This window comes from Microtetraspora malaysiensis, from assembly GCF_001528665.1.
Lineage (GTDB): Bacteria > Actinomycetota > Actinomycetes > Streptosporangiales > Streptosporangiaceae > Microtetraspora_A > Microtetraspora_A malaysiensis.
This window is the reverse complement of record NZ_BBYJ01000005.1, coordinates 280,864-335,916: the sequence shown is the minus strand read 5'-3', so window position 1 is coordinate 335,916 and position 55,053 is coordinate 280,864. Positions and strand designations below refer to the sequence as shown.

Genomic DNA, 55,053 nt, shown 5'->3' with positions numbered 1-55,053 from the left:
ACCCCGCCGGTCAGCGGCCATCCTGCGGACCTCGCGCCGGTCGGCGGTCACCGTTACACACTCATCACGTATCCAACGTCACCCGATAACGTCGATCCAGCAAGCTCTCCACCTGTGATCACGAAACTCCTTCTCGCCGCCGTTCTCAGCCTCGGCGGCGCCCTCGCGCCGCAGTCCGCCTCTGCCATCCAGTGGGAGAAGTGCCCGCCCGACCCGCCTTACCCGGCCCCGGGCGAGGGCATCGAGTGCGGCACGGTCAAGGTGCACCGTGAACTGGTCTCTACCGGGCGGCGAGTAGATCACGGTCTTCGTCTCCCGCAGCAAGGCCCGCAAGCAGAAGCTCGGCACACTCGTCACCAACCCGGGCGGCCCCGGCAATCCCGGCGCGACCCTGGTCATGATGGCCCCCGAGGAGTTCCCCGACGAGATCCTCGACAGTTTCGACATCATCGGCTTCGACCCGCGCGGCATCGGACGCAGCCACCCCATCCAGTGCGATGACACGCTGATGACCAAGAACTTCACCCCACCGGCCACCCAGACGGCCTGGAACGAACTCGTCGCGCACAACCGCAGGCTCGGGGAGTGCTGCCGCCAGGTCGCCGCTGACCCCACCGGCTACCACGCCTGGACCGCCCAGACCTTTCACCCCTTCTTCGACGCGCAGGTGGCGGCTGACCGCGCGAGCGAACAACGCCTCGCCCACGGCTCGCCGCCCACCGACGTGCGGGCCGCCGCTCAGGCCGCCTGCGCCTTCGGCGATCCCGTCGTCATGCGGGCCAGAGCCCGGGTACGCCACCTCCTGAGCACAGCCGACGACGCCTACGGCAGCGACGAAGCGCACGAGCGCGTCACCGCCTGGATGGCTGCCCGCCCGGACTTCACGCCCCAACCCGACGGCCCGACCCGTGACCAATGGGATGCGCTCATCCCAAGCTGAGCACGTGCCCGGCGGTGACCCGCGGCCCCGCCCGACCCGCTGATTTCCGTTCCGGTCACTCCCCGAAGGCCGCGACGGCCGACGACGGACACCGCGTTCAGGCGCCGAGCGCGGCGATCGCACGGCGCGTGACATCGGGCGGGGCTGCCGCGATGACGACGTCAAGCGCACCCAGGGACGTCTGCAGGTCGATGATCGACTGTGTGATCCTGTCTCGCTCTCGGTGGAGGTCGGCGAGCAGGTCTGAGCAGGTTGGGATCAGCCGATCGCCGTCATCGCGTAGGCAGGGGAGGATCGTGGCGATGGTGGCGGTGTTCAAACCGGCGGCCAAGAGGCTGCGGATACGGCGGACGGTGTCGATGTCTCCGTCGTCGTACTCCCGGTAACCGCTGGGGAGTCGCTCGGGATGGAGCAGGCCCTGCTCCTCGTAGTAGCGCAACAGGCGCTCGTGGACGCCGGTCCGCCGTGACAGCTCTCCGATGCGCATGGCCTCTCCCTGGTCTGCCGCGAGGAAGTCGCGTACGCGACTTGACTCTCACATTCATGTGAGACTTTAGCGCCCTCCGTCGTACTGCGCCGCGCGGCCGAACTCGGCGTCAACCACATCGACACCGCCGCCTTCTACTTCTCCTCGCTGCGCTCCGCCAACGAGCTGATCAACAGCGCGCTCTCCCCCTACCCCGACGACCTGGTGATCGCGACCAAGGTCTGGCCCGGACGCGGCCCCTCCGGAAACTGGTGGTGGGCCGAACCCGCCCAAGTGCGCGGACAAGTCGAGGAGAACCTGCGCCAGCTCGGCCGCGACCACCTCGACCTGGTCAACCTGCGCATCCCGCCCAGCCGTACCGCCACCTCGATCGCCGAACACTTCGGCGCGCTCGCCGGCCTGCGCGACGCCGGGCTCATCCGCCACCTCGGCATCTCCAACGCCACACCGGAACAGCTCGCCGAAGCCACGCGCATCGCCCCGGTCGTCTGCGTCCAGAACCCCTACGGCATCGGCGCCCGCCCCGAGGACCGCGCGATGCCGCGCACGTGCGGCGAGCAGGGCATCGCCTTCGTCCCGTTCTTCGCGATCGCCGGAAAGGGCCGCGAGGCGGGCCGAACCGGCGCCGACGACGACGAGATCCAGTCCATCGCACGCGCCCACGGCGCGACCCCGCGCAGATCCGGCTCGCCTGGACGCTCCAGCAGGGCCCGCACGTGCTCGCCATCCCCGGCACCGGCAACCCCGGCCACCTGGTCGACAACATCGCCGCCGCGGCGATCCGGCTCACCGAGGACGAGCTGGCCCGCCTCGACACCCTGTGACGGCCCCGCCCACGCCAGGCCCGCTCGACGTCACCGGCAACGGGCCCAGGGGTCAACGCCCCTGCGCCTGGGGAGTGGTGAGGGCGTCGAGCAGGCCGGGGAACACCTCGTCCATCTCGGCGCGGCGGAGGGTGTTCATCCGCGAGGTGCCGACGTAGTGCTGCCGGATCAGGCCCGCCTCGCGCAGCACCTTGAAGTGGTGGGTGGCGGTGGACTTGCTGACGGCGATGTCGAAAGCGCCGCAGGCGATGTCCTCGTCTGCGGCGTCGAGCTGCGCGACGATGCTCCGGCGCACCGGATCGACGAGGGCCTCCAGCACCTGCTGGAGGTTGAACTGCGAGACCTGGGGGTGCGACGGGGTGCGTTCCATGACCCCATAGTACGACCGCCATCAAAGTTTGACGAGCGTCGTACTTTTATGTCACCGTAAGCCCCGTTCCCGGCGGGCGAAAGGACGATGACATGGCCAGGACTGTGCGGTTCCACGAAATCGGCGGACCCGAGGTGATGCGCCTGGAGGACCTCAATCCCGGTGAGCCGGGAACGGGCGAAGTCCGGATCCGGGTGGACGCCATCGGCGTCAACAGGGCCGAGGCACTGTTCCGCAGCGGTCACTACATCGAGCCGGTCAAGCACCTGCCGGCCACGCTCGGCTCCGAGGCCGCCGGCGTGATCGAAGCGGTGGGCCCCGACGTGACCGGTTTCGAGAAGGGGCAGACGATCAGCGTCGTACCGAACTTCTCACAGAACGACTACGGCGTTTACGCCGAGCAGGCGATCGTGCCGGCCACCGCACTCCTGCACCGCCCCGACCATGTCGACGCGGTGTCCGGCGCGGCGGTGTGGATGCCCTACCTCACCGCCTACGGCGCGATGGTGGAAGTCGGCCGCATGCGGGCGGGTGACGTGGCGGTGGTGAACGCGGCCTCCAGCAGCGTCGGCCTGGCCGCGATCCACACCGCCAACCGCGTCGGCGCCACCCCGGTCGCCATCACCCGGACCCACGCCAAGAAACAGCAGCTGATCGACGAGGGCGCGGCCGAGGTCATCGTCTCGGACGAGGAAGACGTGACGAAGCGCGTCCTGGAGCTGACCGGCGGCAAGGGCGCCGAATACGTCTTCGACGCCGTCGCCGGCCCGGGAGTCGTGGATCTGGCCCGCGCCGTGGCGGCCGACGGGACCCTGTTCCTGTGGGGCGCGCTCAGCGGGCAGCCCACCCCGTATCCCGGGTTCGACCTGGGCATGCCCGCACTGAACATGCGCACGTACACGATGCTCGAGATCGCCAAGGACCCGCAGCGGCTGCGCCGCGGCGCGGCGTTCGTCGCCTCGGGCCTGCGCGGCGGAGCCTTCCGCCCCGTCGTGGACCGCGTGTTCCCGCTGGACGAGATCGTGCGGGCACACCAGCACATGGAGTCCAACACCCAGTTCGGCAAGATCGTGGTCACCACGGCCCGCTGACAGCAGAAGTCGCGCCCCTCCTCGGCGGCTCACCCTCCCTGAACACGCTGAACACGCGCCGGCCAGCGACCAGATCGAGCCGACCGCCCGGGGGAGCGGCACTCCCCGCGCACGGCGACCCGCCCGAAAACCCATTTGCCGCGATCAGCGCAGGCCAACGAGGATGACCGCGATGACCAGAACCAGAATGCACGCGGACGAGATCCTCACCGACGAGGCCCTCGTCCGCCGCCTGATCGCCGACCAGTTCCCCCAGTGGGCCGACCTCGCGATCGAGCTGGTCGACTCCTACGGCACCGACCACGACATCTACCGGCTCGGCGACCACCTGTCCGCACGGCTGCCGCGCATCGAATGGGCCACCCGCCAGGCGGCCAAAGAGGCACGGTGGCTGCCCACGCTCGCACCGCACCTGCCGCTCGCGGTCCCCGTACAGGTGGCGGCGGGGCAGCCGGCCGAGGACTACCCCTTCACCTGGTCCGTCTACGAGTGGCTGCCCGGCCACAACGCCAACGGCACGATCCACGACCTGAACCAGGCCGCGGCCGACCTCGCCGCGTTCATCACAGCGCTGCGCCGGGCGGACACCACCGGCGCCCACCCGCGCCCGCCGCACGCCCGCGGGGGACCGCTCGCCGAGCACGACGACGGCGTACGCCGATCGATCGCCCAACTGGGCGACCGAATCGACGGCGCCACGGCCCTGCGGTCGTGGCAGGAGTCCCTCGAAGCCCCGGCATGGGGCCAGCCGGGAGTGTGGGTCCACGGCGACCTGCTGCCGGGCAACCTCCTCGTCGTCGACGGCCGCCTGTCGGCGGTCATCGACTTCGGCGGCCTCAACGTCGGCGACCCCGCCTGCGACCTCCAACCCGCATGGAACGTGTTCACGGGGGAGAGCCGCCGACGCTTCCGCGACGAGGTCGCCGCCGATGACGCGTCATGGCTGCGCGGCCGCGGCTGGGCACTCCTCCAGGCCGTCATCGCCCTCCCGTACTACTGGGACACCAACCCCGGGATGGTCCGCCAGGCCACGCACGCGCTCACGCAGGTCCTCGCCGACGGCTCCCACTGAGCCGCCCGCGCCCCGCCACACACACGACCTCGGGGGAGCGAAGCCGCCCCCACGGAGCCTCGCAAGAGCCGGAAGGCCCAGGCCGAATCGACCTGCCCCAGCGCCCGAAGAAGCCGGCTCTAGCGACCCACGACCCGTCCGAGGAAACCGCGCATGTAGCCCGCGATCACATCCAGATGGCTCTCCAGAGCGAAGTGACCGGCGTCGAGCAGGTGCACCTCGGCCTCCGGCAGATCCCGCAGAAAGGCCGTCGCGCCGGCCGGGCCGAAGATGCCGTCGTTCGCGCCCCAGACGGCCAGCAGCGGCACCTGGCTGGCCCTGAAGTACTTGTGGACCCTGGGGTAGAGCGCGACATTGGACGGGTAGTCGCGGAAGAGCGCGAGCTGGATGTCGGCGTTGCCCGGCCGATCCAGCAACATCTGGTCGAGAGCCCAGGCGTCCGGGCTGATCAGGGACAGATCGGCCACGCCGTTCTCGTACTGCCAGCGGGTGCTGTCCAGGCTCAGCGCCGCCCGCACCGGCCGTTCGGTGTCCGGGCCCGGAGCGGCGGCATAGGCGAACAGGCCACGCCAGAAAGCATCGACGAATCCGTCGGCGTAGGCGTTTCCGCTCTGGGTGACGATCGCGGTGACAGGCCCGGGTGAGCTCATGGCCAGCCGCCACCCGATCGGCGCGCCGTAGTCCTGCACGTAGATCGCGTACTCATCGACACCTCGCCGGGCCAGCAGCGCGGTCGTCACCTCGGTCAGAGAGTCGAAGGTGTACGGGAAATCCGCAACGGACGGGGCCGAGGAGTAGCCGAAGCCGATGTGATCGGGCGCGATCACGTGGTATCGGTCGGCGAGAGCGGGAATCAGGTGCCGGAACATGTGCGAGCTGCTGGGGAAACCGTGCAGTAGCACGATCGTCGGCGCCTCCTTGGGGCCCGCCTCACGGTAGAACACGCTCAGCCCGCCGACGTCCTCAGTCAGATGGTGGACGGCAATCATGGTCACCTCCCGCACGTCGGGTCGCGATTCCAGTCAACGGCGTGGAGCGCCTGACGACATCGCATAAATGGGTGACATCGCCGCATGAACACCGGCAGGTCAACCGCCACGCCGACCAACGGCGAAGCGGAGCGCCCGCCCCCGAGGGCGCCCCGCTTCACGTGGCGCCCTACGCCGACGCCGCGACAGCCGAACCCGCCGCGACCCGCTCCCGCGTGACGCGGCGCCGCCGCGTCGGCAGCCCGAACGTCGGATTCGCGACACCCCACGCGGCGCCCTTGCAGACCAGCTCCTTGTAGACGGCGGCCAGCCGTCCGGTCAGCGCCGCCCGCACCGCCCGATCGTCCGCGGTGACGTACTGGATCAACCCCTCCTTGCGGCCCAGCGAGACGCACTGGTTGAAGTAGCGGATCGGCACATTCGGGAGCTTCCCGCCGGTCAGCCGCGCCGCGATCGCGTCAGCGGCCTGCCACGCGGTCGGAACCCCCGAGGCGCACGACATCCGCAACGGCTTGTCCCCGGGGCCCATCACCATGGCCGCGTCGCCGACGGCGTACACGTCCGGATGCGAGACCGAGCGCATGGTCCCGTCGACCACGATCTGACCGGTGCCGGTGACCTCCAGAGCGGTCGCCTTCGCGATCGGATGCACCGCGAAACCGGCGGTCCACACGGTCACCGCCGCCGGGATCGCCCCGCCGTCGGCGATGGTGACACGGTCGGCTTCGACGCCGGTGACCGCGGCGTGCTCATACACGGTGATCCCGAGCCTGCCGACGACCGTCCGCAGATGCTCACGCCCCTTGGACGAGAGCCAGTCGCCGAGGCCGCCGCGGGCGGCGAGCGCGACGTCGAGGTCCGGGCGGGTCTCAGCGATCTCGGTCGCGGCCTCCAGACCGGTGAGACCGCCGCCGACGACGACCACGGTCTGCCCGGCGTCGAGACGGGCCAGGCGCTCACGCAGCCGGAGCGCCCCCGGACGGCCGGCGATCTCAAAGGCGTGCTCGGCGGTCCCAGGGACGCCTTGGGCGTTCCAGCCGCTGCCAAGCGCGTAGACGAGCGTGTCATAGCCGAGTTCCTCGGCGCCGTCCGCACCGGCAACGGCGACGGTCTTACGGTCGACGTCGACGCCGGTGACCTTCGCGAGCCTCAGTTCGACGCCCGTGCCCGCGAACATCCCGCTGAACGGCCGGGATTTGAGGTCCTGGCCGACCGCCAGCTGGTGCATGCGAACACGCTCCACGAAGTCGGGCTCGGCGTTGACGAGGGTGATGGCGACGTCCTCGCGGCGCAGCCGCCTGGCGAGGCGGCCGGCGGCGAAGGCTCCGGTGTATCCAGCTCCGAGGACGATGATGCGGTGCCGCATTTCCTAGCTCCTGTCGTGCGCGGTTTCGCCCCTTGAACCGGACGGCCCGCCGTTTCCTGACAGGGACGCGATGTGAAGCGCCTCACACAGTGCTCAGAAGGCGTTGAACAGCGGCTCCCCGTGGTCGGCCGCCGCCCAGAGCACGGTCGCACGTTCAAGCTTGTCGGGGTTGGCCTGGGTGCGGAACGCGGCGATGCCCTCGGCGGTGATCTCCAGGCACATGACGCCGACGACCCGGCCGTCCACGACGGCCACGACGGCGGGCCCGCCGTTGGCGGTCCAGGCGTAGACCTCGGCCGGGCCACCGACCAGGGCGCGCTTGGCCGGGCCGGGCTTGAGCAGGCCCCACAGGAACTTCGCGACCGCGACGGCGCCCTCGAACGCCTTGGCGCGGGCCGGGACCTTTCCGCCACCGTCGCCGATCGCGACGGCGTCCTCGGTGAGCAGACGTACAAGCGGCTCGGTCCGGCCGCTGGTGGCAGCCGCCAGGAACTCCGCGACGATCCGCCGGGCGACGGCCTCGTCCACCTCGGTGCGGGCCTTGCCGTCCGCGACGTGCTTCTTGGCCCGGTGGAAGATCTGCTGGCTGGCGGCCTCGGTGATGTCGAGGATCTCGGCGATCTCCCGATGCGGATAGTCGAAGGCCTCCCGCAGCACGTACACCGCCCGCTCGTTGGGGGAGAGGCGCTCCATGAGAGTGAGGACCGCGTACGAGACCGACTCGCGCTGCTCGGCGGTGTCGGCCGGGCCGAGCATCGAGTCCCCGGCGAGCAGCGGCTCGGGAAGCCATTGGCCCACATAGGTCTCGCGCCGCGCCCGCGCCGAGGTGAGCTGGTTGAGGCACAAGTTGGTGAGAACCTTCGTCAGCCAGGCCTCAGGGACCTCGACACGGTCGACGTCCGCGGCCTGCCAGCGCAGGAACGTCTCCTGTACGGCGTCCTCGGCCTCCGCGGCGGAACCGAGAAGGCGGTAGGCGAGGGCCCCCAGGCGCGGCCGGGAGGCCTCGAACCGATCGACGTCGTCCGCGGTCAATGGCATGACCCGATGCTAGTGGCCCCTCACCGAATCTCGGAGGGGTAATTGATCTCCAGCGGAGAACCCGCCAGGCCGGCTACCTCTTCAAGTAGCCCGGTGCGTGAACACATCTGCCTGATTGCCAGTACGGTCCCCGCCGAATGCGGTGGCGTCCGGCGGGTTCGCCGGCCCGGCTGCGTGCCACCTACAACCGCTACGCGGATCGGCCGCCGCCCGCCGGCTGTTGCTCGCCGGGCCGGACTGCGCCGATCTCGCCACCGAGCTGTCCGCGAAGGCGGGGGAGTGGCTGACGGTTCGCTTCCTGCGGCCCGCCAGCACGCTCTGCCATGGCCTCGGCATCGCCCCCAGAGGCTGGGTACTGGTCCGTCCCGACGATTACGCATGCACGGGCGGCGCGGAACTGACCGTCGGCCGGCTCTCCGCCGCGCTGACCTCGGTGGGTATTCCGGCTCTCCGCCGCGCTCCCCGGCCTGAAGCCGGAATGCTGGAGCACTGCGGGCGAATCCGGTAGCGAGAACACGCCCTCGTTGCCCAGACTGTGATCGGCCACCAACGGGGGTGGCCCCAGTGAGCATGGCGGTGCTTGCAATGGCGGCAGTGGATGTGTCGAGGATCGATCGTCGCGTGCGGGGCGAGGTGGACCGGAGGGGTTTGTTCCTCGTCTCACCTGACGTGGTGACAAGCGGGCCGGATACCTTCGTCTTCGTTTGCACTGACCCAGACCCGGGAGACTGCGGCTTCACCAGGGTGGGACAAGTGACCACAGCGACGGGGTTCAACCACGTCGTCTACGCAATGGACGGTCGCAAGACCTCGCCGGCGGTATCGCTCTCCCAGATCCGTGGCCATTTCCCGACTTGGGAAGACGGGATCATGGTTGTACTTTCTGCGTTCGATCAGTGGCGCTGAGCGCCTACTTCTCGGGTGTGTCGAGACGCGGTGGCTGGCGTACGACCCTTCGAGTTGGCGCGGGCTGGTCGTGGGCATCGCACCGAGCCGATGAATTTCCCTGTCCTGTAGCGCAGTTGGGGCGATCGGAGCGTCGGCACAGATGAGCCAGTGGAGCTGGATGAGCATCTGCGGACCGTGGGGGGAGTTTCACCCCGGGGACCTCGGTCAACGTTTTCTGGGGGAGACAGAGATCCAGGCGTTCCGCTGAACTCGGAGGCGGTCGACGACGTCAACGCGCACGGCATGGCAACCAAACAGAACGACCGGCACGAGACAGCCGCGTTCAAGCGCAGTCTCGGTGAGCACGCCAGGTGCCGATCAGCTCAACCGGCTGAGCGAACGACCATTGCCGCGTTGAAACCGCCGCATCCCCGGGCGAGCACGTCCCCCTGGACGAGAAGCGCGATGGATGCCCGGTGGAGGCTGCTCGGGGCTTCCCGACGGTCGACCGGGGGTCTCCGATGCGTCGTCCGTCCAGTAGAACGCCGGAGGGAGAGCGCTCTCCATGAGAGTGGCCCCGCAGTCCGCGGCTTGTCAACAGTTCCTCGCCGTACCCCTCGCCGTGCCCTCACACGGCCCGCATCTCTCTTGTGCGCCTGATCTGGACGTTCTCCGTATGCGCTCACTCAAGGGTTGACAGTGCTCTGTGGCGCGGGCACTCTCGCTCTGGAGAGCGCTCTCCCTTCCCTCTCACCGCATCGGGGCATCCCGGTTCCGGCCGGGATGCCGCGACACGGCACCCCGAGCCGATCCCTCGTCTCCACAGTCCATCCACCCCCCGAGACACTCCCGAGACCCCGCCCCCCAGAGCCGGGCTCCCGCGGTCAGCAGGCGGAGCCCGACGACCCGCCGGGAAACTAGTGAGGACAACCGTGCGTACACGCAAGCTCGGATTCATGACCGCGGCCATGAGCATGGCCGGGGCGCTCGTGCTCGCCACCTCCGCCTGCGGCGGCGACGACAGCGGATCGGCCGGCTCGGACCGGCCCGTGACGCTCACCTACTGGGCGTCCAACCAGGGCCCCAGCCTGGAGGCCGACAAGCAGGTGCTCCAGCCCGAACTCGACCGGTTCGAGAAGCAGACGGGCATCAAGGTGAACGTCGAGGTGGTCCCCTGGTCGGACCTGCTCAACCGCATCCTCGCCGCCGCCACCTCCGGACAGGGACCGGACGTGGTCAACATCGGCAACACGTGGTCGGCCTCGCTCCAGGCGACCGGCGCGTTCGTCCCCTTCGACGACGCCGCGCTGGCCGCGCTCGGCGGCAAGGGACGTTTCCTCGGCCCCAGCCTCGCCGCCACCGGCGCCGCGGGCCAGCCGCCCACCGCGGTCCCGATCTACGGCATGACGTACGGCCTGTTCTACAACAAGAAGATGTTCGCGGGCGCGGGCATCGACGGCCCGCCGAAGACCTGGGAGGAGCTGATCGCGGACGGCAAGAAGCTCACCCACGACGGCAAGTGGGGGCTCGCCGTCGAGGGCGCCAGTGTGAGCGAGAACGCCCACCACGCCTTCATCTTCGGCCAGCAGCACGGGGCCGACCTGTTCGACTCCTCGGGGAAGGCGCAGTTCGACTCGCCGCAGCAGGTCGCCGCGGTCAAGCAGTACATCGACCTGATGGCCGTTCACAAGATCGTGAACCCGAGCAACGCCGAGTACGCCAACGGCACCGAGGCCATCCAGGACTTCGTCACCGGCAAGGCGGCCATGCTGATGTGGCAGTCCATCGCCAGCTCGGTCAAGGCCGCCGGTGTGAGCGAGGACGACTTCGGCCTCGCGCCGATCCCGCTGCCGGACCCGGGGACCGGCGGCAGGCAGGTCAACGGCATGGTGGCCGGCATCAACCTGGCGGTCTTCCAGCACACCAAGAACAGTGACGCCGCGATGAAGTTCGTCGCCTTCATGACCGGCAAGGAGACGCAGCAGACGCTCAACAAGGCGTACGGCTCGCTCCCCACGGTCAACGACGCCTACGACGACCCGGCGTTCCAGACCCCGACCATCACGGCGTTCCAGCAGATCCTCGCCAACACCGCGGCGCCGCTGCCACAGGTGCCCGACGAGAGCCAGTTCGAGACGCTGGTGGGCACCGCGATGAACCAGATGTTCGCGGACGCCGCGGCCGGAAAACCGATCACCGACGGGTACGTCAAGGCCAAACTCTCCGACGCCAAGCAGCAGATGACCGGCGGCAACTGAGCCTTCCCCCACCACCATCCCGGTTCAGGGAGCGCGCGGGCGGGTGCACCCCGCCCGCCCGCGCGAGCCGCGTCGGTCCGCCCGGCGCCGGGCGCGCGGCCCCACCGATCCCAGAGAGGACTTCCATGGTCGTGTCCACCCCGTCACGCTCGGGCGCGTGGCGCGGAGCCGAGCGGGGCGGCGGAGACGGCGGCGGGGGAAGGATCACCCGTCTCATCCCGGTATGGCTCCGCCGCGCCGGTCTGCCGTACCTGCTGATCCTTCCCGCGGTGCTGCTGGAGCTGCTCATCCACCTGGTGCCCATGGTGATCGGCGTCGGCATGAGCTTCCTCAGGCTCACCCAGTTCTTCATCAGGAACTGGCTGGCCGCGCCATTCGCCGGGCTGGGCAACTACCGGGTGGCCGTCGACTTCGACTCCGCCGTGGGCGCCGCACTGCTGCACTCGTTCCTGGTGACCGTCGCGTTCACCCTGCTCGCGGTCGGCCTGTCGTGGCTGTTCGGCATGTGCGGCGCGGTGCTGATGCAACGGCCGTTCCGGGGGCGCGGGGTGCTGCGCACCCTGTTCCTCGTGCCGTACGCGCTGCCGGTCTACGCGGGGGTGATCACCTGGAGCTTCATGTTCCAGCGGGACTCCGGGCTGATCAATCACGTGCTGGTCGAGCAGCTGCACCTCACCGACGAGCGCCCGTTCTGGCTCATCGGAGGGAACAGCTTCGCCTCGCTCGTGGTGGTGGCCGTCTGGAGGCTCTGGCCGTTCGCCTTCCTCGTCCTCACCGCCGGGCTGCAGAACATCCCGGAGGACCTGTACGAGGCGTCGGCGATCGACGGGGCGAGCTGGTGGCGGCAGGTGCGCACGATCACGCTGCCGCTGCTGCGCCCAGTCAACCAGGTGCTCGTGCTGGTCCTCTTCCTCTGGAACTTCAACGACTTCAACACGCCGTATGTGCTGTTCGGGAAGTCGGCGCCGAGGGAGGCCGACCTGATCTCCATTCACATCTACCAGAGCTCGTTCGTCACCTGGAACTTCGGCTCCGGCGCCGCGATGTCCGTGCTGCTCCTGCTGTTCCTGCTGCTGGTGACCGCGGTGTACCTGGCACTGACGACCCGGAGGAGGAGCCGTGCGTGAGCCGCGGTGGCTGCCCTGGGCCCGGGTGATCTTCCTCGGGCTGCTCGGCCTCTTCACGCTGACCCCGCTGTACGTGATGGCGACCTCCGCACTCAAGCCGCTGCGAGACGTGCAGGGCGACTTCAACTGGATCCCCGTCACGATCACCCTGCAGTCGTTCTCCGACATGTGGCGGACGGTGCCGCTGGCCCACTACTTCGTCAACAGCCTGGTGGTCTCCTCGATCTCCGCGGTGGCCTCGGTCGTGGTCGCGGTGTTCGCCGCGTACGCCGTGAGCCGCTACCGGTTCCGGGGCCGCAAGATCTTCTCCGTCGCCGTGCTGTCCACACAGATGTTTCCGGGCATCCTCTTCCTGCTGCCGCTCTTCATGATCTTCGTGAATCTCGGGAACGCCCTCGGCGTCCAGCTCTACGGCAGTAGGCTCGCGCTGATCATCACCTATCTGACGTTCTCCCTGCCCTTCTCGATCTGGATGCTCGTCGGCTACTTCGACTCCGTGCCGGCCGCGCTCGACGAGGCGGCACAGGTGGACGGGAGCGGTCCGATCGGGGCGCTGCTGCGGGTCGTCGTCCCGGCCGCGATGCCCGGCATCATCGCGGTCACCATCTACGCCTTCATGACCGCGTGGGGCGAGGTGCTCTTCGCGTCGGTGATGACCGACGAGTCCACCCGCACCCTCGCCGTCGGCCTCCAGGCATACGCCACCCAGAACGACGTCTACTGGAACCAGGTCATGGCGGCGTCCCTGGTCGTCAGCGTCCCGGTGGTGGCGGGCTTCCTGCTCCTGCAGCGCTATCTCGTGCAGGGGCTCACCGCGGGCGCGGTCAAGTAGCCGATCCCGCGGCGACTCGAACCAGAACAACCGGAAGAACCAGAAAGGAAGGAGGGAGCGCGGGCACCACTCGGGGGCCGCGCACACCCATGGACATCACTTCCGCCTTCGGCCCTGACTTCGTCTGGGGCGTCGCCACCTCGGCGTACCAGATCGAGGGAGCCGCCCACGAGGACGGCAGAACGCCCTCGATCTGGGACACCTTCGCGAGCGTCCCCGGCGCCGTCGATGGAGGCGACACCGGCGACGTCGCCTGCGACCACTACCACAGGTGGCGTGAGGACGTCGGCCTGCTGGGCACGCTCGGCGTGGACGCCTACCGATTCTCCGTCGCCTGGCCGCGAGTGATCCCCGGCGGATCGGGCCCGGCCAACCCGCCCGGGCTGGCGTTCTACGACCGGCTGGTGGACGCGCTACTGGAGGCGGGCATCCGCCCCTTCGTCACGCTCTACCACTGGGATCTGCCCCAGATACTGCAGGACGAGGGCGGGTGGCCGCGGCGGGACACCGCGTACCGATTCGCCGACTACGCGACCGCGGTCGTGGAGGCGCTAGGCGACCGCGTCACCGACTGGACCACGCTGAACGAGCCACTCTGCTCCTCCTGGCACGGCCACCTGCAGGGCGTGATGGCCCCGGGCTGGAGGGATCTCACCGCGGCCGTCCGCGCCTCGTACCACCTGCATCTGGGGCACGGCCTGGCCACCCAGGCGATCAGGGCGGCGGCCCGCCGCACGCCGTCGATCGGGATCGTCAACAACCTGAGCCCGTGCGAGCCCGCCACCGACAGGGAGGAGGACCACGCCGCCGTCGTGCGCGCCGACGGCCACGCCAACCGCTGGTGGCTCGACCCGATCACGGGGCGCGGCTACCCGCAGGACATGATCGACCTCTACGGTGTCGACCTGCCGATCCGGCCGGGCGACCTGGAGGCGATCGCGGCGCCGCTGGACTACCACGGGCTGAACTACTACTTCCGCCAGGTCGTCACCGCGGACCCCGAGGGTCCGGTGCCGTACGCGCGGCAGGTCGAGGTGCCCGGAGCGCCCGTTACGGCCATGGGGTGGGAGATCTACCCCGACGGCCTCGAACAGCTGCTGCTGCGGCTGGCCCGCGAGTACGGCATCGAGCGGATCTACGTCACCGAGAGCGGCTCCGCCTGGCCGGATCCGGTCGGCGCGGAGGGCGAGCTCGACGACCGCGAGCGGTCCGCCCATCTGGAGGGCCACGTCGCGGCCTGCGCTCGCGCGGTCGCGCAGGGCGTGCCGCTGGCCGGGTACTTCGCCTGGTCGCTGCTGGACAACTTCGAATGGGCCTACGGGTACGACAAGCGGTTCGGGCTGGTCCACGTGGACTACCGCACCCAGGCGCGCACCATCAAGGCGAGCGGCCACCGGTATGCCGCGCTGATCCGCGATGCCAAGGGGGCACCGGTGGGATGACCGGCCTCGCCGGTCGACAGAGGGAGGGCGGCGCCCGCCGTGGCGCCGCCCTCCCGCACTCCCGCGACCGGTCAGGCGGACTCGCGGACGACCAGGGCGGGATCGAAGATGACCGAGGTCACCCGCTGGTCCGGCTGCTCGATCTGGGCGAGCAGGAGCCGCGCCAGCTCGGCCGCCATGTCCTCGACGGGATGGCGGATCGTGGTGAGCGGCGGCTTGCAGGCCAGGGCCGCGCTGCTGTCGTCGAACCCGACCACGGCCACGTCGTCGGGGACCAGGCGGCCGTGCCGGTGGAGCACCTGGAGCGCCGCCTGGGCCATCAGGTCGTTGGCCGCGAAGACGCCGTCGACGTCGGGGTGCTCGGCGAGCAGCCGCTCCATCGCGGCCGCGCCGCTGTCGAGCGTGAAGGCGCCCTCGACGCAGGGGATGTACGGGTGGCCGTGCATGGCCATGGCGTCCCGGAAGCCGGCGAGACGGTCCTGGGCGGCCAGTACGTCGAGGGGGCCGGAGATGGTGGCCACGCGGTGGCAGCCGCGCGCGACCAGGTGATCGGCGGCCAGCTTGGCGCCCGTCCGGTGCGCGACGTCGACGTAGCTGATCGGGAGTGGTTCCGGTGGCCGGGCGAAGAGCACGGCGGGCAGCCCTCCGTCGACGAGGAGCTTGGGCAGCGGGTCCTCACCATGGGTGGAGACCAGGATCGCGCCGTCAGCCTTGCCCTGGCGGAGGTAGTCCACGACCTCCGCGCGGGCGGCGTCGGTCTCGGCGAACAACAGGACCGGGTGGATGCCGAGCGGGCGGAGATATCCGACCACACCGCCGGCCACCCGGCCGAAGAAGGGGTCGGCGAAGACCTGGTTCGGGAACGGGTTCTCCTCGCCCTCGACGCCCGCTCCGGAGACGACCAGGGCGACCGACCCGGTCCGGCGGGTGACGAGCGAGCGGGCGGCCTGGTTGGGGACGTAGCCGGTGGCGGCGATGGCCTGCCGGACCGTTTCCTGGATGGCGGGGTTGACGTTGCGAACACCGTTGATCACGCGGGAGACGGTGGCACGGGACACGCCCGCCGCCCGGGCCACGTCCTCCAAGGTGGGGGATCCCGACACAGGCGGGGGAGCCTCGCTCATACGGCCTTTTATAGCATATTGGAGAGCGCTCTCCAGACCGCTCGGGACGAGCCGAGGCGTGGACGAGATGCGAGATTTGAGTAGTTTGTCTGGGGCCGATTTCCTCCCGCCTCCCATGCCTTTCGTCGTCGACCTGGCCACTGGAGCCGTCGAGCGTGAGGACCGGTCCCCGAAGAATGCCGTGCGTTTGGCGGTGTCCCACCACCAGCCGTCGGCCCCATAACAGATGAAAAATCACCGGCGAACAGCCAGACGGTCATCAACCGTTTCAACCCCGGACCCCGGACATCAACGACCTAAGCTTGGCGAACACGCCCATCAACTCATCAGCGACGTCTTCGCGCAGGCAGTGAGCCCTCCGATAGCCGGCCAGCCAGCGGACATTCGCTGCCAGGACGGGGGAGTGCCCTCCCATCCCTCCCGTCCTGCGAAACACCCACCCTTTCATTAGCCATTAGGCGACCTGACGGCGTTCTCCCATGTCGCGGCTGAGGTGACGGCCTCTTGCAGGAGCGTTGACAGCCCGTGGGCGGAGAACGGGCTCCTTCCCGAGGAGGAGGCCCACCATATGAGCGGCGCTCATAGTTGACGGCATGACGCGAAGATCCATACATCGGCCACTGCCCCGTGCGCTCACAGGAGCGGCGCTCGCCCTGGCCCTGGTCGCGGGCACGGGCTTCACCCCTGCGAGTGCCGGCCCGATCACCGATATCCCGCTCCTCGACGACTACGACGCCGAATCGCTCGCGAACCTCCCCGCCGTCGGCGGCCTGGAGTACCTGGGGCAGCGATACGCGCCGACCGACACCTGTCCACCTGCCGGCACGGGGCCGGGTGGGCCGCTGTTCTGGGGGGACGACAAGCCCGCCCAGTTCCGTCAGGGCGTCCCGCTGCCGGGGCAGAGGGTCGTGAAGATCGTCATCATGGGCGACTCGTACATATCAGGAGAGGGGGCGGGGGACTACTTCAACAAGCGCGGCTTCCTGCCCGAACCCATGCGCTTCCTCCAGGGCCCCAACGGTGGGCGTATCCCGGCGGTAGGGCACACCGAGGCCGACTACGACGAGGACTTCCGTCACCGTTCGGCCAACGCCGCGGTCCTGCAGGCCATCGACCAGCTGCGCCGCGCCAACCCCGAGATCTTCTTCGACGTCCGGTTCAACGCCTCCTCCGGCGCCGGTATCGAGCACTTCTTCGCCGGCCAGAACGACCACGGCCGCGTCAACCCGCCACAGAACGAGGGACTGGACGATGCCACCGACCTGGTGATCTCCGGCTTCGGCGGCAACGACGTCGGCTTCGGGCCCATGGTGGCGGCCGTACTCGACAACCCAGCCGACGTGAGCGGCATCGAGGCGCGGATCGCGCCCCTGTTGAACACCACCCGAACCTCGGCACAGGAATGGGCGGACTCAGAGCCGCCGCGTCCGCCGTTCGTCCGACCGGTGACGCAACCGTCGACCCTGTCGGCGCGGCTGGTGCAGCTCGTGCGGGCGATGAGCGTCGCCACCAACGGCAAGGCCAGAGTAATGATGGTCAACTATCCCCAGGGCGTCGCAGACGGTCTCCAGCCCGGAGGTCTCATGGGATGGATGGTGCGGAAACGTTCGGGGGACTGGGCGAAACTCCGCACTCTGGCGCCTCGGCTGACCGCCTCCATCAAAAAGGCCCAGGAGGTCCTGGCCGACAATGGGATCGCCACCGACATGCTGGACATCGAGAACGCCTTCGCCGGCCACGAGTTGGGAACCAAGGCCCCCTACGTTCGCAACGTCGCCTGGAGCACCGCCCCAGGAGGGGACGGCTTCAACAAGACCCAGCAGTCAGCACATCCCAACAAGCAAGGGCAGCAGACACTGGCGGGCCACTACACCCTGATGATCGCGGGTGAGCTCGGGCTGCGGGTCAAGGCGCCTGACGGAGCCCGTCCACCGGCCCGAGCGGCGGAGCCCTGCGATGCCGACCACAGCGATCGCCACTACCTGCCCGCCACGCCCACCCAGAGCACGGGGTCGAGCGGCGGTACCGGCGGCGGTGGTGGAGGGGGCACCAGCATCCCCAACGTCGGCCCACGCTCGACCATGACCTTCGTCAACATCGACCCGCCACTGCCCCATGACGGGCCCGGGCCCACGAACACCGGCCCACAGCCCCAGCCCACCGGCTCACAACCCTCTCCCGGACCGGGGACGACAGATTCGACCCCGCGATGGAACATCTATCCGGTCGATACCGTCCAGCCCACGACTCCGACCATCTCCTTCGACCTGACCCAGCCGCTGCCGTACCTGTGGCCTACTGGCGGCGGAGGAAGCGTGCTCCCGCAGAAATTCGAGGTGAAGATCAACGCCGACCAGCTCATGAAGTGATGACCGACATCGGCCAGATCAAGAGCTGAGCGACCACGGACCGGCGCCCGCCTGATCCGGACGCCTCGGGACTCGCCTACCGGCCCTGCTGTGCGGGCGAGTCCCATCGCATCCGCTGCGCCGCGAGCCTCGGGCACGTTGAGCGCCAGGACCGGCCGTATGGGAGGCTCGGACCAGGGCGACCAGGGGCGAGGAATGCAGCCGTCTCGACGCCGAGACCGCCGCGCCGACTGCCCGCATCCATCGGACAGACCCCAGACGGTCTACTGATGGCCTCCAATATTCAATCGGCCGGATTTCCTCGATGGACTCAGCTCAGTCCCAGTAGTTGAACAACAGCTGACCGAGGGTCGCGGGCTTCCAATAGGCGACCTGGCGGCATTCTGCCTGGTCGAGGCTCGAGGTGTCGATCAGTTCGAGGGGTTTCCGCAGCTCGTCCGACGCCAGAATTCGGAAGGCGCCTGAAGATCTCAACGCCTCTTCGATCTCAGGGACGCCATCGATGAAGACCACGGAGGTTGACCTGGCTGCTTGAACCTGGGCGATCGCCATGAGTGGTAGATGGACATGACCCAACACGGCAAAGTCGAGACTTCGGCAGCTCATTACGGCGGTATGGAAGTTGGGCGTGAGAACAGGCTGTGTGATCTCGATAATCCGGCAGCGCGCACGCCGGGCCGCTTCATAACACGCCGAGGCGAAGGCTCGCGAGTCCGTGGTCGGCAGGAGTTCGGTCTGGGGATCCCGGAATCCCGTTGCGCCTCGAGGAAGGTGAGTCAGGCTGGAGCCATGCTCAGTTGTCATCGACACTCCTGGTCACCTGTTCACGAATGGCGTCAGCGTAAGCGGCCCAAGGGACCGCGGCGGCTGCGGCGTGCCTATGGGTGACCTGGTCGCTGTAACCGAGCATGCGTGCGGCGATGGGCGCCGGAACCTCGCGGCAGAGGATTTACTTGACATAATGTCCATTATCGAGCAACGCGAAAGAGGTTCCCGAGGCATCGCCGAAGTCGTACGATCACGGCGTGTTCGGTATAGAAAGCACGACCGCGATCGTCATCATCGTCCTGGTCATGGCCGTCGCGCTGATAATCGTCATCGTGCTGGCGGCCCGAGCAGGTGCCCGGCCCAGCACCCGGCTCGCGTGGCGATCGCCGGGGCTGACGCCGCCGATCCCGCGCGACCTCCAGGAACGCGTCCGTGCGTTGTGCGCCGAAGGCAAGAAGATCCACGCGATCAAGGCGCTCAGAGACGGAACCGGGCTCAGCCTCAAGGATGCCAAGGACGTCGTGGACGCCCTGGACGCAGGACGCCCCGTCCCGACCACCCAACCGGATGGGCAACCCGGCGACCTCGCCTCGCGGGTGCGCGAGCTGAAGGCCGCCGGACGCGCCGAGCAGGCCGTCTTCCTCGTACGCGGCGAGACCGGCATGACGCAGGCCGAAGCCGAGACCTTCGTCGACGCCCTCTGAGACCCCCTCGGACTGTCCGGAAAATCACCATAAGGACGGTCGGGCAACGCAGGCGGCCGGCGCACGACCCCTCGCGGCGGCGCGGCGACACATGAGTCGGCCACCCGCCGCCCGCCGGACGCGACCACCAAGAGTTCCCGCCGAGGCCGTGTACGCTGCGGAACCCCGCCGTCACGGCCCCGGCCGCCCAGGCGGGCCGGGGTAGGCGAAATCCGGGACAGCGGGAGGAGCTGGGCTCCCCTCTCGACGACCACCCCGCAGTCGGAACGTACGAACGCCAAGAACGACAAAAGTGGCGATAAACGCTATACAAGACAGAAGGTGAATTCTGTCTGGTATGACGCGAGCTATCCAACTTGCCCCAAGCGGGCCTGTTGTCCCGTCTTAACTGAGTCGACACAGGCTCAGTTGATCTGACGCATTCGACAGTTTTCTCAGTAGTCCTGACACAAGATCGCTATAGTGCTCCTCAATGGCGATCTTCGTGTGAGGTGGGACCTGTTTTCATGGCCCCCACTGGCGCGCTCCTTCAGATGATTCGACTTTGGTCGCACCCAAATATCCGCCGGCCATCACCCTGAGCCGAATCCTGGCCTCGCCCTTTTGGAAGGCACTCGCCCTCGACACCACCGGCACGCCCTCTTCGTCGAAGAAGTGCGCCACACTTTTGAGCCCGGCTACATCTGGAGCCCTCCGCCCAAGCGCGCTACGCCGAGCCCTTGGTTCGCATGTCGCGCGAGGAGCCCGAAGAGCGGGAGCGAAAGGCCAGACAGGCCGAGTACCGACGCGCTCACAACATCCCAGAGCCGCTCAGCGACACCATCTAATTCGACGAGTTGTTGTGACCTGGCGCTTCAGTTGGCGGATGTGCGCTCAGTCATGGCAAACGGGCCGTATGTCTGCGCAACCCGTGACGGGTGGACCAAAATGGCCCGCATGACGACTACGCCCGAAAATCATGTTGATATAGCACATTCGTCCCGATTCAACGACTACGACAGGATCGCCGAGGGGTACACGGCCGAGAACGAGACCGGTCTCGTCAACGCGTACTACGAGCGGCCCGCGATGCTGGAGCTCGCCGGGGATGTGACCGGAAGGCGCATCCTCGACGCCGGCTGCGGCTCGGGTCCGCTGTTCTCCGTGTTGCGCGATCGAGGCGCCATCGTGACCGGCGTCGACGCGAGTGCCGGGATGCTGGAGATGGCCCGACGGCGGCTGGGCACCGACGCGGACCTACGGGTCGCCGACCTGGCCAGCCCACTGCCCTTCCCCGACGACGCCTTCGACGACGTCATCGCCTCCCTGGTACTGCACTACCTGGAAGACTGGGGACCGACACTGGCCGAGCTGCGACGCGTGCTGAGGCCTGGCGGCCGACTCCTCATCTCGGTCCACCATCCTTTCGGCATCACTCTCTTTCAGCACATGGCCGGGGAAAAGCCCAAGTACTTCGAGACCCGCAGCCGGACCGACGAATGGACCAAGGGCGGGCAGACCGTCCAGATGAGGTTCTGGGACCGGCCGCTGCACGCGATGACCGAAGCCTTCACCGCGGCGGGCTTTCGCATCAGCGTCATCAGCGAACCGCCGTTTGCGCCGGAAGCCCGCGACCTGTTCCCTGAGGAGCTCCGCGAATTCGAGCCCACGAGCACGAGGTTCCTGTGCTTCTTGTTCTTCGTTCTCGAAGCCAACTAACGGCGCCTCGTCACGATCGGCTGTGGTGACTGAGCGTTTCAGGGGCGATTCTCACCAACTGAAGCGCTCAGTCACAATGGGATCAGCGCATTGCGCTCATGGCGCGTTCGACCTTCTTGCTCGGATACGGCGTCGTCCTACTGGTGCCGAACAGGTCCCAGTAGAAGTCGTTCATGGCCGCCGCCACGGGCGCGTAGCGGCGGATCACCGCGGCCACAGCCGGCGGAGCACCGGCGGGGTCCGCGCCGTCCGCGCACGCGCGAATGTACTCGTTGCGTCGCGCCGGTCCCCCGTTCTGCGGCACCTTCACCCCGCAGACATTGGTGACGAGCCAGTTGACCAACCGCATCAGCGCGTACCCGATGTCGTGGGTCCGGTTACGCTCCAGGAATTCGCTCTCCTGCGTGGACAGGTCGAACCGGGAGGAAGTCGCCAGCCCGAGGTCGGCGATGTACAGGCGTTCACCATCGGTGAGGATGTTGCCGAAGTGGCCGTCGAAGTGCATCAACCCCTGGCCGTTCATGAAGGCCACGTCGGTGCGCAGGCACGACTCGACCATGGCGCTCGCCGCTATCGCCGCGTCCTGGCCGGCGGTTCGCTGAGCGGCGAGCCAGTTGTCGAGGCGGTAGGGGATGAACTCCTGAAACAACACGATGCCGGCCGAGGCGCGGGCAAGGGCGTGGAGGCGATCCCGTACCGCTGGTGATCCCTCCCAGTACTGCACGACCGCCTCGACGTCGGCGTGCTCATCGCTGGGTGGTGGCGCTCCCGGCAGCACCCGCCAGTGATACAGCAGCGGGAAGGCCGCACTGCGCCCGGCCAGGACCCAGTTGGTCGTCATGACATTGGCCGCGAGTTCACGCCATGCACCGAAGCCTGGCCCGCCGAACTCGACGAGTCCGTACTGGCAGAACGGAGGCACCCCGAACAGGTTCGCGGTGGACATCACGTTGCCTGCGCGGCGCTCCAGGTCGGTCAGCGGGATTCGCTTGGCGAAGACCGGCACGCCATCGATGTCCAGCAGTACAGAGGTGCCACCGATCCCCGAGCCCAGAACCTGCGCCTGCTCCAGTGACTCGCCGAGCTGCCGGTCACTGTGCAACGCCAACGCGCTCGCGACATCGCTGTATCTGCCGACCCGCTCACCATGCGACATGTCCAACCGTGTGTCTTGCAGTTCCAATGGCGGGCGCCCCTCTGATCAACTTCGCGTGTCAGACGCTACACCCGCCGGGGATGAGCCTTTCCGGATTCGTTCCGCCGCGATGGCCTCGTTGGCGGCGGCGCGGGCGGCGGATTCATCGACGATGCTCCTGCCCGCTCGCGGCCGCCTATGGTGGCGACCATGAGCGTGCATTCCTCCGACGGGGACCTTCCCGCCCGGAATTGCCAAGGTGAACCGTCGTCCCCACGGAAAGAAGCGTTCGATCTCGCCGGCTATGTTCGGCGCACCAGAGGCGGTCCTTGTTTCGTCTGCGCCATCCTGACGGGCGCTCCCGGCTACGACCTTGAGCAGATCGTCTTCGAAGATGAGCACCACATCGCTTTCCTGGATCGCTACCCCACGATGCCCGGCAAGGTCCTGGTGGCTCCCAAAGCCCACGTCGAGCACGTCGTCCGGGATCTTGACGAAGAGGCCTACCTACGGCTGATGCGGACGGTCCGCCGGGTCACCCTGGCGGTCGAGGCGGTCGTTCCTTCCGAGCGCACCTACCTGCTCTCCCTGGGCAGCCAGCAGGGCAACACCCACCTGCACTGGCACATCGCTCCCCTGCCTCCCGGGACTCCTTACGAGCAGCAGCAGTACCACGCTCTGATGACCGAGAACGGAGTGATCCCCTGGTCAGCGCGGCAGGCCCTTGATCTTGCCGGCCGTCTCCGCGCGGCCCTGGCCAGGATCGGCGAAGACGAGTGATACCCGGCACGCCGTCGCCCGTCGGCGCCGGGGCCATTTTGTTGCGGCATCCGTAATTCTGGGACCACTTTGCGGAGACGGCCGTCTTGGTGGGCGGGGGGAATTCAACGGACCTGCACGTCACGGATCCGGCAGCGGGGAAACTTCAGTGGGAACGCTGTTCCTGGGGGCGCGGGCCATTCTCGTGGCCGGGAACCTGCATCTGGCTAATGACTATATTTTCGAATCATGTACTCCCCCATCGAGCCCTACGACCGCGGACACCTGGACACCGGCGACGGCCATCTCATCTACTGGGAGGTCTGCGGCAACCCGGAGGGCAAGCCCGCGGTCGTCGTCCACGGTGGGCCCGGCTCAGGCTGCACACCAGGCAAGCGCCGTGCTTTCGACCCGGCCCGCTACCGCATCATCCTGTTCGACCAGCGCAACTGCGGGCGAAGCCTGCCCCACGCGAGCGACCCGGAAGTTGATCTGTCGGCCAACACCACCCACCATCTTGTCGCCGACATGGAGCGGCTCCGCGAACATCTCCATGTCGACCGATGGCTGCTCTACGGCGGGTCGTGGGGCTCCACGCTTATGCTCGCCTATGCCGAGGCGCACCCCGAGCGGGTGTCGGAGATGGTCATCACCGGCGTCACCATGACCCGCCGCTCCGAGATCGACTGGCTCTATCGCGGCGTCGGCCGGTTCTTTCCCGAACAATGGCAGCGCTTCCGCGCGGGGGTTCCTGAGGACCAGCGCGATGGCGATCTGCTGGCCGCCTACGCGCGTCTCATGTCCGACCCCGACCCTGCCGTGCGGGCCAAGGCGGCTCACGACTGGACGGCCTGGGAGGACGCGGTGATCTCCTTGGAGGTGAACGGCAAGCCGAACGCCTACAGTGACCGGCCACCCGCTGATCTGCAGGCCTTTGTCAGGATCTGCGCGCACTACTTTTCGAACGCCGCCTGGCTGGAGGAGGGCGTCCTGCTGCACAACGCACACAAACTGGCCGGCATCCCCGGCGTGCTCGTCCATGGCCGCTTCGACCTGGGTGGGCCACTGGAGACCGCCTGGCAATTGGCCCAGGCTTGGCCCGATGCGCGCCTCGTCGTTGTGGACGACTCTGGGCACACCGGCAGTGACACCATGCGCAAGGAAATCCGCGCTGCCCTGGACGGCTTCGCCGGCTCCCAGTCGTGCGTTGATTGAATTCGCTGAAATCTGCGACGCAGACCGCGTCAGCCGGGCCGTACATGGCGTCATAGCGACAGCTCCCCTGACGACCGCGCGGCCGTGATGTCCGCGATCCAGGCCCTGGTCGCGCGCACTCCGCCGCTCGCCGCCGATGTCGAGCCTGTTGGTCGAACACTTCCGGTGAGATGAGAACGCATTGCCCCGAACCGGTGCAGGCGTCCTGGTCGACGGTGACCTTCATGTGCTTTCTCCTTCGGTGATTTACCAGGTGACGGGCAGTTCGCGGACCCCGTAGAAGACGGCGTGGTGTTTGAACGTCAGCTGTTCCAGTGGAACGGCCAGGGCCAGCGTGGGGATACGCCGGTAGAGCGTGCCGTACACGACCTGCAGTTCCACCCGGGCCAGTGCCTGGCCCAGACACTGGTGGGGACCGTAACCGAAGGCGACGTGATGGCGGGCTTTGCGGTGGACATCGAGAGCGTCGGGGTCGGCGAAGACCGACGGGTCCCGGTTGGCGGTGCTCTTCACGACGACGATGCCGTCGCCCTTGCGGATGAGCCGGCCGCCGATCTCGAGGTCCTCCCGCGCGACGCGGCGTGCTTCTGTGTGGGTGATGGACAGGTAGCGCAGGAGCTCTTCGACGGCGTTGGCCACCAGGCCGGGGTCGCCGTCGCGGACGGCGTTCAGCTGCTCTGGGTTCGCCAGCAGCGCGGCCGTGCCCAGCGCGATCATGTTCGCGGTGGTGTCGTGCCCGGCCACCAGAAGGAGTTGGCCCATCGTGGAGATCTCCTGCCGGGTCATCGCGCCGGTCCGGTATTGCTCGACGGCCAGCCTGCTGAGGACGTCGTCGCCCGGCTCGGCGTTCTTCTTCTCCACCAGGTCGTCGAGGTAGCCGCTGAGCTCCTCGCTGGCGGCCATGGCCTGCGCGGGGTCGGGCTCGTCCATGACGAGCGCGCCGGCCACGCGCTGGAAGAAGGCGCGGTCGGTGTAGGGCACCCCCAGCAGCTCGCAGATCACCAGCGAGGGCACCGGTAGCGCGATCGCCTCCACCAGATCGACCGGATTCGGACCGGCGAGCATTTCATCGATAAGCCCATCGACGAGATGCTGGATCCTCGGCCGCAGCGCCTCCATTTTTTTGATCATGAAGTCCGCGGTCATGAGCCGCCGCTGCGTGATGTGCTCCGGCGCGTCCATCTGCATCAGCGTCTTCATCTGCGCGTCGCGTGCCCTGCTCACCGCGTTGGTGTGCGGGAAGCCGGGTTGTGTGACGTCGACGCTGACGCGTGGATCGGCGAGCACCGCGCGCACATCCTCGTAACGGGTGACCATCCACGGGGTGGTGCCGTCCCACAGTCTCACTCGCGAAACCGGCGCTTCTTCCATCCGGCGGCTCAGCTCGGGCGCCGGGTCGAACGGGCACTGCGCCGCACGGGCCATCGGGAACGTCGGCATCTCTGACAGGGCGTCAGTCATGGCATCTCCTCACATCGAAGGATGGTTAGGAGCCCTGGTGGGCGGGTTCTGTACGGCTCGCGCCCTTGGACGCGTGCGCGGTGAGAGCGCCGATCGCGCAGATGGCCGCGAGCCCGAACAGCACGTATCGTGCCGAGTCGAGCATCGACCGGCCGCCCAGGTTGACCAGGAGCCCCGCCACCGCCGTGCCGAACGCGATCGACAGGCTTGTCACGGTGGCGACTCCCGCGGCGGCCCGCCCTCCCTCCTCGGGATCCCGGGTACTGGACATCGCGGCAACCGACAGGTGCGGATAGGCCAGGCCGATGCCCGAACCCGCGATGAACAGCACCGGAACCCAAGCGACCACCAGCCAGATCGGCGTGTCCTCGCGCTGCAACAGGCCCTGGACGAGGAGGCCCGCGGCGAGCAACACCGGGCCAAGGATGCGCAGCCGTACGGCACGCTGCCCGGTCACCGAGGCACTGCCGATCTGGGTCACCGACCAGCCGAGCGAGATGGCAGCGGCGAAGAATCCCGCCACGAGCGGCGGCAGTCCGCCCAGCCGCTGGCCGAACAGGGGCAGGAACGACTCGGCGGCGACCCCGAAGGCCAGCAGCCCCAGCGTCAGATAGACCCACTTCAACGACGAACCCCGCTGGTACGTCGTACGTGGGAAGACCCTCAGCTCGCTGCGCCGCTCGTAGGCGACGAACCCGGCCATCAGCAGCAACGCCCCCGCAATTCCGGCGGCCTTGGCGAGTGTGCCTGGCAGGATTCCCGCCACGCTCACGGTCCCGGCGGCGGCCGTGACCAGCAGCAGAGACACGGCCGGGATCGGCGGGCGCACGTCGCTTCGTTCGCTGCGCGGCAGCACGCGAGGCACGATCGCACCGCACACCGCCGCGATGGCCGCTACCAGGGCGAATGCCAGGCGCCACGCGCCCATCTGGGCGAACAGTCCGCCGAGCGCGGGACCGGCGAAGTTGCCGACGCCGTACATCGCCGACATCAGCGCGGCGCCACGCGTCCAGAGCCGGGGTGGCAGCGCCGATCGGATGACGGCGAACCCCAGCCCGGACAGCAGACCGGCGCCGAGCCCCTGGACGCCGCGAGAGGCCAGCAGTACGGCCATCGCCGAGCTCACCGCGCAGGCCAGCGAGCCCGCAGTGAACGTGGCGAAGCCGAGGAGGTAGGCGCCGACGTTCCCCCATCGAGACAGGAGCCGGCCGGCGAGCATCGTCGCGATCACCATGGCGACGAGGTACATCGTCATGTTCCAGGAGTAGAAGCTCGCGCCGCCGAGGTCCGCCACCGCGGTCGGCAGCAGGCTCGCCGCGAGGTAGATGTTGATCGCTCCGACGAGCACCCCACCCGCCAGCACGACCGCCGCGCCGAGATGCTCCCGGCCCAGCAGCTCCCCCCAGGAGGGCGGGGCAGGGGCGAGCTTCACGCGTCCACCTCCACGGTCAGTCCGCAGCGCGGCCACAGGCCGAAATTCTTGATGGCGGGCTCCGCCCCGCCGGGCTGTTCGCTCATGACATCGAGCCTGTCGTTGAACTCTCCCCGGAGACTTTTCGTTGGCGGTGCTGCGCCGGTGTCCGGGAAAGCCTCAAGCCCGGGTGGAACCTTTCGGCCCTGCTTGCCGCCGACGTTGTCCGGCGAGTCCTCGGACGGCTTTCTCGTCCTGTTGGCGCTGCCGGCGCTCAAACGAGCGGGCGATCCCCTGCCGGGCGCGGCCGTCGTGATTTCGGGCATGCGCCTGGCCGCCTGGGCTGAACAACCGGGTCAGGCGGCCCTGCGGGGCAAGAGGAGATGGTCGCGATCGTCGGTGAACCTCACGTCAGGAACTGCCGCGCACCACGGAGCGTGGTCCGAAGCCGCCGCTGGGTCATGCCGCACTCCAGGCGTACGTCTATCGGGCCGGGCGCGTTGGTGTCCGCTCGCCGGCCTGAGGGCAACCGGTCCGGGTCGAGCCCGTCGCGTCGGGCGATGAGCCGGCCCAGCTCGTATCGGCTCACCGCGTCGCTTCCGGCGACATGGTGAACGCCGTGATATTCGGATGCGGCAAGTTCGAGGAGCGCCGCGGCGAGGTCGGCGACGTGCACGGGGCATCGCATGTCGTCGGTGAACAGCGCGCCTCTCCCCTTGCCGGTGGCCAGTGCATGCACCAGCGCCTCGTGCGGGGACCCGCCGTCACCGATGATCAGGGATGTCCGGGCTATCACCGCGGTCGGCGCGATCGCGTTCACTGCCGTCTCGGCAGCGGCCTTGGCCGCGCCGTACGGGGTGATCGGGTCGGGGACGCACGTCTCGTCATAGTGAATCGCGGCGCCGGAGAAGACCGCGTCGCTGGACACATGAACCAGGCGCCCACCTGTCGCGGAGGTGGCGAGAGCCACGTTCACGGCTCCGGTCGCTGTGGTCGTCCAGTCCGCCGACCGGGACGCCGTGTTGATGACCGCCTCTGGCCGGAATGCGGCGATCAGCGCGGCGACGTCCTCTCGTCGGCGCACGTCGAGCGGCAACCACTCAACGCCCGTGGTCTCTCCTGGCCGGGTCAGGTAGGTCGCGGCCACCTCATGCCCGGCCGCCGAACACTGCCGAGCGAGTTCGGCGCCGAGAAAACCGCTGCCACCGATGATGAGGAATCTCATGGGCGTTCACCGGAGTCGATCAGTAGGTGTGTCCGGGCCAACGACCGTCACCGCACTTCCCCGCCCGGGCAGATTGGTCCGGGCGTCCATGGTCAGGTGAACCGAGGCGTCCCCCGACGCCGCCCGTGTCCCGAGCAGGTTCAGCTCTTGCGAGCCTCGATGAGGAAGCGCTGCGAGTAGGCCACGAAGGGGCCGTGCCGCTCGAGGAAGTCGTGGAGCTCGGCCAGGCGGTCGCGGTACGCGTCGACGGTGAAGCCCGGGACGATCCAGATCACCTTGCGGAGGAAGTGGACCACCGCCGCGATGTCGTAGAACTCCATTCGGAGTGCTTCCTGACGAAGGTCGACGACCTCCAGACCCGCCGCTTCCGCGCTGAATGTGGCCTCCATCGGGGTCGCGCCGGCCGTGGTCGCCAGCGGTCCCAAAGACGGGTGGACCGAAGCTTCCTCTGCTTCCTGCGCCCCCATCATGAACTCGGTCAGCTCGCGGACCGAGCCCGAGCCCACCTGCTGCGCGAGATACGTGCCGTTCGGGCGTAGAACGCGGCGGACCTCGTCCCAGCGGGTGATCACCGGATGACGGCTGACCACCAGGTCGAAGTGGTCCGACGGGAACGGCAGGTCGGCCTCGTCGTCGACCTCGACGACCGTGGCGTCGAACTTGGCCAGGTTGCGCCGGGCGATCCCGATGTTCGGCTGCCACGATTCCGTAGCGGCCAGTACCGGTGGGGCGGCCGGGATCGAGGCCAGTACCTCTCCCCCACCGGTCTGGATGTCGAGCGCCGCCTCGGACTTCGCCATCCGGTCCGCGAGCAGCTTCGCGTACCCCCAGGACGGGCGTTCTTCGACCGCGCGGCCGGTGAACCAGGAGAAGTCCCAGCCCTCGGTGGGGACGGATTCGCCTTCAGCGACAAGGTCTTCAAATCGGGGCACTCAGCGATGATGGCAGAGGCCGGAGACCCTTCGCATCGCGATTGCGACGCCGTCACCCGCTCGGGGAACTGCCCGGGGACATCCCCACGGCGCGGTGTCTCTACGTCCGTGCCCCGCGCCTGGGCTGTCGCAGGATCGGTGACGCATCCTGCGGTGTTCAGGCGCGTTCCTCCCCGGTACGCCAGCGATTGGCGGAGGCGACGATGTCGGCGTTGACCTGGGTGATGAACGTGGCCATGCCGGACAGACGCGTCCCGGCGGGTGTGTCTGGGCCGAGGGCCTCGGCGCTGTCTCGGGCCGCTGCGGCGACGGCCTCGTTTGTTCGTGCCGCGGCGAGCATCGCGCGGTACCAGACGTCGTCGTCGATCTCGTAGCGTTCGCGGCGGCCGGTGTCGGGCCGTCGCTGGATGAGTTCCTGTTCTTCCAGGTAGCCGACCGCCTTGGAGATCGACGCGGGGCTGACGCGCAGTCGGCGGACCAGGTCGGCGGCGGTGAGGCCGCCGGAGTCGGCGGTGTAGAGGCAGGCCAGCACAGCAGCGGGCATCTGAGACATACCGGTCTGGACGAGGGCGACGGTCAGCCGTTCCGCCGCCTGGGACTCGGCAGCTGGGGCGGGCGTGGGCGGTGCCGCCTGGGACCGGCGTGCGCGCCGTTGGGTAGCGCGGTGTGCACCGTCGGCGCGATATCCGGCGGGGCCGCCGTTGCGCATGACCTCCCGGGTGATGGTCGAGGTCGAACGGTCGAGGCGTCGAGCGATCTCGGCGTAGGAAAGGGCCGAAGCGAGACCGGCGGCGATCACTTGGCGGTCCCGGAGCGTGAGCCTGCTGGCGGGCATGGCAGGGGCGAACTCCTGTCGACGGCGGTCCGGCGTTGTCCGACAGTGTGGATCCCTCGCCGGCGGATTGCAACACGACCGGAGGGGCCGTTGCATTCATCTTCAGATCATCGCATTGATTTCCATGGCTTCACCTGTCAATACGCCAATGTCTTCCGTGGATTCAATTGACGTCCAATTAAACGCAACGTAGCTTTCCATCATCAGAAACATTGGTCTCGGTTTCGACGGGGAAACGCATGCACACTTCCAGTCATCCCACCGGCGACGCGACCGTCGCGGCCACCGCTCCTGTCGCCCCACACGTACGCGAGGTGATCGAGCAGGCGGTGCGCCAAGGTGTGCCGGGGATGGTCGCGCAGACCCGCGACGGCGACCGGACCTGCTGGTCGGCGGCCGGGGTCGCGGACGTCCGCACCGGCCGGACCCGGGTTCCGCGGGAGCGGTTCCGGATCGGTAGCGTGACCAAGGCGTTCACCGCGGCGGTGGTGCTGCGGCTGGCCGCCGAGCACAAACTCAGCCTGGACGACACGGTGGACCGCTGGCTGCCGGGCCTGCTGCAGGGCAACGGGCACGACGGCGGCCGAATCACCGTCCGGCACCTGCTTCGTCAGACCAGCGGCATTTTCCCGTACAGCATCGACCCGGCGATGCTGGAACGCTTCTTCAACCCCGGCTTTCTCACCCGGCGCTTCGACCGGATGAAGCCGGAGCAGCTGGTGAAGATCGCCGTCTCCCATCCGGCGCAGTTCCAGCCGGGCGAGGGCTGGGCCTACAGCAACACCAACTACATCCTCGCCGGGATGATCGCCGAGCGGGCGGACGGGCGGCCGTTCGCCGCGCAGCTGGTGGAGCGGATCGTTCGCCCGCTCCAGTTGACCGGCACTTATATGCCCGGCGATGAGGCGGAGCTCCAGGGCGTGCATCCTCGTCACTACTCCAAGAACACCGCCGACGGTTCCTTGACCGCCCCGGTGCACGACGTGACCGAGCAGAACGCCGGGCACGACTCGCACGCCTGGACCGCCGGCGGAATGGTCTCCACCACCGGCGACCTCGACCGCTTCCTGACCGCGCTGCTGCGAGGCCAGCTCCTGCCGCCCCAGCAGCAGCAAGAGATGTTCACGACCACCGAGGTGCCGCCTCGGACCTGGATCGACGGCACCACCTACGGCAGCGGCATCTTCTCGATGAAGCTGCCCAGCGGCCGGACCGTGTGGGGTTTCGCAGGGATGATCAACGGCTGCTACACGTTCGCAATGGGCGACCGTGAGGGCCGTCGCACGATCGTCACCCATATGAACGGTGACTGGGCCCCGGCCGATTGGCCCAGCGGGATCCAGCTGATGACCGACGTCGTGGCCGCCGAGTTGGGGTGACGTCAAGATCTGTGCGATGAGCCGCCCAACCGCGCCTGACTTGTCAGACACTCCCTAGTTCGCTTTCCGTGGACCAGCTGCCGCCGTTCGTCGGCGCGGGAACGTGGACCGACTATGGGGACACCGCCGACCTCGCCCTCCGGGTGCCGGGATCGGGCACGATCCGCTTCGAGGGGCATGGGCACGGGCTGTACCACACGGGTGACCCGTGCACGATCGCGCACGCCAACCGGTATTACATCGACCTCCGCGTCCCGCCCAAGAACACCGTCTGTCGCGCGGAGAGTTGATCCGTCGTGCGGCACCGGTCCGACGGGCCATGGATCACTCCGGCTCTCAACTCCAGCGGACGATCACGAACGATCGACCGTGCGACGGACCACGACACCCCCGAACCAGGTCCGATCCGGGACGTACACCGGCGGGTACGTCCCGGAAACCGCGGAGATCCTCAGCGTTGGTCAGTCGTCTTCGCGACTGGTGAATTGGGCCTGTCTACCGGGGAAACTGCCCAGATGGCACCTGGTGGCAGTCGGTTTGCCTACGGGCGGGGCGAACGCCGCGCGCAACCCCTCCGTGGTGTCCCGATCCAGCCCGGCGACCTGGGAAGACGAACGGTCATTGTGCCTCCCTGCCGTACCGGGTGAGGACGGCGGCGCCGACCTGCTCGGACGACAGGCACTCCAGGTAGGCGGGTGATCCGCCGGAGGGGAAGAGCCGCTCGCCGCTGCCGAGGATCGTGGGGAACGTCAGCAGCCGGTATTCGTCGATCAGGTCCTCGGCCATCAGCGCGTGTACGACGCTCAGGCTCCCGGTGATGATCACATCGCGCCGCTCGCGCTTGACGGCGTCGACGAGGTCGCCGTCGATGACCGTGGAGTGCGCCCATGCCGAGGTGTCGGTCAGCGTGCGGGAGGCGACGAGCTTCGGCACGGCGTTCATCCGCGCGGAGAACGGGTCGTCACGGTTCGGCCACAGCCCCGAGAACAGCTCCCAGGTCCTGCGTCCCAGCACCAGGACGCCGTCGTCCAGGGTGCTTCCGAGCCGGAACTTGTCCCCGGAGACCGTCTCGGGGCCGTGACGGAACGCCCAGCCGCCGGTCGGCGTGCCTCCGCGCCCGTCCGGGTCGGACACGATCCCGTTCAGGGTGACGAACTCAATGACGATGACGCTCACGATAAGTGTCCTTTCGATCGATGCTCGCCCGTACGTACCGGCGGCATCGGCCCGACTCATCGCCCCTGGTCGAACTTGTCGGAAAAGATTCGCCGCGGCAGGTCGAAGGCCTCGAACACGGCCGGGTCGGCGAACACGACGTTGCGCGCGACCCGCTCGCCGGTGAGGGTGAGGACCTGCAGCGTGTGCAGGTGATGCCCGCCGCCGGGTTCCGGCGCGTAGGCGGCGAGCGCGGGCTGCCCGTTGGCGGTCAGGGGCCTGACGCGCCAGCCGGTGCCGCGCGTGTCGAACACGCGGCGCATGAACAGGCCGTAGTCGTGGCTGCCTCGGTACCACAGCCGGACCGGCGGCATCTCCAGGATCGCGTCGTCGGTGAGGAGCCGCACGAGCGCGGGGACGTCGGCCGCCTCGAACGCCCGCACGTACCGGCCGATCGTCGCGCGGGTCTTCGGGTCGTCCGGTTCGGTGACCTCGTCGATCTCGTGCGCTTCGGCGAGGGCGGCGCGGGCCCGCTGCAGGGCGCTGTTGACGGCCGGGACCGTGGTGCCGAGCTGGACGGCCACCTCGGCGGCGCTGAACTCCAGTACCTCACGGAGTACGAGCACCGCCCGCTGCCGCGGCGGCAGGATCTGCGTCGCCGCGACCAGCGCGAGCCGCATGTCGGCCCGCGTCCCGGTGTCGAACCGCGCGTCGGGGAACGGCTGGAGCCAGGGAACGTCGAGGGACGGTGTGAGCGGCGCCCCGGGGTCGTCGCTGGGCGCGCCCAATCCCGACGGCAACGGCCGCCGCGCTCGTCCCTCCAGCGCGGTCAGGCAGACGTTCGTGGCGATCCGATACAGCCAGGTCCGGGTGGACGCGCGGGTGTGGTCGTACCGGTCCCGGGCCTTCCAGGCCCGCAGCATCGTCTCCTGCACCAGGTCCTCGGCCTCGTGGAACGAGCCGACCATCCGATAGCAGTACGCCACCAACTCACTCCGGTACGGCTCGAGATCCACGGGCTCATTATCGGGCAGACGGGCGTTCCGCTCGTCGGGGGCGTGTGCCTCTCTAACGAAGGTTGAGTGCTCTGCGGCCCGTCGCGTTCGATGCGGCCCGGGGCCGCGAGCCGCCCGGCCTGCCCGCCGGGTCCGGCATCGGAGTGCGATGGCCTGGCGTTGGGGAGCCCGCGCCCTCCCCTCGGTGGATGACGTTGTCGAGGGCGGCGCGGGCGTCCAGCAGGCCCTGGATGACCTGGTCGATGCGCTCGCGTTCGCCGCGCAGTCGTTCGACGACCCCGGCGCACGCGGGGGTCGGCAGCGAGTCATCGCGCAGGCATGAGCTGACCTCGGCGATGGTGGCCGTGGACAGCCCGGCGGCCAGCAGGCCCCGGATCTTCTGCACGGCTCCGACATCGGCCTCGTCGTACTCGCGGTAGCCGTTGGCGGACCGCTCGGGCACCAGCAGGCCCTGCTTCTCGTAGTAGCGGAGCAGTTGCTCGTCGACTCCGGTGCGCCTGGCCAGCTCCCCGATGCGCATGGTGTTCACCTTCACCGCTTGACCTTGTAACCGGTTTCAGAGTTTACCTTCACAGTCGATCACCCGAAGCGGGTCGAACCGACCACGCCGGTGATCGGACGCACGCTGCTCATCCGCCGTACCGCCCACGCGACACGGCGGGACTACTCAAGGAGATGCAACGACAATGACGGCACAGGCAGAGGTGTTCCTGGTGGGTGCGACCGGGCTGCTCGGCAACCGGCTCGCGTCGGCCTTCCTGGCCAAGGGCGCGACCGTGCGCGCGCTGGTGCGCCCCGGGGCCACCGGCGAGAAGAAGCAGGCCCTCGACGCCCTGAAGGCCAAGGGAGTCGAGTTGGTCGAGGGTGACATCACCGACCCCGTCGACCGGCTCGCCGCCGCGATCGGCGGAGCGCAGACCGTCGTCTCCGCCGTCCAGGGCGGTCCCGACCTCATCGTGGACGGGCAGGCGAACCTGCTGGCGGCGGCCGAGCAGGCCGGAGCGGCCCGGTTCGTCCCCTCGGACTTCGCCATCGACCTCACCACGCTCGACGACGGTGACAACTTCATGATGGACTGGCGGCGGCAGGCGGCAGCGGGCTTCGCTGAAACCCCCCTCGGCGTCCTTTCGGTGCTGAACGGAGCCTTCGTCGAGGTGATGGTGGGCTTCATGGATCTCGTCGACTGGGAGAAGGGCACCCTGTCGCACTGGGGCGACCCCGACCAGCCGCTGGACCTGACCACCGTCCAGGACACGGCCGCCTACACCGCGGCCGCCGTCCTGGACCCGGATCTGGCGAACGGAGGCACGGTGCGCTTCGCCGGTGAGGTCGTCTCGATGCGCCGGTTCCACGGGGCGGTCGAACGCGGTACGGGCCGGAAACTGGAGCTGCGGACGCTGGGCACGGCCGAGGAACTGCGCGCCGAGATCGAGCGCCGGGCCAAGGCGACCCAGAATCCCTTCGACTACGTGGCGTTGCAGTACCAGTGGTGCATGGTGACCGGGAAGGGCAAGTTCGACAGCCTGGACAACGATCGCTACGCGGAGATCAAGCCGACCTCGGTTGAGGAGTTCGTGCGCGGCGCGAGCCTGGGCGCCTGACGCCTCTGACGGATCGCTCATCCGCTGTCGGGAAGATCGGCCATACATCGGTCATGCATCGGCCATGCGGACAGACGGGGCCGCATGGCCGATGCATGGGCACCCGGGCCGCCTGTGGCCGCGACTGATCCCTGTCGATTTCATTGCGTAGTTGACTGATTACAGGGTATTAGTTGGCGCGGCACATCACCGCGACAGGTGCGGCTTGGGTGCTCATTGCGCGCTTTAGCGGATTCGGCGTACGACGGGAGCGGTCATGTCCTCCTTCTCATGGCGGGCGGTGTGAGAAGGCCGCCGCGCCATGTGGCGTGCGTCATGGACGGGAACGGCCGATGGGCGGCGCAGCGGTCGCTCCCCCGCACCGCGGGACACCGGGCGGCCGAGGCCGCCGTGATCGACGTCATCGAGGCGGCCCATACGGCCGGCGTCGAGTGGCTGAGCCTGTATGCCTTCTCCACCGAGAACTGGCGGCGCCCGGCCGCCGAGGTCGACGTCCTGCTGCGGCTGGTGCGGCGCGCCATACGCAAGCACGCCCTGTCGCTGCACGCGCGCGGGATCCGATGCCGTTTCCTGGGGGTCTCCGACCCCCGGATCCCGCCGCCGCTGGCTCGGGACATCGCCGACCTGATGGCGCTCACCCGCGACAACCGGCGGATGACGTTGACGGTGGCGTTCGATCACGGCGGACGCCGTGACATCGTCGAGGCCGCCCGGTCGCTGATCCGCGACGGCGTACCGCCCGAGCAGGTCACCGAGGAGAGTTTCGCCCGCCATCTCCCCCACCCGGACATGCCGGAGGTGGACCTGGTCATCCGCACCTCGGGAGAGCAGCGGATCTCCAACTTCATGCTCTGGCAGGTGGCCTACGCCGAATGGGCCTTCCCCAGCGTGCTGTGGCCGGACTTCCGCGCCGAGCACTTTTGGGAATGCCTGGACGTCTACCGGCGGCGCGACCGCCGGTTCGGCGGTGTGCAGGTACCGACCGCGACAGGAAAGGGACCTTGATGAGCAACGCCACACCCGCGGACATCGACGACGGCATCGCGTCCGCGGACCCCGCCGACCCGCTCGGCCCCGGATCGATGCTCTACGAGCTGAGCCACCAGGTGCGCTGGGGGCTGGTGGCGACCCGGGCCATCGTGCTGGAGGCCGCGCACCCGCAGATCGGCGCGGCGCTGATCACCAACTCGACCTTCGTCGCGCACCCCTGGCGGCGGCTGCGCAACACCGTGCTCAGCGCGCAGCGGATGGTCAACCCCGACGAGCGGGTGCGGCAGCGGGAGGCGGCCCGGCTGAATCGCCTGCACGCGCGCATCACCGGCACCGACGCCGAGGGCCGCCCGTTCAACGCGGCGGACCCCGAGGCGCGCGCGTGGGTGGTGGCGACGCTGTTCGAGTCCACGGTCACGATGTGCCGGCTGAGCGGCGAGTCCCTCGACAGCCCCGCCCTGGACCGGCTGTACTCCGAGTTTCTCGCGTACCTCGCCCTGACGGACCCCGACGGCGGGAAGCTTCCGCCGACGCTGCGGGAGTTCTGGCCCTACTACGACTTCATGATCGAGGAGCGGCTGGAGAACACCGAAGCGGTCCACATCATCCTCGACCGCCTGTTCGCGCAGGTGCCCGCCCCTCCCCTGCTGCGGGACAGCCCGGCCGCGTGGGCGGCGGGCCGGGCGCTCGCCGGTCCCGTGGCCACCGCGATCACCGTGGCGTCGCTGCCCGAGCGGCTTCGCGCGCGGCTGGGGCTTCCCGAGCTGCCGGGCACCCGCGCGTTGACGCACACCGCGTACCTGTCCACGCGGCTCGCGACGCGGCTGCTGCCGGAGGCGTGGACGCGGCTGGACACGGTCATGACCATGCTCGACCCGGCGTACGCTCCTCCGTTGGGCGGCGACGCGCTGGGAGGGCTGCGCCGCGGCGCGGCGAAGGCGGGGGCGCTCCTGCGTCTTCTCACGCCGGCCCCGATGGAGCCGGCCGCCGACGAGTCTCGGCTGCGGTCCGCCTCACGGTTCTTCGCCGAGGTCCTGGACCAGACCGGCAACGGGTACCTCGACTGGCCCGACCTCGCGGCGATGGCGCGGGAGATCGCCACCCGTCTCGATCTGGACACCCCGGACGAGGACCGCCTGTTCGCCGCCTTCGCGGACTGGTGGCGGGAGCTGCAGAAGGAGCTGGACACCGACGGCGACGGACGCATCACCGGCCAGGAGTACGCCGCGGCGACCGCCGCGATGACCAGCTCCGCCCTCATCAGGGTCGCCGAGGTCCTGTTCGACGTCACCGACGCGGACGGCGACCAGACCATCGACGCGCGGGAGTACCGGGCCCTCTTCCACACCGCGTTCAATCACACCGCGTCCAATCACACCGCGTCCAATCACGACACGTCCAATCACGACACGGGCGGCGGCGACGAGCGGCTGACCCGCGCAGAGTTCGTCCGCCGGTTCCTGAACTTCATGGCCGGCCGCGGGCACTCGGACGCCTACGACGGGTTGTTCGCCCAATCCTGACCGCATCGCGTGATGGCGCGCGTGACTCCCAGTTGAACGCGCGCTCGATGATGTGGTGAGTGACTCCCACCTTCCCCCTGTCATCGGGACCCGGGTGAAACTGGTTGGCGAGGCGGAAAGCCCAACGGTGAGAAGTCGGCTCGCCGCCGAACACAGCGGTTCGGCCTGTCTGCGGATCGCGGGGAGGCGATCCATCCGGACGGCGACAGCATGTACCGGAGTGTCGATCTTCGTGCTCGCCTCGGTGAAGGCCGAGGCTTGCGTCTGGAATGGCCGGATCTATTGGGCGTCCCGGTATTTGTCGCAGACCTCGGGGAGTTCCTGGAAGCCGGCTGACTTGTAGGTGGCGACGGCGCCGACGTTGGAGCTCGGGGTGCAGACGAGCGCGCTCGACGAGCCCAGCTCCTGGAGTACGGCCGCCGCGGCGACGGTGATCGCCTTGCCGTAGCCGTGACCGCGATGTTCCCGGTGCACGCCCATCGGCTCGAGCAACCCGGGCTTACCCGGACCGGCCGACCACACCGTCACGGCCGCCACCGCGTTGCCCTGGTCGTCGTAGGCGACCAGGCACCGGGCGTCGGCGTACGGCAAGCCGGCCGCCATCGCGTGCCAGCGCTCGTCCGTGAACGTCGAACCGTCGAACGACGCCCGCTGTATGGCGGTCCGCACGTGCGCCTGCTCCGGCCCGATCACCTCGATCCGCACGCCTGGGTCCTTCACCGGCTCCGTGAGGTCGCGGCGCAGCGGTGTCCACGGCTCGTCGGCGTTCCAGCCGTTCTCAGACAGCAGATCCTGGACCAGTGCGCACATGGGCGCCTCGACGTTCACCTTCCCCGAGATCAGCACGCCGCGTTCCGGCTCGGTCATGTCCTCAACCAGCTGCTGTGCCAGTTCCTCGTCCCGCCGGGCGTCTGGCGCGATCGTCATCCGCAACAGCTTGGGATGGTCCAGCAGCCCGACGGCGAGAATCCGTCCGTCCCGGCTCCACGTCCGGACCGCCGCGGCCGTCGCCTCCGCACCGAACCGCCAGAACCAGCCCAGGTCCCCCGGATGCAGTTGCATCGGCGCTCCGTCGTGCTGCCACTCCCGCAGCACGGCCACAACCTCGCTCAGCCCGTCGGTTCCCGGCTCACCCAACACGATCGCCATAGCGCCGATCACACACCACCGCACCGACGGTCCGCACCTGGTTTCCGGCCGGCCGGCGTTGTCGGGGGTTCGGGAAGAAGGCGCGAGGGAGCTCCCCGCCTCCCCGCGAAGCTCCGAGGCGCCCGGGATTGTCGGCCGTAGGCTCCGCTACGGCCTCCTCCTCCGCCTTGCGATGCATCCACCTGGATCCGCGCTCGCTACGGGCAGCATTTGTCAGACACTCCTTAGTCGTACTTGATGTGGGTGAGGAAGAAGTCCTGGACGTCCTCGGCGAGCAGCTCCGGCACCTCCATCGCGGCGAAGTGGCCGCCGCGCTCGAACTCCGACCAGTGCCTGATGTCGTACAGCCGCTCGGCCAGCGGTCGCACCGACTGCGTGATGTCGTGCGCGAACACCGCCACGCCGACCGGTACCGGGCACGGCTCGATCCGCCGCGGAGCCTCGCGGGTCAGCCGCGCCGAGGAAGCCGCGGTGGCGGTCAGCCAGTACAGCGAGATGTCGGTGAGCATCCGCTCGTCACTGATCTGCGAGCGAGGGTCGGTCCACTGCGCGAAGCGCTCGGCGATCCAGACCAACTGGCCAACCGGCGAGTCGGTCAGCGCGTAGCCGATGGTCTGCGGGGTGAGCGCCTGCAGAGCCTGGTACGGCGGACGATTCGCCATCATCTGCCGGACCTTGTCCAGCCGAGCTTCATCCGTTTCCGACAGTTCAACGTCGGCGTCCGGGACTGGCCGGGTCGGCAGGTAGTTGACGTGCACCCCGACGACCTGTTCGGGTGCGACCGCGCCGAGCGCCATCGAGATGCCCGCGCCGAAGTCGCCCCCCTGCGCGCCATAGCGCTCGTACCCGAGACGGCGCATCAGCTCAGCCCAGGCCCGCGCGACCCGGACGATATCCCAGCCGCGCTCATGGGTCGGCCCGGAGAAACCGAAACCCGGGATGGACGGAATCACCAGGTGGAAGTCGCGCGACAGTGGCTCGATCACGTCGAGAAACTCCAGGAACGAACCGGGCCAGCCGTGGGTGAGGATCAGCGCGAGCGCATCCGGATTCGACGACCGGACGTGGACGAAGTGGATGTTCTGGCCGTCGATCTCGGTGGTGAAGTGCGCAAGCTCGTTGAGCTTGGCCTCGTGCGCACGCCAGTCGTAGCCGGTGCGCCAGTACTCGGCAAGCTCCTTCAGCCGAGCCAGCGGGAAGCCGTAGTCCCACCCGGCGCCGGCGACCTCGTTGGGCCAACGGGTGCGGGAGAGCCGGTCGGCCAGGTCGTCGAGGTCGGCCTGGGGGATGTCGATACGGAACGGCTTGATCACGGTCTTCACTCCAGGGGATTCATTCGGTGCCCGAATGTTCGGGCGGCCGGCGTTCGGTGCGTCGCTATCGTGGGCGCTGCCAACGATTTGTTGGATTCGCCGCAAGGGGTACCCATCGAAGGCGCAATTTGGTTGGAGCCTCCAACGTTGGCGATGCCAACTATACATAGATTCATTGGCTCCGCCAACGATGTAGGGTGGCTGTCGTGGAAGAGACGCCCGCACGCCTGACCGCGAAGCCGAGTTGGCTGCTCACCCAGCTGGCGGTGCACGCCCACCGGTTGGCGTCCGACGGCTTCGGCGGGGTGGGCGCGCGGGGGTACCACTACCGGATCCTGGCCGCGCTGGACGAGTTCGGGGTGGCCAGTCAGGCCGAGCTCGGTCGCCGGTGCAACATGGACCGCAGCGACGTCGTGGCGGCGATCAACGAACTGGCCGAGCAGGGCTTCGTCGAGCGGACGCCGGACCCGGATGACCGAAGGCGCAACATCGTGACCCTCACCAAGGCAGGTGAGCGGCAACTGCGACGCCTGGACCGAGCGCTCGACAAGGTGCAGGACGACCTACTCGGACCGCTTCCGGCCGAGGACAGGCAGACCTTGACCCGCCTGCTCACTCAACTGCTCACACACCACCAACGGGGGTGAGCATCGGCCGGCGGCGCTCGCATGAGGGTTGAGCCCATGGGCCGAGGAGCGGCCGCGGGAAGATCGCCGCAACGCCGCTCCCCCGCCGGGCGCGGACCTCTACTCCTCTCCCGAGAACCGCTCCCAGGCCGACTGCCGGGCCATGCCGAGTGCGGCGCCGATCTTGGCCCAGGTGACGCCCCGGTCGCGGAGCCGGTCCACCCAGACCTGCAGACTCGCGTCGACCTGGGCGCTCGCCGCGGCGATGCGCGGCAGGAGTTCGAGGATCTCTTCGTCGGTCGCGCGGTCCGGCCAGGGGATCTCGGCCGCGGGCGCCGGATCGGGCAGGGTGGCGAGGACGGCGTTGCACAGTCCGACGCACTCGTTGCAGATGTACACGCCGGGGCCGGCGATCACCCGCTCGACGTCGTCCCTCGATTTGGCGCAGAACGAGCAGTGGATCTTCTCCTCGTTCAGGGATGGGGCGGCCATGGGTCCTCCCGGGGTCGACGACTGTCAGGCACCTCCTGACAGTGAGATCTTGAACCTAGACTGTCAGGCTTCGCCTGACAAGCAGCCCGCGCGAGACGGGCGCCGTCAAGAACTCTGCGATGAGCCGCCAAACCGCCACTGAGCTGGGATTTCACCATTGCGAAACGCGCCCTCGGTGGCCGGCCGGTGTCGGCGGCCGCTCAACCGGCCTCGGGGTCGGCGGACGGTTCCTCCGCCGGGAACTGGATCGGGCTGATCAGGTACCGCGCGCGGCCCGGCCCCGGCGGGTTGGCCAGCCGGGGCGCGATGGCGCGGCGCATCTCGCCGATCATCTCCAGCAGCTCGTCGTGGCTGAGCCAGACGGCGTGTTGACGGTAGCCGACGAGGTCGGCCGTGGGGTCGGCGCGATCGCGGTCCAGGTAGGCGTTGAACTCGGCGATCAGGGCGGCCATCGCCGCGGCGAACCCACGCCGGTGATCGTCGAGTGTCAGCGACTCGGCCGTTTCGGCGTCGATCGCCGCTCGGTCCTGACGCAGGCGGTATCGGCGCTCCACCGCGCCGCGTACGCGCCGCTCGTCGGCGACCTCGAGGATGCCTCCGGCGGCGAGCAGGTCGACGTGCCGGTAGACGGTCGCCTTGGAGACGTCGGGGAGGCGGGCGCAGAGCTGGGAGGTGGTGAGCGTCCGCCCCCCTCGCATGGCGTGCACGATGCGCAGCCGTACCGGTTGCGCGAGCAGTTCCAACGGGTCCATCGGGTTACATTCTCATGATGTGCTACCTTTCTCAAACTTCAAGAAAGGTGGAGGGTGATGGAAGCCGATCACGAGGCGGCCGCCAGGGCGGTCGTCGAGCTGGCCCGCGACGAGCGCTTCGGGGACCTCGAGGCCCTGTTCGCGCCGCCGCTGCGGGCACAGGTGTCCGCCGAGGCGGTACGGACCGCCTGGGCCTCGGAGACGGGCCGGACCGGGCCGGTCTCCGCCGTCGGAACGCCGGTGAGCGAGCCGATCCACTCGGGGCTGGTCCGGGTGAGCGTCCCCGTGACCTGCGAGCGCGGAGGGCTCACGATGGTCATGGCGCTCGACGAGACCGGCCTGATTCACGGCCTGCGCCTCGCGCCCCCGGGCACCGCGGCGTGGACGCCGCCGCCGTACGCCGACCAGGAGACGTTCGACGAGCATGAGGTCACGCTCGGCGCCGGCCCCCTCGCCGTACCGGGAACGCTGAGCCTGCCCCGCGGCCACGAGCCGCGACCGGGCGTGGTGCTGCTCGCGGGCGGGGGGCCGTTCGACCGTGACGCCACCAGCGGGCCGAACAAGCCGCTGAAGGATCTGGCCTGGGGGCTGGCCAGCCGCGGCGTGGCGGTGCTGCGGTTCGACAAGGTCACCCACGTCCACGGCGCTCAGGTGGCGGACACGCCCGGGTTCACCATGTCGGAGGAGTACGTTCCGCACGCGGTGGCCGCCGTCCGTCTGCTCCAGGCTCAGCCGAGGGTGGATCCGGGGCGGGTCTTCGTCGTCGGCCACAGCATGGGAGGCAAGGTGGCGCCGCGGGTCGCGGCCGCCGAGCCGTCCGTCGCCGGTCTGGTGATCCTCGCCGGTGACGCTCAACCGATGCACCGGGCCGCCGTCCGCGTGACCCGCTACCTCGCCTCGCTGGATCCCGGCGCGGAGGAGTTCGCCGAGCTGATCGCCCGGCAGGCGGCGACGGTCGACAGCCCCGGCCTGTCGCCCTCCACGCCCGCGGCGGAGCTGCCCTTCGGCCTGCCGGGCGCGTACTGGCTGGATCTGCGCGGCTACGATCCCGTGGCGGCCGCGGCGGCGCTGGACCGGCCGATGCTGATCCTGCAGGGCGGCCGCGACTACCAGGTGACCGTCGAGGACGACCTGGCACGCTGGAGGGCGGGCCTCGCCCATCGGGCCGACGTGACGATCCGCGTCCACGACGCCGACAACCACCTGTTCTTTCCTGGCGCGGGTCCCTCCACGCCCGCGGAGTACGAGGCGGCGCACCACGTCGACGCTGCCGTGGTCGCCGACGTCGCCGAGTGGTTGGCGCCGCGGGGGCGGCCCGGCGGCGGGGGCGGCCCCGGGTGCCCGTAGGCTCGGGGCAACCCTCCCTGCCGCATGTGTGAAAGGTGATGCCCTCATGCCCTCCGCGTTCCGCCTCTTCCGTGCCGTTGCGATCGCCGAGGCGTTCTCCTGGGCGGGCCTTCTCGTCGGCATGTTCTTCAAGTACGTGGTGGTCGGCAACGAGATCGGCGTGCGGGTCTTCGGGCCGATCCACGGCGCGCTGTTCGTGCTCTACGTGCTCGCCGTGCTGTCCGCCGCGCGTGCGGGGCAGTGGAGCCGCGGCACCGTGGTGCTCGGGCTGGCGTGCGCGGTGCCGCCGTTCGTCACGGTGTGGTTCGAGCGGCGGATGACCCGGCGCCTGGAGCCGGCCGCCCCGCTGGCGGCCGCCCACGCGGAATCGGCCTGACCCCACCCGCACGGCGCGCCGGGGTGCGCTCATTCGGCGGTCAGCGGCTTGGCGATGTGTTCGAGTGACTGCTGCTCGGCCCGTACGCCGAAGACCAGCTCGACGACGCCGCCGACGGCCATGGCGGCGGCCCCGATGAAGAAGCCCACCGCGACCAGGGTCGTGCTGCCGGTGGCGATGAAGCCGCCGAACACCAGCGGCCCGGCGATGCCGCCGATCCCGGTGCCGACGGCGTAGAAGAGGGCGATCGCCAGCGCCCTGGTCTCCATCGGGAAGATCTCGCTGACGGTGAGGTACGCCGCGCTGGCCCCCGCCGAGGCGACGAAGAACGTGAGCGCGATGAGCGCGACGAAGGAGACGGCGGTCAACCCGCCGCTCATGAAGAGGACGCCGAGCCCGGCGGCGAGCACGGCCGACCCGAGATAGGTCCCGGAGATCATCGGCACGCGGCCGACCGTGTCGAACAGCCGGCCGAGCAGGAGTGGCCCGAGGAAGTTGCCGAGCGCGAAAACCACCATGAAGTACGGCACCGCACCCGACGTGACACCGAAGAAGGTGTGCAGGATGGTGCCGAGGTCGAACGTGACGGCGTTGTAGAGGAACGCCTGCCCGATGAACAGGGCCAGCCCCAGGACGGTCCGCCGGGGGTAGCGCCGGATCGCGACCTCGGCGATGTCCCGGAAGGGGATCGCATGGCGCTGCCGTACGGTGATGGCGCCATGGGGCGGGGGCAGCTCGCGGCCGGTCTCGGCGCGGACCTCGGTCTCGATGGCGCCGACGATGCGCTCGGCCTCGCGCTCGTGGCCGTGGATGAACAGCCAGCGGGGGCTCTCGGGCACCTGCCGGCGCACGATCATGATGCCGACGCCGAGGAGGCCGCCGATGCCGAAGGCGAGCCGCCAGCCGATGTCGGTCGGTAACAGCGTGGACAGCAGCAGCAGCGCGCCGGCGCTACCGAGCGCGGATCCGGCCCAGAAGCTGCCGTTGATGGTGAGGTCGACCTGGCCGCGGTTGCGCGCCGGGATGAGCTCGTCGATCGCCGAGTTGATCGCGGCGTACTCCCCTCCGATGCCCATCCCGGTGAAGAAGCGGAACAGGAACAGGTACCACGGAGCGAAAGAGAAGGCGGTGGCCACGGTCGCGACGACGTACAGCGCCAGGGTGATCATGAAGAGTCGCTTGCGGCCGTAGCGGTCGGTGAGCTGGCCGAAGACGAGCGCGCCGGTGCACGCTCCGGCGACGTAGAGGGCGGCGGCGGTGCCGATGTCGGCGGCCGTGAGGGCGATGCCGCTGCCGGGTTCGGTCATGCGGGGGGCGATGGCGCCGACGATCGTCACCTCGATGCCGTCCAGGACCCAGACGGTCCCCAGGCCGACGACGATCCGCCAGTGGAAACGCGACCAGGGCAGCCGGTCCAGGCGGGCGGGTACGGCGGTGCGCACGACCTTGAGCTGCTCGGCTGTCATCGGCACCGCTCCCCCGCTCAGCCCGTGCTCACCCGCGACCGTTTCCCTGTCCGCGTCGCCGGTCGTGGCCTCCCGGCGTACGGCGGGCGCCGGGAGGCGTGTCTCCAGCCTCGTGGGGCGGGCCGGGCGGGCGCATCCCTCGATCGGGTAGTCGTGCGAGCGGGCGCGGGTTGTCGGTGGGCCGGGATACGGTGTGGATCATGCTTCCGGCTCGGTTGAACCGCCTCACCGTGGAGGAGGCCGTGGATCGCTACGTGGAGCTGGTCCGGGCCAAGACGCTGACGGGGGCGCTGTCTCCCGCCACCGCCGAGGTGTACGCGCGGGACGTGGCCACGTTCGCGCGGCTGGCGGGTGCCGATCGGGTGCTGGACGATCTCACGGGTGAGGACGTGGACGCCGTGCTGCTGGCGTTCGCCCGCAAACCGGACGAGCGCCGCCGGGCGGCGGCATCCCCGAACGAGACTGGCACCGGAAACACGGGAGGTGCGGCGGCGGGGACGCAGAGCGCGGCCTCGCAGGGGCGGTTCCGCCGCTCGGTGTCGGCGCTGTTCAAACACGCGGCGCTGTCCGGCTGGGTGCAGCTCAACCCGATGGCGGCGGCGACGGTCACCGCGCGGGAGCGGGGCGGGCTGCGGGCCGAGCGGCGGGCGCTCACCCGGGAGCAGGCCGAGGGCCTGATCGGGGCCGCGCGTTCCCCGGTGGAGGAGCCGGCCCGCCGCAGGGACCAGCGCACCGAGGCGCGCGACGCGCTGATCGTGCTGCTGCTGACGACGATGGGGCCGCGGGTGTCGGAGCTGGTGCGCGCCAACGTGGAGGATTTCTACACCAACGACGGCGTGCGGTACTGGCGGATCTTCGGCAAGGGTGGCCGGACGCGGGACGTCCCGCTCCCGGCCGATGTGGCGGAGGTGTTCGACGCCTACATCGAAGGGCGGGCGGCGAGCGAGGAGAAGGCGCTGCTGCTGTCGTGGCGGGGCCGGCGGCTGGCGCGGGGCGACGTCCAGGCGGTGATCGACCGGATGCAGCGGCGGGTGGAGCCGGGACGGCAACGCGGCGTGACGCCACACGGGCTCCGGCACACGACGGCGACGCATCTGCTGGCCGACGGCACGGACATGGACGCGGTGCGGCGGGTGCTGGGGCACAGCGACCTGTCGACGCTGGGGCGCTACCGCGACGAGCTGCCCGGTGAGCTGGAGGTGGCGATGCGGGCGCATCCGCTGCTGCGCGGCCGTCGTGGCGTGGTGGACGGGCCGGCGCCGGCCGTACGGGAGGACCCGGACGACGAGGGGCGGTAAGGGCGCCGGCCCGGGGTCGGGCGCGGTCCCCGGCTGAGGTCAGGCCGCCGGGGCAGCCTGTCGGGGGTGGGCCCGCCGAAGGTTGGCGTGCTGACCGTCAACTGGCTGGACGAAGCTGGACGTTCCTCGCAAGGATCGACGTATGACCGTATTCTCGGCACTTGCCTCGTTCTCCGTCGTGGCCGGCCTGATGACGATCGTTCCCGGCCTGGACACCGCCCTGGTCCTGAGAGCGGCCATCTCGGGAGGGCGGCGGCACGCGTTCGCGACCGCCCTGGGGATCAACACGGGCGTGCTGGTGTGGGGTGCGGGGGCGGCGGTGGGAGTGTCGGCCCTGCTGACCGCGTCACAGACGGCGTACACGGTGCTGCGCCTGGCCGGGGCCGCCTATCTCGTCTGGTTCGGCGCCACCATGGTGTGGCGCACGATGCGCGGGCGGTCCGCATCTTTGACTACCGCATCCTCCGGTGCCGGGCCCACCGAGATCACGGACACGCCTGCGGTTGCGGCCGGACCGGGCGGGGCGTGGGCGCGCGGACTGGTGACGAACCTCCTCAACCCCAAGATCGGCGTGTTCTACGTGGCGATGCTCCCGCAGTTCATCCCGGCGGACGCGCCGCACCTGCCGATGGGCTTGCTGCTTGCGCTGGTGCACAACGTCGAAGGGATGGCGTGGTTCACGTTGCTGATCTTCGGGACGCATCTGGCGCGCGCCTGGCTGACCGGGGCCCGAGTCCATCGGATCATCGACCGGATCACCGGCACCGTGCTGGTCGGGTTCGGGCTACGCCTGGCGCTGTCCGCCGAGTGAGCGCCGACGCGTCGCATGACGGACGAACGTCGGCTCGTCCAGCGCCGGCGCGCGGCGGCGCGGCTCAGTTCGGCGTCCAGTGCGTCCGGCGCGTCCATCAGCTCCCGCGTGCGCTGCTCGCGCGTCCACGGCGTCGCATCCATCGAGGACGGCTCCCGTGAAAGAGAACCTGGGCGCGACCGAAGATCACCTGAATTTCACCGGAGGCCTCCTTCGATCATGTCGATCAGGTCATGGGCGGCTTGGTCGGCCTGGGTGTCCTGCAGCCCGCGCAGGGGGCCGTCGATGAGCAGGACCGCCAGGCCGTGGACGCACGACCAGACGAGGAACTCCGCGCCCGGACGGCGGGCGGGCGTCATGAGCTCGCAGGAGACCAGGTCGTCCAAGGCGGCGCCGAGCAACTGGAACGGGGTGAGTCCACCGGCTCCGGCGGAAACGGTCGCTTCGGCCTCGGTCATGTCGTCGGGGACATAGAACGCGGTTCGGAACAACCCCGGTTCGGTGCGCGCGAAGCGCAGGTAGCCGGTGCCGACAGCGCGGAACCGGGTGCGGGCGGCCTCGGCCCGATCGCTCAGCGCGGGGAGGGCGGCCAACCCCTCTTCCATGGCCCGGGCCAGCTGTCCCATCGCCGCCAGGGAGACGGCGTGCACCAGGGCCTCGCGGCGGGGAAAGTGCCGGTAGGCGGCGTTGGGTGCCACGCTCGCCCGCCGGGTGGCCTCACGCAGAACCACCGCGTCGGGGCCCCCGGCGCGAGCCAGCTCGATGCCAACCTCCAGAAGGGCGTGGCGCAGGTTGCCGTGCCGGTAGGTGTCGCGCTTGGCCCCGTTGGCCTGTTCGGGCATGACCCAACCTCCTCATGTGGACAGCGTCCACTTCAGTATGCCATGATCCTCCCGTCCGCAAATGTGGACGCCGTCTACATAAGGAGTCACTCGTGAGCGACGTACCCCTCCTCCCGACCCGCAAGATCGTGGCCGGCCTGTTCATGTCACTGGACGGTGTGGTGGAAGCACCGGAGAAATGGCACTTCCCGTATCTGAACGAGGAGATGGGCGCGGCGGTCGGCCAGATGCACGCCGAAGCCGACACCCTGCTGCTGGGGCGGGTGACGTACGAGTCGTTCGCCGCGGTCTGGCCGCACCAGACCGGCGCGTTGGCCGACCAGATCAACGGCATCCGCAAACTGGTCGTCTCCACCACCCTGGCAACGGCCGACTGGAACAACTCCACCGTGATCGGCGGCGACGCCATCAGCGCGCTCAAGGACCTCAGGCAGCAACCGGGCAAGAACATCAACCTGACCGGCAGCATCAGCCTGACCCGCCGGCTGCTGGAGGCCGAGCTCCTCGACGAGCTTCGTCTGCTGGTCCACCCGATCGTGCTGGGCACCGGCCAACGCCTCTTTCCCGACGGCATGGGCCAGGTGCCCCTGAAGCTCACCCACTCGGTCACCTTCTCCACCGGCGTGGTGGACCTGACCTACCAGCCGGCCTGACTCACACCCACCGCACCGAGCACTTCACAGGAATGGACACGCCCATGCACAGCGCCGAGACCACGACACTCCAGGTTCCCGGAGCCCGGCCGCACTACGAGATCAGCGGGCCGGGACCGCCTCGCCCGGCTTGACGCACCCGATCCGGTTCACCCGGCGGATTCACCTCACCGCGTTCAGGCTGAAAGAGGTCATGACATTTCCTCCAAAGGAATCATGAGGTGGGTAACCAGTCCTTCGGGCGGCGCGGTCGAAGGATCACTGACATAGACCTCGCGCAGCGGCCCGGCGGGAGGATGGCCGCGCTCGGCGCACCAGGCCAGCAGAGCGTGCGCGGTGAGCGGGATCTGGTCGTACGGTCCCACGTGGACGGCGCGGGCGAAGGTCCCGCCGGGCAGGATGTGAGGCCGGGTCCCGGGCGGCGGCTCGTCACCATGCCATTCGGGGAGCACCGCCGCGACCGTGACCGGGACGGCGTCCTCGACATCGACCGGGAACAGGCCGATGAGCCGCACCGGCCCGCTGAGGGGGAAGGACCGCAGGGCCGCGAGCAGCCGGCCGACGCAGGCGGAGGTGACGGCGCCGATGTGCTCAGGCGAGGCGGCGACGTCACGCAGCAGCGCGACCCGGTGCGGCGGCTCACGCACCACGCTCACCTCGGCGGCGGGCAGACCGCCCTCCAGGATGCGTTCCAGAGTCCGCAGGGTACGGCGGCGGCGGGCAAGCTCCGATTCCAGGTCGTCCCGTACGCGGGCGAGCGCGGTGGCGGCCCGCCGGTCCCCGACGCCCGGCTCCTCCGGGTCCGCGGCTCCGGAGGTGCCGGATCCGATCACGGCCGCGACCACGGCCAGGGGAACGTCGAGCGAGCGCAACAGCCCGATGGACAGAGCCGCCCGCGCCTGCCCGGCCCGGTAGTAGCGGTAGCCGCTGTCGGGATCGATCCACGCGGGTTCGAGCAGCCCGAGATCGGCGTAGTTGCGGAGCTGCTTGACGCTGAGCCGGGAGAGCCGGGCGAACTGCCCGATGGACAGCAGGTCGTCGTTCACCCGACCCAGCATGGCCCCTCCCGCGGGCGGACGAGTCCGCCGCTCGGTTTCGGGGGCCTCGGCCTACCGAACCCGGCGGAGCCGCACCGCGGCCGTCGTCCAGCACGTACCCCAGAGCAAGAACAACGGCGACCACAGCAGCAGGTCCCACCACGCCAGGTCACGGGCCACCAGCCGCTCGTGCAGCTCCGGCGGTAGCGGATCCTTGTCGGCCAGCGCGTTGGCCCCCAGCGCCTGGGCGAGCTTCATCGATCCGTAGACCACGCACAGGGCCGCCGCGCCGTACCCGCCCACCCGCGTCCAGTCAGACCGTGACACGTCGTGTTCCCACCATGTAGGACCGGCACGTCTCCGCGAACAGCCCGATCCCGACGATGCCAAGAACGCCGTGATACCACTTCCAGCCCACGCCGATGCCGACGAACCCGTCCACGATCATGATCGCCGCGCCGCCTCCGACGGCCGGCAGCATCACGGCCAGCGCAAGCAGCATCAGCGCCTTCGGCACCTTGCGTCCCAGCCGCGTGACGGTGGCGAGGACGACGCACGCGGCCACCACGCCGGAGCCGGCCGCGATCCACTGCGCGACGGCCGGATCCATGAAATACCTCCGCGCCTCCGCGGCCGGCACGGGCGGGCCACCGGGAAAGCCGAGCCGGGCCCGCAGGGCGAAGGCGGCCTTCCCCACGGAGTAGCCGAGGAACAACACCGCCAGCGTGTACGCCGGCCAGCGTCGCCGGTGCGCGGAATCAAGCATGGCTCGACCGTAGACAGGGCGGATCAGGCATCACTCCCCTGAACGGGGGAGAAGGCTCCCCCACGCGGGGGGACATACGGAGTTCCGGGCGGCCGGCCGCCGACTACGATCAAGAAGCCGGCCGCGCCCCCCGGCGGCTCCCAGTCGGCCGCGGCGCCGCGTTCACCCGATCGAAACGCGACCGAAACCCCGATCCGCCAGGATGTCCTCATGATCAGGGCGGTCCTTTTCGACCTCGACGAGACCCTTTTCGACCACCGTGGCGCGGTCGCCCACGCCGCCGTGGCCTGGACACGCGCGCTCTCCCCCGGCCACCTGCCGCGCACCGGCATCCCCGCCCTCTGGCTGGACCTGGAACGGCGGCACCTGCCCGCCTGGCACGCCGGAGAGTGCTCCTTCGCCGAGCAGCGCCGCCGACGGCTCCGCGACTTCTGCCACCTCATGCGGCTGCCGCTCCCCGCCGACCTCGACGCCGCCTACGCCGACTTCCTCCGGCACTACGAAGCCGCGTGGACGGCCTTCCCCGACGCCGCCGGCACACTGGACGCGCTCACCGGCCGCGGCCTGACCCTCGGCGTCCTCACCAACGGCGTCCCGGTGCAGCAGGAGGCCAAGCTCCGCCGGATCGGCCTGATGGACCGCCTCGACCCCGTCCTGACCCCCGACGCGCTCGGCGCCTTCAAACCCGCCCCCGAGTGCTACCTGGCCGCGGCGGCCAAGCTCGGACTGCACCCGCAGGAGATCCTCCTCGTCGGGGACGACCGCGAACTCGACGCGATCGGCCCGACCCGGGTCGGCATGCGCGGCGTCTGGCTCGACCGCCCCGAAACCGGCCACCCCGATGCCGGCCACCCCGACAGGCAGGGGCCGCCGCGCATCACCTCGCTGCGCGAACTCCCGGCGCTGCTCGGCTGAGCTGCCCGGCTGCGCCGGACGCTCACCGGCCCTCCGCTCCCGAACACGTCCCCAGCCGGCAGGTAGGCCGGCAGGACGGCCACCAGACGATCCGCTCTCACGCTTCGAGACGATGCCAGAAAAGTGCTCATTAGATGAGCACTTTGCCTGGAAGCATCGATCTCACAAGCCGCCGAACGGAAGGCAGAAGGACATGCTCCGCGGACTCACCACCATCAGCTTCTACGCCCATGACGTCGCCGCCGCCCGTGACTGGTACGCCGAGTTCCTCCGCGTACCGGCCTACTTCCAGCGGCCCGAGCAGGGCGACCCGGCCTACGTGGAGTTCCGCGTCGGCGACTACCAGCACGAGCTCGGCATCATCGACGCGCGGTTCGCTCCGGACGGCTGGAGCACCGAGGGCGGCGGAGCGATCGTCTACTGGGCCGTCGACGACCTGGAGGCGACCTGGGAGCGGCTGCTGGAGATGGGGGCCACCCCGTTCGAGAAGCCGACCGAGCGCGGCCCCGGGTTCGTCACCGCCTCGGTGCGCGACCCGTTCGGCAACATCCTCGGCGTCATGGTCAACCACCACTACATGAACGTCCTCGCGGGCCGGAAGGGCTGACCACGATGACCGACAACGCCCTGCTCCTGGACAACGCCGCCGCCTGGAGGGCATGGCTCGCCGAGCACCACGAGACCGCCCGCGACGTCTGGCTGATGATCGCCAAGAAGAACGGCAACGCGACGACCGTCACCCTCGACGAGGCCTTGGACGAGGCGCTGTGCCACGGCTGGATCGACAGCCACCGCAGGGCGTTCGACGGCGACTACTACCTGCAGCGCTACTCGCCGCGCACCCGCCGAAGCCCCTGGTCCAGCATCAACGTCGCGAAAGCCGAGGCGCTGACGGCCGCCGGCCGGATGCGCCCGGCAGGCCGCGCCGCGATCGACACCGCCAAAACCGCCGGCCGCTGGCCCGCCTAGCACGCGCTTCGCGGACCCGCGGAGGCGGCGGGCGCCAGGGCCGCCACCCGGCGACGCGCGTACCCCAGCCGCTCGTACAACCGGATCGCCGCGTCGTTCCAGTCGTCCACCATCAGCGCCGCCCGGCCGTGCTCGGCCACCAACGCCCGCGTCACGAACCGGCACACCCGCTCGGCCAGACCACGGCCCCGCGCCGGCGCCGCCGTCGCCACACCCGCCATCAGCCCCACCGTCGGGGCCGACCAGGCGTCCGCCGCGACCGCGACCACCGCGCCCGACACGTCCCGCACCCCCGCCCAGCGCGACACCCGGTCGATGCCGGGCACCGCGTACGACGACGGGTTCGCCCCCGCCAGCAGAGCGGCGATCTCCGGATCGGCGTCCGGCCCCAACCAGCCGGCCGCGCCGCCACCCGCGGACTCGGGCCACGGGGGCGGGGGTGGGGGTGCCGACCGGGTGACCATCCACGAGAAGCCCACCGCCTCGGTCATCCCCTCGACCCCGGCCGAGACCGCCCGCACCAGCTCGGCGTCCCCGAGCGGCCGGTACGTCGGCCCCGCCTCCGCCAGCGCGTGCCGAACCAGCGGCAGCGCGCACGCCATGCTCCCCCGGACCGCCAGCCGATCCCGCCGCGACGCGCCCGGACTGGCCACCGCCACCGCGTCACCCAGCGCCCAGGCCCGCACCCCCGGCCGCATCCCCTGCGCAGCCCACACGATCAGGTCGTCGTCCTCGCCGGCCTCGGCCACCTCCGCGGCCGAGGCCAGCGGGCGCGACGACCCCGCCATCACAGGATCGCGCCCGGCCGGTACCCGGCGGCCTCCGGATAGCGCGCCGCGACCTCCGCCACCTGCTCGACCACCGCACCCACCTGCGACGAGGCGGCACCGGTGAACGAGATCCGGTCCGCCAGCAGCCCGTCCAGCCGCTCCCGGTCCAGCGGGAACCGCTCATCGGCCGCCAGCCGGTCCAGCAGCGCGTTCGCCGACCCCTGCGACCGCATCGCCAGCGCCGACGCCACCGCGTGCTCCTTGATCAGCTCGTGCCCGGTCTCCCGGCCCACCCCCGCGCGGACCGCCGCCATCAGCATCTTCGTCGTCCCCAGGAACGGCAGATACCGGTCCAGCTCCGCCTCGATCACCGCCGGAAACGCCCCGAACTCGTCGAGCACGGTCAGCATCGTCTCCACCAGGCCGTCGAACGCGAAGAACGCGTCCGGCAGCGCCACCCGGCGCACCACCGAGCAGGACACGTCCCCCTCGTTCCACTGGTCGCCGGCCAGCTCACCCGTCATCGACGCGTACCCGCGCAGGATCACCGTCAGCCCGTTGACCCGCTCGCACGAACGCGTGTTCATCTTGTGCGGCATCGCCGAAGAGCCGACCTGGCCCTCCTTGAACCCCTCCGTCACCAGCTCGTGCCCGGCCATCAGCCGGATCGTCTTGGCCAGCGACGACGGCGCGGCGGCGAGCTGCACCAGCGCCGACAGCACGTCGTAGTCCAGCGACCGCGGATACACCTGCCCCACACTGGTGAACCGCCGCGCGAACCCCAGATGCGCCGCGACCCGGTCCTCCAGCTCCGCCAGCCGCTCCTGCGACCCGAGCAGGTCCAGCATGTCCTGCGCGGTCCCGACCGGCCCCTTCACCCCGCGCAGCGGGTACCGCCCGACCAGGTCCTCCAGCCGCCCGAACGCCACCAGCAGCTCGTCGGCCGCCGTCGCGAACCGCTTGCCCAGCGTCGTCGCCTGCGCGGCCACGTTGTGCGACCGCCCCGCCATCACCAACTCCGAATGCTGGGCCGCGAGCCGGGCCAGCCGCGCCAGCAGCGCCACCGTCCGCGCCCGCACCAGCAGCAGGCTCTCCCGGATCTGCAACTGCTCGACGTTCTCGGTCAGGTCACGCGAGGTCATCCCCTTGTGCACCTGCTCGTGCCCCGCCAGCGCGTTGAACTCCTCGATGCGGGCCTTCACGTCATGCCGGGTGACCCGCTCACGCGCGGCGATCGAGGCCAGGTCGACCTGGTCGACCACCTTCTCGTAGTCGGCGACCGCCTCCGCCGGCACCTCGACGCCGAGGTCGGCCTGCGCCTTCAGCACCGCCAGCCACAACCGGCGTTCCAGCACCACCTTGTGCTCGGGGGACCACAGACGGGCCAGCTCCGCGGAGGCGTAGCGGGAGGCCAGGACATTCGGGATACGCGGCTTGTCACTCACGT

General features: G+C 69.6%; 57 protein-coding genes and 3 pseudogenes. 31 read left to right on the top strand and 29 right to left on the bottom strand.

The annotated features are described in order from the left end of the window. The first annotated feature begins 400 nt into the window (after positions 1-400). Positions 401-940, top strand: coding sequence for a hypothetical protein (locus tag AWQ71_RS43180; protein WP_067127008.1), 540 nt, complete (start codon positions 401-403; stop codon positions 938-940). 97 nt (positions 941-1,037) lie between these two features. On the opposite strand, the gene AWQ71_RS04405 is transcribed toward AWQ71_RS43180, so the two are convergent. Next, the gene (locus tag AWQ71_RS04405; protein WP_067127006.1) at positions 1,038-1,427 is read right to left on the bottom strand and encodes a MerR family transcriptional regulator; all 390 of its coding nucleotides are present in this window, start codon (positions 1,425-1,427) and stop codon (positions 1,038-1,040) included. A gap of 84 nt (positions 1,428-1,511) precedes the next feature. On the opposite strand from AWQ71_RS04405, the pseudogene AWQ71_RS44270 reads away from it, so the two are divergent. Further along, positions 1,512-1,964, top strand: a pseudogene (locus AWQ71_RS44270) (aldo/keto reductase); the annotation flags it as partial. Between the two features lie 179 nt (positions 1,965-2,143). Continuing rightward, positions 2,144-2,251, top strand: coding sequence for a hypothetical protein (locus AWQ71_RS44265; RefSeq protein WP_281195339.1), 108 nt, complete (start codon positions 2,144-2,146; stop codon positions 2,249-2,251). Between the two features lie 52 nt (positions 2,252-2,303). Here AWQ71_RS44265 and AWQ71_RS04395 read toward each other — a convergent pair whose 3' ends face one another. Then, positions 2,304-2,621 carry an ArsR/SmtB family transcription factor gene (locus AWQ71_RS04395; protein WP_067127004.1) on the bottom strand — a complete coding sequence of 106 codons (318 nt, stop codon included), beginning with the start codon at positions 2,619-2,621 and terminating at the stop codon, positions 2,304-2,306. Between the two features lie 92 nt (positions 2,622-2,713). Between AWQ71_RS04395 and AWQ71_RS04390 the strand changes: the two genes are divergently transcribed. Beyond that, positions 2,714-3,712 carry a zinc-dependent alcohol dehydrogenase family protein gene (locus AWQ71_RS04390; RefSeq protein WP_067127002.1) on the top strand — a complete coding sequence of 333 codons (999 nt, stop codon included), beginning with the start codon at positions 2,714-2,716 and terminating at the stop codon, positions 3,710-3,712. 172 nt (positions 3,713-3,884) lie between these two features. After that, the gene (locus AWQ71_RS04385) at positions 3,885-4,784 is read left to right on the top strand and encodes an aminoglycoside phosphotransferase family protein (RefSeq protein ID WP_067127610.1); all 900 of its coding nucleotides are present in this window, start codon (positions 3,885-3,887) and stop codon (positions 4,782-4,784) included. A gap of 119 nt (positions 4,785-4,903) precedes the next feature. Here AWQ71_RS04385 and AWQ71_RS04380 read toward each other — a convergent pair whose 3' ends face one another. The 3 genes from AWQ71_RS04380 to AWQ71_RS04370 all read right to left on the bottom strand — a co-directional run bounded on the left by AWQ71_RS04380 (position 4,904) and on the right by AWQ71_RS04370 (position 8,177). Beyond that, positions 4,904-5,773 carry an alpha/beta fold hydrolase gene (locus tag AWQ71_RS04380; protein WP_067127607.1) on the bottom strand — a complete coding sequence of 290 codons (870 nt, stop codon included), beginning with the start codon at positions 5,771-5,773 and terminating at the stop codon, positions 4,904-4,906. Positions 5,774-5,942: 169 nt separating this feature from the next. After that, positions 5,943-7,139: an NAD(P)/FAD-dependent oxidoreductase gene (locus tag AWQ71_RS04375; protein ID WP_067126999.1), complete on the bottom strand. Its 1,197-nt coding sequence runs from the start codon at positions 7,137-7,139 to the stop codon at positions 5,943-5,945. 93 nt (positions 7,140-7,232) lie between these two features. Beyond that, positions 7,233-8,177 carry an RNA polymerase sigma-70 factor gene (locus AWQ71_RS04370; RefSeq protein ID WP_067126996.1) on the bottom strand — a complete coding sequence of 315 codons (945 nt, stop codon included), beginning with the start codon at positions 8,175-8,177 and terminating at the stop codon, positions 7,233-7,235. A gap of 142 nt (positions 8,178-8,319) precedes the next feature. On the opposite strand from AWQ71_RS04370, the gene AWQ71_RS43175 reads away from it, so the two are divergent. From AWQ71_RS43175 to AWQ71_RS04340, 7 genes and pseudogenes are all read left to right on the top strand, one after another. Next, positions 8,320-8,685, top strand: a complete 366-nt coding sequence (locus AWQ71_RS43175) for a hypothetical protein (RefSeq protein WP_218001636.1) — start codon at positions 8,320-8,322, stop codon at positions 8,683-8,685. A gap of 56 nt (positions 8,686-8,741) precedes the next feature. Beyond that, positions 8,742-9,083, top strand: coding sequence for a hypothetical protein (locus AWQ71_RS04360; protein ID WP_157570170.1), 342 nt, complete (start codon positions 8,742-8,744; stop codon positions 9,081-9,083). A gap of 249 nt (positions 9,084-9,332) precedes the next feature. Continuing rightward, positions 9,333-9,434: pseudogene (locus AWQ71_RS39820) on the top strand (hypothetical protein); the annotation flags it as partial. 563 nt (positions 9,435-9,997) lie between these two features. Further along, positions 9,998-11,323 (top strand): ABC transporter substrate-binding protein, encoded by a 1,326-nt coding sequence (locus AWQ71_RS04355; RefSeq protein ID WP_218001635.1) that lies wholly within the window; start codon positions 9,998-10,000, stop codon positions 11,321-11,323. 125 nt (positions 11,324-11,448) lie between these two features. Further along, on the top strand, positions 11,449-12,450 hold the full coding sequence (locus tag AWQ71_RS04350; protein WP_067126989.1) for a carbohydrate ABC transporter permease: 1,002 nt from the start codon (positions 11,449-11,451) through the stop codon (positions 12,448-12,450). Further along, a complete protein-coding gene (locus AWQ71_RS04345; RefSeq protein ID WP_067126986.1) occupies positions 12,443-13,282 on the top strand; it encodes a carbohydrate ABC transporter permease in 840 nt (279 codons plus the stop codon). The genes AWQ71_RS04350 and AWQ71_RS04345 overlap by 8 nt, the downstream gene beginning before the upstream one ends. Positions 13,283-13,371: 89 nt before the next feature. Beyond that, positions 13,372-14,724 carry a GH1 family beta-glucosidase gene (locus AWQ71_RS04340; protein ID WP_067126983.1) on the top strand — a complete coding sequence of 451 codons (1,353 nt, stop codon included), beginning with the start codon at positions 13,372-13,374 and terminating at the stop codon, positions 14,722-14,724. A 71-nt stretch (positions 14,725-14,795) separates the two neighbouring features. Here AWQ71_RS04340 and AWQ71_RS04335 read toward each other — a convergent pair whose 3' ends face one another. After that, the gene (locus AWQ71_RS04335; RefSeq protein ID WP_067126981.1) at positions 14,796-15,848 is read right to left on the bottom strand and encodes a LacI family DNA-binding transcriptional regulator; all 1,053 of its coding nucleotides are present in this window, start codon (positions 15,846-15,848) and stop codon (positions 14,796-14,798) included. Between the two features lie 593 nt (positions 15,849-16,441). Here AWQ71_RS04335 and AWQ71_RS04330 point away from each other — a divergent pair. Beyond that, positions 16,442-18,217: an SGNH/GDSL hydrolase family protein gene (locus tag AWQ71_RS04330; protein ID WP_067126977.1), complete on the top strand. Its 1,776-nt coding sequence runs from the start codon at positions 16,442-16,444 to the stop codon at positions 18,215-18,217. Between the two features lie 315 nt (positions 18,218-18,532). Here the strand turns inward: AWQ71_RS04330 and AWQ71_RS41315 are convergent, their stop codons facing one another. Further along, the gene (locus AWQ71_RS41315) at positions 18,533-19,021 is read right to left on the bottom strand and encodes a hypothetical protein (RefSeq protein ID WP_157570169.1); all 489 of its coding nucleotides are present in this window, start codon (positions 19,019-19,021) and stop codon (positions 18,533-18,535) included. 221 nt (positions 19,022-19,242) lie between these two features. Between AWQ71_RS41315 and AWQ71_RS04320 the strand changes: the two genes are divergently transcribed. Then, positions 19,243-19,689, top strand: a complete 447-nt coding sequence (locus AWQ71_RS04320; protein ID WP_067126969.1) for a ribosomal protein L7/L12 — start codon at positions 19,243-19,245, stop codon at positions 19,687-19,689. A 927-nt stretch (positions 19,690-20,616) separates the two neighbouring features. Further along, positions 20,617-21,387 carry a class I SAM-dependent methyltransferase gene (locus AWQ71_RS04315; RefSeq protein WP_067126966.1) on the top strand — a complete coding sequence of 257 codons (771 nt, stop codon included), beginning with the start codon at positions 20,617-20,619 and terminating at the stop codon, positions 21,385-21,387. Between the two features lie 82 nt (positions 21,388-21,469). Here AWQ71_RS04315 and AWQ71_RS04310 read toward each other — a convergent pair whose 3' ends face one another. Next, positions 21,470-22,570, bottom strand: a complete 1,101-nt coding sequence (locus tag AWQ71_RS04310) for a protein kinase family protein (protein WP_245658104.1) — start codon at positions 22,568-22,570, stop codon at positions 21,470-21,472. Between the two features lie 162 nt (positions 22,571-22,732). Here AWQ71_RS04310 and AWQ71_RS04305 point away from each other — a divergent pair, with 162 nt between their 5' ends. Then, entirely contained in the window at positions 22,733-23,302 is a 570-nt protein-coding gene (locus tag AWQ71_RS04305) for an HIT family protein (protein WP_084258571.1), read from the top strand. A 228-nt stretch (positions 23,303-23,530) separates the two neighbouring features. Next, positions 23,531-24,496 carry a prolyl aminopeptidase gene (pip, locus tag AWQ71_RS04300; protein ID WP_067126961.1) on the top strand — a complete coding sequence of 322 codons (966 nt, stop codon included), beginning with the start codon at positions 23,531-23,533 and terminating at the stop codon, positions 24,494-24,496. 148 nt (positions 24,497-24,644) lie between these two features. Here the strand turns inward: pip and AWQ71_RS44260 are convergent. From AWQ71_RS44260 to AWQ71_RS04275, 7 genes and pseudogenes are all read right to left on the bottom strand, one after another. Then, positions 24,645-24,722: pseudogene (locus AWQ71_RS44260) on the bottom strand (ferredoxin); the annotation flags it as partial. A gap of 20 nt (positions 24,723-24,742) precedes the next feature. After that, positions 24,743-25,957, bottom strand: a complete 1,215-nt coding sequence (locus tag AWQ71_RS04295; RefSeq protein WP_067126958.1) for a cytochrome P450 — start codon at positions 25,955-25,957, stop codon at positions 24,743-24,745. Positions 25,958-25,982: 25 nt separating this feature from the next. Further along, complete coding sequence (locus tag AWQ71_RS04290; RefSeq protein ID WP_067126955.1) at positions 25,983-27,389, bottom strand: MFS transporter; 1,407 nt, start codon at positions 27,387-27,389, stop codon at positions 25,983-25,985. Then, positions 27,386-27,694: a hypothetical protein gene (locus AWQ71_RS41310; RefSeq protein ID WP_157570168.1), complete on the bottom strand. Its 309-nt coding sequence runs from the start codon at positions 27,692-27,694 to the stop codon at positions 27,386-27,388. The genes AWQ71_RS04290 and AWQ71_RS41310 overlap by 4 nt, the downstream gene beginning before the upstream one ends. 80 nt (positions 27,695-27,774) lie before the next feature. Beyond that, positions 27,775-28,593, bottom strand: a complete 819-nt coding sequence (locus tag AWQ71_RS04285; protein WP_067126952.1) for an SDR family oxidoreductase — start codon at positions 28,591-28,593, stop codon at positions 27,775-27,777. A gap of 140 nt (positions 28,594-28,733) precedes the next feature. Then, positions 28,734-29,525, bottom strand: coding sequence for a class I SAM-dependent methyltransferase (locus tag AWQ71_RS04280; protein WP_067126949.1), 792 nt, complete (start codon positions 29,523-29,525; stop codon positions 28,734-28,736). A gap of 157 nt (positions 29,526-29,682) precedes the next feature. After that, positions 29,683-30,360 carry a GbsR/MarR family transcriptional regulator gene (locus AWQ71_RS04275; RefSeq protein ID WP_067126946.1) on the bottom strand — a complete coding sequence of 226 codons (678 nt, stop codon included), beginning with the start codon at positions 30,358-30,360 and terminating at the stop codon, positions 29,683-29,685. 239 nt (positions 30,361-30,599) lie between these two features. Between AWQ71_RS04275 and AWQ71_RS04270 the strand changes: the two genes are divergently transcribed. Further along, positions 30,600-31,739, top strand: coding sequence for a serine hydrolase domain-containing protein (locus AWQ71_RS04270; protein WP_067126943.1), 1,140 nt, complete (start codon positions 30,600-30,602; stop codon positions 31,737-31,739). A gap of 68 nt (positions 31,740-31,807) precedes the next feature. Next, positions 31,808-32,029 carry a hypothetical protein gene (locus AWQ71_RS04265; RefSeq protein WP_067126940.1) on the top strand — a complete coding sequence of 74 codons (222 nt, stop codon included), beginning with the start codon at positions 31,808-31,810 and terminating at the stop codon, positions 32,027-32,029. 328 nt (positions 32,030-32,357) lie between these two features. Here AWQ71_RS04265 and AWQ71_RS04260 read toward each other — a convergent pair whose 3' ends face one another. Genes AWQ71_RS04260 through AWQ71_RS04250 form a run of 3 tightly spaced genes read right to left on the bottom strand, consistent with a single transcriptional unit; the run spans position 32,358 to position 34,430 of the window. Further along, positions 32,358-32,915, bottom strand: a complete 558-nt coding sequence (locus AWQ71_RS04260) for a dihydrofolate reductase family protein (RefSeq protein WP_084258487.1) — start codon at positions 32,913-32,915, stop codon at positions 32,358-32,360. Positions 32,916-32,971: 56 nt separating this feature from the next. Beyond that, complete coding sequence (locus AWQ71_RS04255; RefSeq protein WP_084258570.1) at positions 32,972-33,928, bottom strand: sigma-70 family RNA polymerase sigma factor; 957 nt, start codon at positions 33,926-33,928, stop codon at positions 32,972-32,974. 34 nt (positions 33,929-33,962) lie between these two features. Then, positions 33,963-34,430, bottom strand: coding sequence for a MerR family transcriptional regulator (locus tag AWQ71_RS04250; protein ID WP_084258567.1), 468 nt, complete (start codon positions 34,428-34,430; stop codon positions 33,963-33,965). A gap of 166 nt (positions 34,431-34,596) precedes the next feature. On the opposite strand from AWQ71_RS04250, the gene AWQ71_RS04245 reads away from it, so the two are divergent. The 3 genes from AWQ71_RS04245 (at position 34,597) to AWQ71_RS04235 (ending at position 38,024) form a co-directional block, all read left to right on the top strand. Beyond that, complete coding sequence (locus AWQ71_RS04245) at positions 34,597-35,511, top strand: NmrA family NAD(P)-binding protein (protein WP_067126931.1); 915 nt, start codon at positions 34,597-34,599, stop codon at positions 35,509-35,511. A gap of 282 nt (positions 35,512-35,793) precedes the next feature. Beyond that, complete coding sequence (gene uppS, locus AWQ71_RS04240; protein ID WP_245658103.1) at positions 35,794-36,516, top strand: polyprenyl diphosphate synthase; 723 nt, start codon at positions 35,794-35,796, stop codon at positions 36,514-36,516. Continuing rightward, positions 36,516-38,024 (top strand): oxygenase MpaB family protein, encoded by a 1,509-nt coding sequence (locus tag AWQ71_RS04235; protein WP_067126925.1) that lies wholly within the window; start codon positions 36,516-36,518, stop codon positions 38,022-38,024. The genes uppS and AWQ71_RS04235 overlap by 1 nt, the downstream gene beginning before the upstream one ends. 279 nt (positions 38,025-38,303) lie before the next feature. On the opposite strand, the gene AWQ71_RS04230 is transcribed toward AWQ71_RS04235, so the two are convergent. After that, a complete protein-coding gene (locus tag AWQ71_RS04230; protein WP_067126922.1) occupies positions 38,304-39,173 on the bottom strand; it encodes a GNAT family N-acetyltransferase in 870 nt (289 codons plus the stop codon). A 224-nt stretch (positions 39,174-39,397) separates the two neighbouring features. Then, a complete protein-coding gene (locus AWQ71_RS41305; protein ID WP_067127594.1) occupies positions 39,398-40,486 on the bottom strand; it encodes an epoxide hydrolase family protein in 1,089 nt (362 codons plus the stop codon). A 206-nt stretch (positions 40,487-40,692) separates the two neighbouring features. Here AWQ71_RS41305 and AWQ71_RS04220 point away from each other — a divergent pair, with 206 nt between their 5' ends. Next, on the top strand, positions 40,693-41,133 hold the full coding sequence (locus tag AWQ71_RS04220) for a MarR family winged helix-turn-helix transcriptional regulator (protein ID WP_067127591.1): 441 nt from the start codon (positions 40,693-40,695) through the stop codon (positions 41,131-41,133). Positions 41,134-41,232: 99 nt separating this feature from the next. Here AWQ71_RS04220 and AWQ71_RS04215 read toward each other — a convergent pair whose 3' ends face one another. Further along, positions 41,233-41,604 (bottom strand): ClpX C4-type zinc finger protein, encoded by a 372-nt coding sequence (locus AWQ71_RS04215; protein ID WP_067126919.1) that lies wholly within the window; start codon positions 41,602-41,604, stop codon positions 41,233-41,235. 200 nt (positions 41,605-41,804) lie between these two features. After that, a complete protein-coding gene (locus AWQ71_RS04210) occupies positions 41,805-42,356 on the bottom strand; it encodes a helix-turn-helix domain-containing protein (protein ID WP_067126916.1) in 552 nt (183 codons plus the stop codon). Between the two features lie 57 nt (positions 42,357-42,413). On the opposite strand from AWQ71_RS04210, the gene AWQ71_RS04205 reads away from it, so the two are divergent. After that, a complete protein-coding gene (locus tag AWQ71_RS04205) occupies positions 42,414-43,703 on the top strand; it encodes an alpha/beta hydrolase family protein (RefSeq protein ID WP_067126914.1) in 1,290 nt (429 codons plus the stop codon). Between the two features lie 46 nt (positions 43,704-43,749). After that, positions 43,750-44,079 (top strand): DUF3817 domain-containing protein, encoded by a 330-nt coding sequence (locus AWQ71_RS04200; RefSeq protein WP_067126911.1) that lies wholly within the window; start codon positions 43,750-43,752, stop codon positions 44,077-44,079. A gap of 29 nt (positions 44,080-44,108) precedes the next feature. Here the strand turns inward: AWQ71_RS04200 and AWQ71_RS04195 are convergent, their stop codons facing one another. Beyond that, a complete protein-coding gene (locus AWQ71_RS04195; protein WP_067126908.1) occupies positions 44,109-45,545 on the bottom strand; it encodes an MFS transporter in 1,437 nt (478 codons plus the stop codon). Positions 45,546-45,745: 200 nt separating this feature from the next. On the opposite strand from AWQ71_RS04195, the gene AWQ71_RS04190 reads away from it, so the two are divergent. After that, entirely contained in the window at positions 45,746-46,843 is a 1,098-nt protein-coding gene (locus tag AWQ71_RS04190) for a tyrosine-type recombinase/integrase (RefSeq protein WP_067127587.1), read from the top strand. A gap of 142 nt (positions 46,844-46,985) precedes the next feature. After that, positions 46,986-47,654: a LysE family translocator gene (locus tag AWQ71_RS04185; RefSeq protein WP_067126905.1), complete on the top strand. Its 669-nt coding sequence runs from the start codon at positions 46,986-46,988 to the stop codon at positions 47,652-47,654. 197 nt (positions 47,655-47,851) lie between these two features. On the opposite strand, the gene AWQ71_RS04180 is transcribed toward AWQ71_RS04185, so the two are convergent. After that, a complete protein-coding gene (locus AWQ71_RS04180) occupies positions 47,852-48,496 on the bottom strand; it encodes a TetR/AcrR family transcriptional regulator (RefSeq protein WP_067126902.1) in 645 nt (214 codons plus the stop codon). Between the two features lie 92 nt (positions 48,497-48,588). Here AWQ71_RS04180 and AWQ71_RS04175 point away from each other — a divergent pair, with 92 nt between their 5' ends. Continuing rightward, entirely contained in the window at positions 48,589-49,149 is a 561-nt protein-coding gene (locus AWQ71_RS04175; protein ID WP_245658102.1) for a dihydrofolate reductase family protein, read from the top strand. 191 nt (positions 49,150-49,340) lie between these two features. Here AWQ71_RS04175 and AWQ71_RS04170 read toward each other — a convergent pair whose 3' ends face one another. From AWQ71_RS04170 to AWQ71_RS04160, 3 genes are read right to left on the bottom strand one after another with little or no spacing between them, the layout of a single operon-like run. After that, positions 49,341-50,207 carry a MerR family transcriptional regulator gene (locus tag AWQ71_RS04170; RefSeq protein ID WP_067126899.1) on the bottom strand — a complete coding sequence of 289 codons (867 nt, stop codon included), beginning with the start codon at positions 50,205-50,207 and terminating at the stop codon, positions 49,341-49,343. 51 nt (positions 50,208-50,258) lie between these two features. Beyond that, on the bottom strand, positions 50,259-50,513 hold the full coding sequence (locus tag AWQ71_RS04165; protein ID WP_084258481.1) for a DUF3995 domain-containing protein: 255 nt from the start codon (positions 50,511-50,513) through the stop codon (positions 50,259-50,261). Next, positions 50,500-50,952, bottom strand: coding sequence for a hypothetical protein (locus tag AWQ71_RS04160; RefSeq protein ID WP_067126893.1), 453 nt, complete (start codon positions 50,950-50,952; stop codon positions 50,500-50,502). The genes AWQ71_RS04165 and AWQ71_RS04160 overlap by 14 nt, the downstream gene beginning before the upstream one ends. 210 nt (positions 50,953-51,162) lie before the next feature. Between AWQ71_RS04160 and AWQ71_RS04155 the strand changes: the two genes are divergently transcribed. The 3 genes from AWQ71_RS04155 (at position 51,163) to AWQ71_RS04145 (ending at position 52,836) form a co-directional block, all read left to right on the top strand. Next, a complete protein-coding gene (locus AWQ71_RS04155; RefSeq protein ID WP_067126890.1) occupies positions 51,163-51,867 on the top strand; it encodes an HAD family hydrolase in 705 nt (234 codons plus the stop codon). 193 nt (positions 51,868-52,060) lie between these two features. Next, positions 52,061-52,474 (top strand): VOC family protein, encoded by a 414-nt coding sequence (locus AWQ71_RS04150; RefSeq protein ID WP_067126887.1) that lies wholly within the window; start codon positions 52,061-52,063, stop codon positions 52,472-52,474. A gap of 5 nt (positions 52,475-52,479) precedes the next feature. Continuing rightward, positions 52,480-52,836 carry a YdeI/OmpD-associated family protein gene (locus tag AWQ71_RS04145; RefSeq protein ID WP_067126884.1) on the top strand — a complete coding sequence of 119 codons (357 nt, stop codon included), beginning with the start codon at positions 52,480-52,482 and terminating at the stop codon, positions 52,834-52,836. On the opposite strand, the gene AWQ71_RS04140 is transcribed toward AWQ71_RS04145, so the two are convergent. Together AWQ71_RS04140 and purB are read right to left on the bottom strand one after the other, a co-directional pair. Then, complete coding sequence (locus tag AWQ71_RS04140) at positions 52,833-53,624, bottom strand: GNAT family N-acetyltransferase (protein ID WP_067126881.1); 792 nt, start codon at positions 53,622-53,624, stop codon at positions 52,833-52,835. The two genes, AWQ71_RS04145 and AWQ71_RS04140, sit on opposite strands and share 4 nt — an antisense overlap. After that, positions 53,624-55,051, bottom strand: coding sequence for an adenylosuccinate lyase (gene purB, locus AWQ71_RS04135; RefSeq protein WP_067126878.1), 1,428 nt, complete (start codon positions 55,049-55,051; stop codon positions 53,624-53,626). Before purB ends, AWQ71_RS04140 begins: the two co-directional genes overlap by 1 nt. Positions 55,052-55,053: the final 2 nt, after the last annotated feature.

Excerpts from the sequence above, each read along its gene's own strand:
- AWQ71_RS43180 (WP_067127008.1), top strand. The coding sequence starts at position 401 with ATGGCCCCCGAGGAGTTCCCCGACGAGATCCTCGACAGTTTCGACATC.
- AWQ71_RS04405 (WP_067127006.1), bottom strand. The coding sequence starts at position 1,427 with ATGCGCATCGGAGAGCTGTCACGGCGGACCGGCGTCCACGAGCGCCTG.
- AWQ71_RS04395 (WP_067127004.1), bottom strand. The coding sequence starts at position 2,621 with ATGGAACGCACCCCGTCGCACCCCCAGGTCTCGCAGTTCAACCTCCAG.
- AWQ71_RS04390 (WP_067127002.1), top strand. The coding sequence starts at position 2,714 with ATGGCCAGGACTGTGCGGTTCCACGAAATCGGCGGACCCGAGGTGATG.
- AWQ71_RS04385 (WP_067127610.1), top strand. The coding sequence starts at position 3,885 with ATGACCAGAACCAGAATGCACGCGGACGAGATCCTCACCGACGAGGCC.
- AWQ71_RS04380 (WP_067127607.1), bottom strand. The coding sequence starts at position 5,773 with ATGATTGCCGTCCACCATCTGACTGAGGACGTCGGCGGGCTGAGCGTG.
- AWQ71_RS04375 (WP_067126999.1), bottom strand. The coding sequence starts at position 7,139 with ATGCGGCACCGCATCATCGTCCTCGGAGCTGGATACACCGGAGCCTTC.
- AWQ71_RS04370 (WP_067126996.1), bottom strand. The coding sequence starts at position 8,177 with ATGCCATTGACCGCGGACGACGTCGATCGGTTCGAGGCCTCCCGGCCG.
- AWQ71_RS04350 (WP_067126989.1), top strand. The coding sequence starts at position 11,449 with ATGGTCGTGTCCACCCCGTCACGCTCGGGCGCGTGGCGCGGAGCCGAG.
- AWQ71_RS04340 (WP_067126983.1), top strand. The coding sequence starts at position 13,372 with ATGGACATCACTTCCGCCTTCGGCCCTGACTTCGTCTGGGGCGTCGCC.
- AWQ71_RS04335 (WP_067126981.1), bottom strand. The coding sequence starts at position 15,848 with ATGAGCGAGGCTCCCCCGCCTGTGTCGGGATCCCCCACCTTGGAGGAC.
- AWQ71_RS04330 (WP_067126977.1), top strand. The coding sequence starts at position 16,442 with ATGACGCGAAGATCCATACATCGGCCACTGCCCCGTGCGCTCACAGGA.
- AWQ71_RS41315 (WP_157570169.1), bottom strand. The coding sequence starts at position 19,021 with ATGACAACTGAGCATGGCTCCAGCCTGACTCACCTTCCTCGAGGCGCA.
- AWQ71_RS04315 (WP_067126966.1), top strand. The coding sequence starts at position 20,617 with ATGGCCCGCATGACGACTACGCCCGAAAATCATGTTGATATAGCACAT.
- AWQ71_RS04305 (WP_084258571.1), top strand. The coding sequence starts at position 22,733 with ATGAGCGTGCATTCCTCCGACGGGGACCTTCCCGCCCGGAATTGCCAA.
- pip (WP_067126961.1), top strand. The coding sequence starts at position 23,531 with ATGTACTCCCCCATCGAGCCCTACGACCGCGGACACCTGGACACCGGC.
- AWQ71_RS04295 (WP_067126958.1), bottom strand. The coding sequence starts at position 25,957 with ATGACTGACGCCCTGTCAGAGATGCCGACGTTCCCGATGGCCCGTGCG.
- AWQ71_RS41310 (WP_157570168.1), bottom strand. The coding sequence starts at position 27,694 with ATGCCCGAAATCACGACGGCCGCGCCCGGCAGGGGATCGCCCGCTCGT.
- AWQ71_RS04285 (WP_067126952.1), bottom strand. The coding sequence starts at position 28,593 with ATGAGATTCCTCATCATCGGTGGCAGCGGTTTTCTCGGCGCCGAACTC.
- AWQ71_RS04275 (WP_067126946.1), bottom strand. The coding sequence starts at position 30,360 with ATGCCCGCCAGCAGGCTCACGCTCCGGGACCGCCAAGTGATCGCCGCC.
- AWQ71_RS04270 (WP_067126943.1), top strand. The coding sequence starts at position 30,600 with ATGCACACTTCCAGTCATCCCACCGGCGACGCGACCGTCGCGGCCACC.
- AWQ71_RS04250 (WP_084258567.1), bottom strand. The coding sequence starts at position 34,430 with ATGCGCATCGGGGAGCTGGCCAGGCGCACCGGAGTCGACGAGCAACTG.
- AWQ71_RS04245 (WP_067126931.1), top strand. The coding sequence starts at position 34,597 with ATGACGGCACAGGCAGAGGTGTTCCTGGTGGGTGCGACCGGGCTGCTC.
- AWQ71_RS04235 (WP_067126925.1), top strand. The coding sequence starts at position 36,516 with ATGAGCAACGCCACACCCGCGGACATCGACGACGGCATCGCGTCCGCG.
- AWQ71_RS04230 (WP_067126922.1), bottom strand. The coding sequence starts at position 39,173 with ATGGCGATCGTGTTGGGTGAGCCGGGAACCGACGGGCTGAGCGAGGTT.
- AWQ71_RS04215 (WP_067126919.1), bottom strand. The coding sequence starts at position 41,604 with ATGGCCGCCCCATCCCTGAACGAGGAGAAGATCCACTGCTCGTTCTGC.
- AWQ71_RS04210 (WP_067126916.1), bottom strand. The coding sequence starts at position 42,356 with ATGGACCCGTTGGAACTGCTCGCGCAACCGGTACGGCTGCGCATCGTG.
- AWQ71_RS04205 (WP_067126914.1), top strand. The coding sequence starts at position 42,414 with ATGGAAGCCGATCACGAGGCGGCCGCCAGGGCGGTCGTCGAGCTGGCC.
- AWQ71_RS04200 (WP_067126911.1), top strand. The coding sequence starts at position 43,750 with ATGCCCTCCGCGTTCCGCCTCTTCCGTGCCGTTGCGATCGCCGAGGCG.
- AWQ71_RS04195 (WP_067126908.1), bottom strand. The coding sequence starts at position 45,545 with ATGACAGCCGAGCAGCTCAAGGTCGTGCGCACCGCCGTACCCGCCCGC.
- AWQ71_RS04190 (WP_067127587.1), top strand. The coding sequence starts at position 45,746 with ATGCTTCCGGCTCGGTTGAACCGCCTCACCGTGGAGGAGGCCGTGGAT.
- AWQ71_RS04185 (WP_067126905.1), top strand. The coding sequence starts at position 46,986 with ATGACCGTATTCTCGGCACTTGCCTCGTTCTCCGTCGTGGCCGGCCTG.
- AWQ71_RS04180 (WP_067126902.1), bottom strand. The coding sequence starts at position 48,496 with ATGCCCGAACAGGCCAACGGGGCCAAGCGCGACACCTACCGGCACGGC.
- AWQ71_RS04170 (WP_067126899.1), bottom strand. The coding sequence starts at position 50,207 with ATGCTGGGTCGGGTGAACGACGACCTGCTGTCCATCGGGCAGTTCGCC.
- AWQ71_RS04160 (WP_067126893.1), bottom strand. The coding sequence starts at position 50,952 with ATGCTTGATTCCGCGCACCGGCGACGCTGGCCGGCGTACACGCTGGCG.
- AWQ71_RS04155 (WP_067126890.1), top strand. The coding sequence starts at position 51,163 with ATGATCAGGGCGGTCCTTTTCGACCTCGACGAGACCCTTTTCGACCAC.
- AWQ71_RS04150 (WP_067126887.1), top strand. The coding sequence starts at position 52,061 with ATGCTCCGCGGACTCACCACCATCAGCTTCTACGCCCATGACGTCGCC.
- AWQ71_RS04145 (WP_067126884.1), top strand. The coding sequence starts at position 52,480 with ATGACCGACAACGCCCTGCTCCTGGACAACGCCGCCGCCTGGAGGGCA.
- AWQ71_RS04140 (WP_067126881.1), bottom strand. The coding sequence starts at position 53,624 with ATGGCGGGGTCGTCGCGCCCGCTGGCCTCGGCCGCGGAGGTGGCCGAG.